We start from the raw sequence: 57671 nt of genomic DNA, 5'->3' as shown, positions 1-57671 counted from the left end.
CACCTTCTTTTAGCTTTCTCAAGAAAATAATTTTCTTTTGATGCTCTTTTACAGAAACATTGAAGTTCTTGATGCGAGGGAAGTCTTCTGCCAGCTCATTCAATTCATGATAATGCGTAGCGAAAAGTGTTTTAGCTCTCGCTTTTTTATGATTATGAAGGTACTCCACAATAGCCCAGGCAATTGATACACCGTCATAAGTACTTGTTCCTCTTCCAATTTCGTCCATTAGAATTAAACTTCTATCAGAAATATTATTCAGAATGCTTGCTGTTTCCGTCATTTCCACCATAAAAGTAGATTCTCCTTTTGAAAGGTTGTCAGAAGCACCCACACGTGTAAATACTTTATCTACAATACCAATTGTGGCAGACTTTGCAGGTACAAAAGAACCCATCTGAGCCATCAATACAATTAATGCTGTTTGTCTTAATAAAGCCGATTTACCTGACATGTTTGGACCTGTAATAACCATGATTTGTTGCTCATCTGTGTCTAAATAGACATCATTAGGAACGTAAGGATCATCTACAGAAAGCTGTCTTTCAATCACAGGGTGTCTACCTTCTTTGATTGATAAAGCTTTTTCTGCTGTAATTTCAGGTTTTACATAACCGTATTCAATGGCATTGGTTGCAAAAGAAAGCAGACAGTCCAATTTTGCTAAGGTTGAGGCAGTTTGCTGGATTGGGCTGATGTACTCTGTAGACGCATGGACTAAATCCGTAAAAAGTTTATTCTCAATTACAGAAATTTGGGTTTCTGCATTCAGAATTTTCTCTTCATACTGTTTGAGTTCCTCTGTGATATAACGTTCAGCATTCACAAGTGTAGACTTACGAATCCATTCCGCAGGCACTTTATCTTTGTGCGTATTTCTTACTTCTAAGTAATAACCAAATACTTTATTATAACCGATTTTTAATGAAGGAATGCCTGTACGTTCACTCTCTCTTTCCTGGATTTTCTGCAAGAAGTCTTTTCCTGAATGAGAAATTGCTCTCAATTCGTCCAGTTCTGCATTGACGCCAGTACGTATGATATTGCCTTGGGCAGGGTTTAATGGTGGATTGTCCTGCATCTCTTTCTCAATACGGTCCACCAGTACCTTACAAGTATTGATTCTGTCTGCAATACTTTTGATTTCCTGATGGTCAACCTTTGAAAGAACATCCTTAATTGGAGCGGCGTGTTGTAATGCCTTTTTAATAAAGACAATTTCGCGAGGGTTCACTCTTCCTACTGCCACTTTAGAAATCAGACGTTCAATATCCGTGATTTGCCTCAAGTGAGAAAGCACTTCATCGGCTGTAATTTCTTCTTCTGTGAAATAATGCACAACGTTGAGACGGGCATTAATACTTTTCTGATCTTTTAGAGGAAGAACGGTCCATTTTTTCAATAAACGGGCACCCATTGGCGTCACACATTTATCCATGATATCAATCAGAGGTACACCACCGTCATTTTGAGGGAAGATCAATTCAAGACTTCTCGCCGTGAACTTATCTAGCCAAACGTATTTGTCTTCCTGAATTCTACTGACCTGATGAATATGATCAATATGATGATGCTCTGTCAGCTCTAGATAATTCAGAATAGCACCAGCGGCAATAATGGCCAAGGGAAGATTTTCAATACCAAAGCCTTTTAAGTTTTTGGTGCCAAAATGCGAAGTTAGTTTTTCATAACCATATTCAGATGTATATACCCAGTCATCTTGCCTGAAAGTAGGGTAGGTGTCACCAAATATTTCATTGTATTGTTCCTGTTCAGTTCTGCAATACAATACTTCAGAAGGAGAAAAACCTTGTAATAACTTATCGATATAGTTTTGATCACCTTGAGCCACAAAGAACTCGCCAGTAGAAATATCAAGGAATGAAATCCCCATCTCTTTCTTGTAAAGGTGAATGGCAGCCAAATAGTTATTTTGTTTTACGCTCAAGACGTTGTCATTCATTGAGACACCAGGTGTTACCAATTCGGTAATCCCCCTTTTTACAACACCTTTAGCTGTTTTAGGATCTTCAAGTTGATCTACAATAGCAACTCTCTGTCCCGCTTTTACCAATTTGGGTAAATAAGTGTCCAAAGAATGATGAGGAAAACCTGCTAATGCTGTTTCTGAAGCAGAACCATTAGAACGTTTTGTTAAAACGATATCTAATATTTTACTTGCTGTAATTGCATCATCTCCAAAAGTTTCATAAAAATCTCCAACTCTGAACAATAACATGGCAGTAGGATGCTTTGCTTTGATTGCATTGAACTGCTTCATCATCGGAGTTTCCTTCTTTGTCTTTGTCTTCCCCAAGGCTATATAATTATTATTTTCTAACTTCCTTCAAGGCATATTTACAGGATATGCCCAATCAATCTGCAAATTTAAGGAAAGGTTTTAGAATATAGAATTGTGGTGGAAATGAAGAGAAAATAATTCTAAATCTTTTGAATGTTTTTGATTCACAGTCTAAAGATCATGTTATTTTTAATGCCAAAAAAGGGATTCCTTATCAAGAAATCCCTTTTCCAAATACGCACGATCTTAACTAATCTACTACCTAATCAATTTTTATTATCTATAATTAATCGAACGACTGAATAATTAAAAGGTTTGTGCTGTTTACTTTTTTTAACAAGAGGTAGAGGGTAATGTAGGATGAAATGCTGAGGTTAAAATCAATAAATAAGATGAATTACTGTACTATTTTAATAATAAATGGAAAATAAAAGGTATTTTAACGTAAATAAAACATTAAAAATTCAGGGGTTAAGTTGTTGATTTTCAGTGTGTAGTTGATGTTTGAGTGATAAGCTTGAAGAATTAATACCTATAGAATTGATAATAAATTGATTAAGAATACATTTTTTAAGACTTTTGTGCATAATTCTCTTTATGAAGGGAATATGAAATAAGAAGTGATGTTAGATTAATGTCACAGATTACGTGAAATATTATATGCACAATTTTAGTACACTAAAAGAATTCTTAGAGGAACCAAGAAAAGTGGTCATCATTCCGCATACTAAGCCTGATGCAGATGCTATAGGGTCGGCACTGGGGTTGTCTTGGTATTTAAGAAAAGATGAGCATATCACAACAGTTCTTTCTCCCAATGATTACCCTTCTTTCCTGCATTGGATGCCAGGACATGAAGAAGTGGTAATTTACGATAAAGAAAAACCTGAAATTGCAGAGACAATCATTGAAGAAGCCGATGTGATTGTTTGTGTAGATTTTTCTTCACTCAATAGAATAGAAGAACTAGGACCATTAGTCAGAAACTCTATTAGCAAGAAGACGATTGTGATGATTGATCATCATAGAGGGAAAGAAGAGTTTGCTGATTATGAACTTTGGGATATTGATGCAGCCGCTGCGGCACAGCTAATATATGAGTTTATTGATCTGGACGAGGGAATTCAAAAAATTGACCAACGTATTGCCGCATGTTTGTATGCTGGCTTGATTACAGATACGGGATCTTTTAAATTTCCAAGTGTAAGCAGCAGAACATTACGTATTGCCGCATCACTTAAAGATACAGGATTGGATACAGCTAGAATCTATAACCTTATTTACGATAATAATACAGAAACACGTTTGAGATTTTTGGGCTATGCCCTGGGCGAGAACCTTACTTTCTGGCCTGAACTCAATACAGGGTTCTTTACCGTAAGTCAAGATGATAGAGATCGATTCAATTTACAATCTGGAGATACTGAAGGTTTGGTGAATTATGCCTTGTCTGTCAATGGTATCAAAATCGCTGCTTTATTTAAAGAAAAAGATGAACGTGATGGCATTAAAGTGTCTTTCCGTTCGATTGGAGATTTCTCTGTTGCAGATCTTTCTGCAGAACACTTTAACGGCGGCGGGCACAAAAATGCTGCAGGAGGAAGAATAGACGGGATTACTATTGATGAGGCAGTGGCCAAATTCAAGAAGGTACTCCAAGAAAAATTAAAATAGAATAAATTACTTATAAACTGAATATGCAAATCAAAAAGAAAATTGCAATTGCAGCCGTTATGTTAGGTGCTGTTGCTTGTGGACCACAAGAAAAAGAAACTCCAACAGGAAAGAAATTCAGCATTGTTGAAGGTGGAAGTGGTGCTGCGATTAAGGAAAATAATATCGTTGAGTTTACATTAAATATCTCAACTACTTCTGATTCTACTTTATTTGATATTACAGAAACAGGAAGAGAGTTTGCAGCTGTAAAAGTTTTCCCTGATTCAGTAGTGAAGCAACAACAAGCGGCAGGCCAGCCAGCAGATCCACTAGGAGAAATGGTTGCAATGATGAGCGAAGGTGATAGTGCTCAAATGAAGATTATCGCTTCTGATTTCTTCGGTAAAATGGCTCCTCCATTTATCAAAGATCCAGCGCAGGAAGTAGTTGTTGGTATCCGTACTGTAAATGTATACGTAGATGAGGATGCTTACCGTGTAGCTATGGAAGAAAAGCAAGCGGAAGCAATGAAGAAAATGGAAGAAGAAGCTGAAAAATACATCGAAATTGATGATCAGTTGATTCAAGATTACTTAACTGAAAACAATATCTCTGGTGCTCAGAAAACAGAGACTGGTTTATACTATGTAATCACTGAAGAAGGTAATGGAGAAACTCCTGCAGCAGGTGCTAACGTAAAAGTTCATTACACAGGTACTTTATTAGACGGTCAAAAATTTGACTCTTCTGTTGACAGAGGACAACCATTTGAGTTCCCATTGGGTCAAGGTAGAGTAATAGCAGGGTGGGATGAAGGTTTCACTTTATTGAAAAAAGGTACTAAAGCTACTTTATTTATTCCATCAGCTTTAGGTTATGGAGCAAGAGGTGCAGGCTCAATGATCCAGCCTTTCTCTGTATTGAAATTTGATGTTGAGTTGATTGACTTCGTTAATCCAACAAAATAATTGATAAACACTTTCTTGATAACGAAACAGTTAGAAAGAAGTGTTTTCAAGTGCTCAAATAAGGTTTCAATGTTAATGTATTGTAATCTTGTTTGAGTACTTAACATAATATATTCTAAACAATAAGTTTACTATTGATAAGTACAGTAAATTTGTTGTGAATACAAAGGTTTAAAATTGTCTACCGCTAGAGGGCAATTGTCAGAGTATTTAATGGAATGAATTGATTACAATTCTTCTCATTCTTCTTAATTAAATCTAATATTAAAACCTACTTATCATATGAACAATACTTACAAATATTTCAAGTTAGCCATTCCTGTATTTTTCCTCTTTGGTTTCACAAGTTGTATTCATGACGACATTGTGGATTATTTCGCTAAAGACACAGAAACACTTGAATCGTACTTGGCTTCACACGACATTCAGTACCGTAAGACTTCAACATTACCATCAGGCGGTAGTGTTTATATTACTCCTCCAAACGAAGGAAGCAGAGAACTTCCAGGAGACAATGATGCAAGAATCTTTGAAGTAAACTTAGACTTAAGACGTTTTGCTCAAGAGTACATTGGTGATCCTTTGTTTGACCAAAATCCAGATGATTTGGTAACTCACGCTTTTTTAAAGGATTCTACTTATACTTTTGCAATGCGTAGAGGTGCTATTTGCTTAGGAGCAACAGATGCAACTCTAAACACAATTTTCCCTAATGAAGTATTGGATAGAATTTATGTTCCTTCTTACTTAGCCTTTGGTGGTACTTCATCTTCAGGATTAGGATTACAATTCAACGATATTGTGACGTTGGAAGATTTTGAGGTAAGAGCACTTCGTGGTGCAAGTTCTCAAGCTTTGCATGAAAAAGAATTAGCATTACAATATGCTAAGGATTCAATTGATGGCTTTACTCAGATCGAAAACGATACTTTATATAACACAACAAGATCAGTTGTAGATGAAAACTACTTTGGAGATGACCAACCTCTAGAGTTAGCGGACAATATTGTAAAACACACTATCCAAGAAGGTACAGGAGATGTAGTAGCAGCCGGTGATACTGTGAAAGTACGTTACGAAGGTAAATTCATTGATCAAGATGGAGCTGTTTTCGATTCAAATACTGAATCTGGAGATGCTGCATTCCAAGTTGTTGTTTACGAAAGTGCAAAAGCGGCACAAGATGCGAACGCACTTTCAACAGTGATCAATGGCTGGTACAAAGCATTACGTACAATGAAAATTGGTGAAAAAGCCGTTTTCGTAATGCCATCACACGTAGCATATTGGGAAACAGGAGACAATCCGAATACTTCTGATTTATTTAAAACAATTCGTCCTTTTAAAACATTAGTTTTCACTATTGAAATAAAAGAAGACGAGCAATAATATTATTTTTTAGTTCATATTTATAGTATGCAATATCGCATTAGACACTATTTACTGCTTTTAAGCACCCTGATCATTGGCTTTTCATGTTCAAATACAAGTTCTTTCAATACAGAAATTGATTTTGATGAGGCAGAAAAGCACTTGATTGAAGAGTATATTATTTCAGGTCCTCCTTACTTCAGTGCGGATTCTCATCAAGAAGCTGTGGACAAGTATTATAACTTTGGAGTGTACCTGTCATCTATTACTCCTGAAGATGAAATCATGACGGATCGTAACATCAGTCTTGGTGACTCTATGCATATTACCTATACAGGTTGGGTACTTCATGGCGAAATTTTTGACAGTAACCGCTTATCGGAAGATCCTTTCCCAGTGGTTTTAGGTAAAACGTCAATTATTGAGGGATGGAATATTGCATTGATCAACATGCATGAAAAACAAGAGGCAAGAGTGATTATTCCTTCTGCTTTGGGTTATGGAGTTTCAGGAACAGGAACTATTCCTCCAAACGCTACTTTGGTATTTGATATTAAAGTAGACAGTTTATGGAAAGTGGATGAGCAGTAAGTCTCTAAAACTATAAATTAGACAAAAACCGAAAGATGAAAACACTTTATCTTTCGGTTTTTTTTATGTCATAGAAGAAATGTGAATAATTAAAACTTCCTATTTTAATTATTCGTATGCTTAACTATTGAAAATCGTTTTATTGCATTAAATTTGTGTGATATTTGTCCGGCAATTGCCAGGCATTTGTTGTTTGCAATCATATTATTAAAACTGAAGTCTAATTGGTGTAAAGTTGATTGTAAGACGATCAATAATTTTTGTAAAAAGATCAAATCAAAAAATATTATATGTTAGGTTCAATAACCAAAGCATTCTCTAAAATTTTTGGTACTAAATCAGATCGAGACCTTAAAGAGATCAGACCTTATTTGGCCAAAATTGATGCAGAATATAAAAAATTATCATCAGTTTCAGATGACGAACTAAGAGCTAAAACAGCTTACTTCATTGATTATATCCAAAGTGGGTTAGCTTCAATTGATGATCAGATTACATCAAAGCAAGAAGCAATAGAAAGTGATACGAAACTAGATCTTGCGTTCAAAGACAAAACTTTCAAGGAAATTGACAAGTTGAAAAAAGAGCGTAATGAGAAATTAGAAGAAATATTAATGGACCTTTTACCGCAAGCATTTGCAGTGGTAAAAGAGACAGGCAGAAGATATACTGAAAATAAACAAATCACTGTTACTGCCACGGACTATGACCGTGAAATGGCAGTGAAATACGGTAATATCACGATTGAAGGTGACAAAGCAACTTGGTCAAACAAGTGGTTAGCAGCCGGAAACGAGGTGGAGTGGAATATGATCCACTATGATGTACAGTTATTGGGAGGTATTTTCCTTCACCAAGGGAAAGTAGGTGAGATGATGACGGGTGAAGGTAAAACACTCGTAGGTACATTGCCGGCTTACTTAAACGCATTAGCAAAAAGAGGTGTTCACGTAGTAACAGTAAACGATTACTTAGCAAAACGTGACTCGGAGTGGAATGCACCTTTATTCCAGTTCCATGGTTTATCAGTAGACTGTATTGATAAGCATCAGCCTAACTCTGAATCTCGTAGAAAAGCTTATCAAGCAGATATCACTTATGGTACAAACAACGAATTTGGTTTTGATTACCTTCGTGATAACATGTCGAGAGACAAAGATGATTTAGTACAGAGAGAGCATCACTTTGCAATGATTGATGAGGTCGATTCAGTATTAATTGATGACGCTAGAACACCATTGATCATTTCAGGTCCAGTACCAAAAGGTGATCAGCAAGAAGAATTTGGTGAGTTAAGACCAAAAGTACAGCATTTAGTAGATGAGCAGAGAAAGCAGACTCAAAAAATGTTGAACGAAGCGAAGAAATTAATCAAGGATGGAAATAAGCAAGAAGGTGGCCTTCAATTACTGAGAGCACACCGTTCGTTGCCGAAGTACAAGCCATTGATTAAATTCTTAGGAGAAGAAGGAATGAAGCAGTTGCTTCAAAAAGTGGAAGGTGAATACATGGCGGATAACAACCGTAGAATGCCTGAAGCAGATGAGCCTTTATTATTCGTAATCGAAGAGAAAAACAATAGCGTTGAATTAACGGAAAAAGGTATTGCTTCTGTCACTGGAGCCAATGCCCCTGACTTCTTTATTCTTCCTGACTTGGCAACAGGTATTGGTAAGATTGAGAACGATCCGGCAATGTCAGATGAAGAGAAGATTGAAGCTAAAGATGCAATCATCGCTGAGTTTGATACAAAATCTCAACGTATTCACTTGATGAAGCAGTTGTTGAAAGCCTATACGTTATTTGAAAAAGACGTAGACTATATCTTGGTGGACAACAAGGTGAAAATCGTAGATGAGCAGACTGGCCGTGTTATGGAAGGTCGTCGTTACTCAGATGGTTTACACCAAGCTTTAGAAGCAAAAGAAAATGTAAAGATCGAGGATGCTACTCAAACGTATGCAACGGTGACTTTACAGAACTACTTCCGTATGTACCACAAACTGACAGGTATGACAGGTACAGCCGAAACGGAAGCAGGTGAATTCTATGAAATCTACAAATTAGACGTAGTAACAGTTCCAACTCACCGTCCGATTATCCGTGACGACAGAGAGGATTATGTATATAAAACAATCCGTGAGAAGTTTAACGCTGTAGCGGAAGAGTGTCAAAGACTTGTAGAGCAAGGCCGTCCAGTATTGGTGGGTACTACTTCAGTTGAAAATTCAGAAGTAATGTCTCGTATGTTGAAAATGAGACGTATCGAACACCAAGTATTGAACGCCAAACAACATGGTCGTGAAGCAGATGTAGTTGCTAAAGCTGGTCAGCCAGGTACGGTAACTATCGCAACCAATATGGCAGGTCGTGGTACCGATATTAAGTTGCCTGATGAAGTGAAAAATGCAGGTGGTTTAGCGATTATTGGTACATCACGTCACGAATCTCGTCGTGTAGACCGTCAGCTAAGAGGTCGTTCTGGTCGTCAAGGTGACCCAGGATCATCTCAATTCTTTGTATCATTGGAAGATAATCTAATGCGTTTATTCGGTTCAGACCGTATAGCAAGCATTATGGATAGAATGGGTCTTCAAGAAGGTGAAGTAATTCAGCACTCAATGATTACAAAATCAATCGAAAGAGCACAACGTAAAGTAGAAGAAAACAACTTCGCGATCCGTAAGCGTCTTTTGGAATATGATGATGTAATGAACTACCAAAGAGAAGTAATTTACCGTAGACGTAGAAATGCGTTATTTGGGGAGCGTCTACAAGTAGACGTGATGAACTCTTTCTTTGATGTAGCTTCAAATATTGCTGAAACTCACGTAGGCAACTACGAAGGTTTCAAATTGGATGCATTAAAAATCTTAGGTATCTCTACTAAAATTGCTGAAGATGGATTCCAACATCAAAACGAAGAGCAGTTAACACAAGAGTTATATAAAGAAGCATTAACGCATTACAAAGAAAAGAATGCTCAGCTTTGGGAGAAAGCAAAACCTGTTTTCGAAAAAGTAAAAGAAGAAAGAGGTGGTGTAGTGGAGAACATTGTGATTCCATTTACAGATGGTCATAAGATGTTCCAAGTGCATGTAAACCTTGAAAAAGCGTTAGAAAATGACGGTGAAGAAGTAGTTGGAGCTTTAGAGCAAAACGTTACTTTGGCAGTGATTGACCACTTATGGAAAGATCACTTACGTGAAATGGACGAATTGAAGCAACAAGTACAAAATGCCGTTCACGAACAAAAAGATCCATTATTGATCTACAAGTTCGAATCATTTGAGTTGTTCAAAACGTTCTTAGCGGAAGTAAATGACGAAATCATCAGCTTTTTAGCGAAAGCGAAGATTCCTGTACAGGAAGCACCTCCAATGCCAGCTCCTCCTCCAATGCCAAAACGTCCAGAACCACAAGTGACAGCCAACAAGGCAGATGCAGGGTCAGCATTAGCTCCTGACTCAACTCCTCAAGGTGGTGATATACCTGAAGCTCCAAAAGGGCCAGTGGAAGTAGTAAAACCACGTCAGAGTGATAAGACTTACCAAAGAAATGACAGAGTAACTGTAAAATACAGTGACGGTACTGTCAAAAAAGGGGTAAAATATAAATCTGTGGAGAATGATATTCAAAACGGAAACTGTGTGATTATTGAAGGGTAATTTTAATATCACACATAAAAGAGGCTGTTTCATTTTTTGAGACAGTCTCTTTTTTTTGATACTACTTCAATACAAATGATTAAATGCTTAACTTTGATCGTTCCATTATTTCTAAATATAAATATGAAACTACTAATTCGTTATACATTTATAGCATTGCTAATGAGTGCAATGGCTTGTAAACCTTCTCAACCTAAACAAACGGTGCCAGCTTCTGATCTTGTTGATACAGATTTTAATGCTTATTTGCCGAAGGCAGAAGATAAAAAAGAAGAAGTTGTTGAGCAGGTGCCTCAAGACCAAGAAGAGCTAGGTATTCCAGAAGGAGATGTTAATGTGGAAGTGGATACGATTTTGGCTCATTTATCCTCAAGAGATTTAGGTGGAATACAGGTATATAGAATATTAGTTTATTCAGGCAGAGAAAGAGATAAAGCTGAAGAAGTAGTAAGCTACCTTAAAAATGAATTTGGTAACTACGAAGTAGAAATGACGTATGAACAACCTAATTATAAGGTAAGAGTAGGATATTATTTTGACCGATTGACTGCACACGGTGTTCACACAAGTCTTAAGAAGAAATTCAGATCTGCATTTGTAGTGAAAGAGAAAATGCACGTAGATAAGGTAGCAAGAAGAATCAAAAGAGCAAATGCTGAAAAAGCAGCCGCTATGGAAATAACTGAAGAGGACGAATATTAAAAGATAAATCCCTTCAAAAGGAAAAGGAGAACTGATTTTTAAATGGTCAGTTCTCCTTTTTTATTTTCACAGGAAAGAGATTTAGCCCTTAAGCAGTTATACATTTAAAATTGGGAAAAGTTAGATCTTCTTTTTTTGATTGTATAACTGCTTAATTCCTCTTACTTTTTTGTATTGCTTTTGATTGCAGAAGCGATATCATCCCAAACAGGAGAAGGAATAGCATCTAAATGATTAAACTCTCCGGCACCTTTCAGCCATTCACCACCGTCAATAGTGACCACTTCTCCATTGACATAAGCAGAAAAATCAGACATCAGATAAGCCGCCAAGTTGGCTAATTCTTGATGCTCTCCCACTCGGCCTATAGGCACTTTTCCGGCTTCATCAAATTGACTTCTTAAATTTTCAGGGAATAAACGATCCCAAGCCCCTTTTGTAGGGAATGGCCCCGGAGCAATGGCATTCGAGCGAATTCCATATTTTGCCCATTCTACCGCGAGTGATCTTGTCAGTGCCAAAACGCCAGCTTTTGAAGAAGCGGAAGGAACCACATATCCCGATCCAGTAGAAGCATAAGTGGTAACTATATTCAGCATAACGCCTTTCTGTCCATTGGCAATCCAGTATTTGCCCATGGCCAAAGTGAAATAGTAAGTTCCTTTCAAGACAATATCAACAATAGTATCAAAAGCCTTGTGGCTCAAACGCTCTGTCGGGCTGATAAAATTACCCGCCGCATTATTCAAGAGTCCGTCTACTTGTCCAAACTTATTGACAGTTTGCTGGATGACATTTTCAATCTGATCGTATTTTCTTACATCACAAACGACATAAAAAGGACGCTTTCCAGTTACTTCTTCTAGTTCATTGGCTGCCGCTTGAAGTTTATCTTCTTTCCTACTGCAGATTGTAACATCGGCTCCCAGCTCAAGGAAATATTTAGTCATGGACTTGCCTAGGCCAGTTGCACCTCCGGTAACGATATAAGTTTTCCCTTCAAGTGCCCCATCTCGTAGCATTGGTTTATTATACATGTGAGTATTTGGTTTATGTATCTAAAAAGTGTTGTACTTTGTTTATTGGTGAACTAATATAATGAGTATTCGATTTTTATGCATTAAAATGAGCTAAAAAGAACTGTTTTTACAATAAATTCTAAATGTACATAGATTATACCTTTTTAATTTCAAATAGACTACTTCTTATTGTTTGAACTTTATCATCTTTGCATTGTGTGACAAGTAGATGTAGTTTAAATACATCGACCTAAAGCCAAATGAATCAAAACTAAACCAAATGAAACAGATTTTATCAATCATTTTGATCCTTGTCAATGTGTCCTTTCTTTCTGCTCAATCTTTTCAGATTTCAGGACAGCTTATTGATAAAGACAACAGCGAAAGCATTCCCTATGCATCTGTTAAACTTTTAGATGCCAATCAAGAAATTATCACTTTTACGAGTTCAGATTTTGAAGGAAACTTTGAAATGAATAAAGTGAAAAAAGGGGAGTATAACATTGAAATTTCCTTTGTTGGATATCATTCTCTTCATAAGTCGATCTCTTTATCGGACCATTTGAACCTTGGTACAGTATATCTTAATCCTAATGTGCAACAGTTAGATGAGATTGTAGTAAAGGATTTAAAGGAAACGGTTTCTACAAAAATCGATAGAAAAGTGTATGATGCTTCTGATTTTGAAACGGCAAGAAGTGGTACAGCAACAGACATGTTGAATAAGCTTCCTCAAATTTCAGTTTCTCCAGAAGGCGATGTTTCTGTTCGTGGTACACAAGGTTTTATGGTGTATGTGAATGGAAAACCGACACAGATCGATCCTTCCACTTTATTATCTCAAATTTCGGCAGGTTCCATTGAAAATATTGAAGTAATTACAGTGCCTTCTGCCAAATATGATGCACAAGGAAAAGCGGGTATTATCAACATAACAGTCAATAAATCAGAATTAGAAGGTACTTCTATTTCAGCCGGTGGTATGCTTGGCGGGTCACCTTGGAGAGATGGTGCTGAACCCGTTCGTGGTGGTGGTAATTTCAATATTACACATCAAAAAGATAAATGGACTTTTAATGCAGGCGCCAATTATTTGAGTAGAAATGTTGATGGTCGCCGTGAAGGTGATTCAGAAATTACACAAAGAGATAGTGATGGAAATCGTACAGGAACGTATCATATGGATGCAGCAGGTGATCGTCCGGAATGGCATGTGAATTACTCAGCAAACGCTGGTGTAGGTTATGATTTTAATGAAAACACCTCTTTAAAAGCTTCTTATTTCTACGGTCATAAGAGTAATAAGCGTACAGCAAATTATGTTTACCATAACTATTACAAAGATTTAGACGGTCAAATGATTGATGGATCTGAGGAGTACATTTACAACCCCAACACCCATAATCGTTTTGGTGATTTCCATACTGCCAACTTAGATTTTTTCCATCAGTTTGAAAATAAATCAAAGTTAAACCTTGGTTTAGTTTATGAGCATTCAATTTTGGGTGATGACTTGGACAACAAAAACCAAGTGTATAATAAAGGAACAGAATCACCGGAAGAAACAATTCTGACGCATTATACTCAAGTGACAGATCAGCCTTTACATGCTATCCGTTTTTCTTTGGATTATGAAAAACCAATCAGCGACAATCAAACGGTTTCTTTTGGTGTGCAACCTCAATTCCTAACACAAACAGGTAATTACAATTATGATACATTGAATTTGAATAATGGAGATTGGGAACAACATCCCTACTCAAATTCTTATGAACTAAAACGTAATATCTATGCAGGTTACGTTGATTATGGTGCAAGATTCGGGAAATTAAACTTAAAAGCAGGTCTTCGTTTGGAGTACACGGATCAAGTGATGACAGTAGGTAATTACGCTGTTTTCCCCATCATAGATGTACCGGAGCAAGATGAGTTTGTGGTGCAACAATTAAATGCTTTCCCTTCATTGAACTTAGATTATGAGTTTAATGAAAATAATAGATTAATCTTCGGAGCAAGTAGACGTATCAACCGTCCACCAACAAAAAACATGGCTCCTTTTCTTTATAGAAGACACTTTGAAGTATATGAAGTTGGTGATCCAACACTTCAGCCTGAATTTGTGAACTTAGCAGAGGTTACTTTTGATAAGAAAATCGGAAACCAAAACATCAGTTTAACGGCCTTTTATAGAGGTGTTGAAAATGCAGTATTCCGTGTGAATGTGGTGAACGAAGGCGAAAATGTTTTGATGAGATCCTATACCAATGCGGGTGATGATCAGTCTTTGGGATTGGAATTGAACTCTAATTTCAATATCGCTAAAAGAGTGAAGTTATTTATGGGAGGGTCGTTATACCACTATGCCATCAATGGCTCTATTTATGGACAGACAATCGATCAAAGTAGCTTAAACTGGAGTTGGAAATCAACGCTGAATACGGAGCTGACAAAAACATTAAGTTTTGTATTTGACATCGATGTACAATCGGCTACTGTAACAGCTCAAGGACAAAATGATTTGTTCTATATGTCAAACATCGCTTTAGTTTACAAACCGACATCAATGCCGGATTGGACCTTTACAGGTAGAGCGAACGATATTTTTCAATCTAACATTAAAGGTTTAGATACGACAGGTAAGGATAGAAATTCGAATGAAAATACGTTCTATCAAAGAACAACTTACTACAGATATGGTCCAATCGTAGAGTTTAGTGTGAACTACACTATGAATGCTAAACCGAAGAAAAAAGGCAAGAAAACAGAATTCGATAAGCAGTTCTAATCACAAGGTTTCCTTTTAATAATTTACACCCTCAATCACCCGATTTTGAATGGATATATCATTTAAAGTCGGGTGATTTTTTTATTTATTTTGAATAGAAGTCAGAGACTTCTTTTGATCTCTCAAGCACAAATGACGCTGTCGCTTAACATTTGCGCTATGGGGAATCAGTACCACTGGCGCGAATGTTAAGCGACAGCGCCATTCGTGTCCTACAGATCCTTAGAAATCTCCCGATTTCTACTTTCTGCTTCATCCCCAATTTTCCCGATTCATCCTCCAATTTCCCGGCTTCGTCTTCCTTTAATTTATATACAGCGTTAGAATGGGGAAGTTTGTGTTATCATCAAATCATAACATTAAACTTATTCAACCAGATGAAAAGCAAATATATATATCTAATTCTGAGTCCTCTGATTATCATTATCGCTGTTTTTGCAGTGAGTGCATTACCAGAAAAAGAACCTGAAGCACCGCTTGAGGGAAAAAGTGATTTAGCAGTAAAAGTGGAATACGCGAAGTTGGAAACCTTACACAATACAATTGAAGTAACGGGAAAACTGAAAGCGAAAGATAGATATGAAATTTATGCGGAAGTAGAAGGACGTTTGTTGTCTTCCGCTAAAAAATTCAGAGAAGGAAATTATTACAAAAAAGGTCAAGTGGTATTACAGATCGACAAGCAAGAGCGTTATATGACATTACTTGCGGATAAGAGTAATTTTATGACAGATCTAACGGCAATTTTACCTGATTTAAAAGAAGATTTTTCAGAAAGTTATCCCACTTGGAATCAATACTTAAAGGAGTTTGATATTCATCAACCCTTAAAAGAGTTACCTACGCCTAAGACAGAAAAAGAAAAATATTTTATCGCCGGAAACGGAATTTACAGCTCTTATTATACCATCAAATCATCTGAAGAAAAGTTAAGCAAATATACAATTTACGCTCCCTTCAATGGCGTAATTTCAAAAAGTAATGTGGAAGCTGGAACAGCGGTAAGAGCCGGTGAAGAGCTTGGAGAAATGGTCAGCCTGTCTTCTTATGAATTGGAAGTGACAGCCCCGCTAAAAGATATTGAACATTTCAAAAAAGGAAGCAAAGTAAACTTGTATTCTTCTGAATTAGAAACGGAATGGACAGGTACAGTCATCCGAATTGGAAGCACGTTAGATGCGAACTCTCAAAGCGTAAAAGTGTATATCCAAACTTCAGGCAAAGACCTAAAAGAAGGGATGTTCTTAACGGCAAAAGTAAACAGTACATCATTTGAAGATGCAATTCAAATTCCTCGAAAATTAATATTTGAAGAAAATCAGATTTTCATTGTAGAGAACAATAAACTGAAGATTCAGAAAATTGAAGTGCTGGAGTCTTTCAGATCTGAAGCAATCGTAAAAGGTGTTTCTGCTAACTCGGCAGTATTGATGACCAACATCAAGAACCCTTACGAAGGAATGAAAGTGCAAGTGATGAAATAAGCGGATCGAATCATGAAAAAATTAATATCCTATTTTATAAAGTTCCCAGTGGCTGTCAATCTGGTAATGGCACTCACATTGGTGATGGGTTTTATAGCGGCAAGTAAAATTACAAGTACGTTTATGCCCAATGCTCCTCAGCGTTTTATTTATGTTGATGTAGTTTACCCAGGTTCATCTGCTGAAGAAGTGGAGGAAGGTGTAATTCTGAAAATTGAAGAAGAGCTGAAAGGGCTTGAAGGCTTGGACCAAATCACTTCTTATGCTCAAGAAAACGTAGGTAAAATTACGTTGGAAATGTTCAAAGGTACTGATATGGATGAAGCTTTGACGCGTGTAAAAAACGTGGTAGAAGGTATTTCATCTTTCCCTTTGGATGTGGAATCAGTGGTTTCTAAAAAGCACGAAGATGCCAATTTTAGCTTTATGTTTGGCATTACAGGTGATGGTGTTTCATTAAAATCTCTAAAAGAAACCGCTAGAAAGGTAGAGAAAGATTTACTGGCGAAAAAGGGAATTTCTAAGATTGAGATTTCAGGTTATCCGAACGAAGAAATTGCAATTCTGCTTCAAGAAGACGCTTTGGAAAGTTATAATATGACTTTTGAAGAAGTGGCTATGGCAGTACAAAGTGCCAACCTAGAAATGACAGGTGGTAGTATAAAAGATGGTGAAGAAGAGTTTTTTATCAGAGCAAAAAATAAAGGCTATTCTTCAACAGAGATGGACTACATTATCATCCGTCAGACGGACAATGGAGGTGTGATTCGTTTGAAAGATGTAGCCAAAGTAGTAGATCAGTGGGAAGATGCTCCAGCAAGAGCGACTTTGAATGGAAAAAGAGCAGTAACGGTTACTATCAACAATACTTTCAGTGAAGATATTTTAGCAACAGCAGATATTTTATATGAATATATTGATGAATTCAATGCTGAGAATGATGTATTGCATATCGATGTAATTCGTGATCAATCAGATTTATTAGGACAGCGTTTAGACCTTCTGATTGACAATGGTATTCTAGGAATCATCTTGGTATTAATTGTTCTTTCACTTTTCCTTAACCCTAGAATTGCCTTTTGGGTAGCTATTGGTATACCCTTTTCTATATTCGGAATGTTTATACTGATCTCATTTACAAGTGTGACGATCAATATGATTTCACTTTTCGCCTTGATCGTTGTACTGGGAATTTTGGTAGATGACGCCATTGTAGTAGCAGAAAACATCTATCAGCATTATGAAAAAGGCAAGCCTGCTATTCAAGCCGCAATTGACGGAACAATGGAAGTTCTTCCAGCCGTAATTTCAGCCGTATTAACTACTATCGTTGCTTTCTCTACTTTCCTTTTCATTGACGGAACAATGGGTGACTTCTTCAAAGATATGTCATGGATTGTAGGTCTGATCTTATTCGTTTCATTAATCGAAGGTTTAATTATTCTTCCAGCTCACTTGGCATTTTCAAAAGCATTTAAGGCCAATGGAAAAGCGGAGGCGAATATTGTAACAAAGACAGTTGACAAATACCTGTTCAAGTTCAGAGACAATGTGTATTTACCTATTCTTGAATTCACATTGAAAAACAAAGCCATCACATTCAGTATTACAATAGCCCTGTTTATTTTCTCAGTGGGAATGATGGCGAAAAAAGTAGTACCAGCCACATTCTTCCCAAGTATTGAAGGAGATGATGTGACGATCACTTTGGTCATGCCTAATGGTACACAACAAGAAGTGACTGAACAAGGAGTGCTGCAAATTGAAAACGCAATTGATATCGTCAATGAAGAAATGAAGTCTGAGCAAGAAGGCAATAAAGATATCATCAAGAAAGTAAACATGGTCTACATGGGTTCGGGCCACCAAGTACAATTCAACCTTACATTATTAGGTGCAGAGGAACGTTCTGGATCAACTGCCGATGTCAGTAATTTACTATCAGAAGCCATCGGTAAAATTCCAGGTGCGGAGTCGATCAGTTTTGCTTCTTTCTCTCCTTTTGGAGATCCTGTAGTAGTTTCATTAAGAGGTGATGATTTAGAGGAATTGGCAATTGTGAAAAAGGAATTGAAACTCCGTATGGAGAAAATGCCTGAGTTGAGAAATGTAAAAGACAACAACCCTACAGGTAACAGAGAAATCCATATTTCTTTAAAAGATAAAGCCTACCAACTTGGACTTACTGAACAACAAGTGATCTCTCAGATCCGTCAAGGTTTCTTCGGTTACGAAATCCAAAGAATTCAAAGAGGACAGGATGAAGTGAAAGTTTGGGTACGTTATGATATGGACAACAGAAGCAGTTTTGGTGATCTAGAGAAAATGAAAATTAGAATGGGAAATGGTGTTGCGTATCCTTTCTCAGAAGTGGCCAATTTCACTATTGAAGACGGTTATTCATCGATCAACCATATTGATTTCAATAGAGAAATGAAGTTGACGGCTCAATTGAAAAATCCTGATGATGCTCTTCCAGATATTTTAAATAAAATCAAGACAGAGTTATTACCTGACCTATTAAAAGAGCACCAAACAGTAGAAGCGGATTTTGATGGTCAGAAAAGAGAGCAGGAGAAAGTAGGTAACTCAGCGGCGAAAGTAATTCCGATTGTATTTATCCTCATGTTCACGATCGTGGTCTTTACGCTAAGATCATTCAGTCAGTCGTTTATCGTTTTCGCACTTGTCCCATTAAGTTTTATCTGGGTGGTATTAGCACATTACCTTCACGGGTTTGCCATTAGTTTGATGTCCTTTATGGGAATTATCGCCTTGCTTGGTGTGATGGTCAACGATGCTTTGGTATTGATCAATGCATTTAACCTCAACCTAAAAGCAAAAATGAGTTTTGATGACGCATTGATTGAAGCTTGTCTATCTCGTTTCCGTCCAATCTTATTGACTACCGTAACGACTGTAGCAGGTATGGGGCCAATGGTTTTCGAAACTAGTTTACAAGCAAGATTCCTTATTCCGATGGTGATTACGATCTCTTACGGAATCGCAGGAGCAACCCTAATCACCCTTATCGTTCTTCCAGTTTGTATTAAGATGTTCAACCAAATCAAGGTGAAAATCAAGAAGATCAAAACAGGTGAAGAAGTAAATCAAGAAGCTGTTGAATCAGCAATCAAAGAATTAGCATACGACTATGAAGAAGCTTAATATCATCTCTACCCTCTGTTTCTTACTGTTGGCAGGAAATAGTTTTGCTCAAGAAAAAATGAGCATTAATGAGGCAATTCAATTGGCATTGACCAACAACCACAATCTAAAAGCGGTGTCCGTCAATAAAGAGCAAGCCAGCAATAACGCTACTGCAGGTATGGCAGGGATGTTACCTTCCATAACTGCAAATGGTACTGCAGATTATAGTAATAACGATACGGAGATGGAGTTCATGAGCACAGGAGCTCCATCAGAAGGAGGCGATAACAGAATGCAGTTGGACAATGCGGCATCCACGACTTTTGATGCGAACATCAGAATGGATTATGTATTGTTTAATGGCAATGGCAATCGTTTTACATTAAATCAGCTTCGTGAAAGTGCTACTTTGGAAGATATACGTTTTAAGCAGGAAGTTGAAAATACAGTACTTCAAGTAGTAGAAGCATTTTATGATATATCGCGTGAGCAAGAAAACCTCAATATCTCCAAAGCAACAATTGTCACATCGAATAAAAGATTAGAAAGGTTGAAGAACCGTTATCTTTTAGGTCAGTCGACAAAGTTGGAAGTATTGAACGCTGAAGTAGATTTAAATAGTGATAGTACGGCTTACCTTCAAACGGAACAGGCTTATTACACAGCTATTAGAAAACTGAATGTGGTATTGGGAGGTGAAGTGAATGCTACCTACGAAGTGGATGCTGATTTTGAATTTATAAATGGTTTGACTGCTGATAAAGTATTGGAACAAGCTATGACTGAAAACCTTTCGCTTTTAGCACAGCACAAGCAGGAAGAGATTACAGAATTGGATTTGAAAATTGCGAAAGCAGGAAAATCACCGACACTTTCTACTTACGCTCAATATGGTTACAACAGAATGAATAATGATGCAGGGCAGGTGCTTTACAGTGAAAACTTAGGGATGTCAGCCGGAGTGACCATGTCATTTAATGTATTCAACGGACATCAGCAAAAGAAAAAGGAGCAGAATGCAAAGCTAAGCGTAATGGCACAACAGCAAAATACGATGCAGTTGACCAAAGAATTACAAAGAGACGTGATGAATGCTTGGTCGGACTACGATTACAAACAACGTATCGCCAACATGGAAGCGAAAAGCATGGAACAAGCCGAATTAAACTTCAGACAAACGAAGGAACAATACGAATTAGGACAGGTTACAAGCATTGATTTCCGTACTGCACAGACCAACCTTCAAACTGCAAAAAATAGATTAAACGATGCCTTATACAACGCCAAAGTAGCCGAGTATTCCATCTTACAATTATCTGGAGACCTACTAGATCAAATTAATGAATAGAGAAGTGTAAACCCGTTATCCAGCACTCAGGTCTTCGGGCTTGGGTGCTTTTATTTATTAATGGGGAAATTATTCAAATGTGCATTAAACTATAACTGATTATATTAGAGACATGAAAAAGAAAAGGAATTTACTCTGGTTGTTTTTTATACCGCTTACCATGTTTTGTATCATCCTCATACCGATGACAACGCTGACATTGAGCGGGTATATTTCAGAAAACAAAGTGGCTCATTTTCTCACAGAAATGTTACCGTTGATTCTAATTTCTTCCTCTACAGCAGTATTTGGCTATTATTTCGCTGTAGTAAAACTGAATAAGGTGCTTCCTTGGAAGAAGCACATGTTTTTAAGAGGTTTAGTGGACTTTACCATGGTGCTTGTAGTAACAAGTATCTTGATGAGTTTTATGCATAGCCTTTATGATACAGGAAATCTATTCCACCGTTTATTGGCTTTTAAAGAACAGAACTTACCTATTGAAGGCATGTTTGCATTACCTTTAGTCGAGAACATTTTATTTCTTGTTGCCATAGAAACGATTGAGGTAGTCAGTGAAAGAAATGAATTAGAATTGAACCTTGAAAGAGTAGAGAAAACCCAATTACAGACGAAATATTCTGCCTTAAAAAATCAACTGGACAATCACTTCCTTTTCAATAACCTTAGCGTACTTTCCTCTTTAATCTATGAAGACATCGAAAAGTCAGATCAATTTATTCAAGAGTTTGCCAAAGTATACAGATATGTATTGACCATCAGCGAAGAGATGTTGGTACCGGTAGAACAGGAATTGGATTTTATAGATGCCTATTTATTCCTTTTAAAGATCCGTTTTGAAGAAGGTTTTCAAGTGAAAAATGATTTAGAAGAGAACTTACCCGATCAGATGATTCCACCATTATCACTACAGGTATTAATAGAAAATGCCATCAAACATAATCGTATCTCTAAAAAATCACCTCTTCAGATTCATATCTATGAAGAGAATAACAATATAGTGGTAGCCAATAATTATCAACCAAGAGATACTCCAGAAACGGCTTCCACTCATACAGGACTCAAAAATTTAGAAGAAAAGTATAAATTAATTTCAGACAAAATCCCACGTTTTGGCGTCCAAGGGGATCAATATATAGCTGAATTACCATTGATAAATCAATAAGCGATGTATAAAGTACTGATTGTAGAAGACGAAGCACCAAGTGCAAGAAAACTCAAAATGCTATTAGGAAAACTTGAGGACGATTTTGATGTGATCGCTTCCTTAGAATCCATTGAAGAGTGTGTAGAGTTTTTTGAAACCGGAGAAGAAGTAGATCTGATTTTTATGGATATTCATCTTTCAGATGGTAATAGCTTCGAGATTTTTGAGCAATTAGAAGTGGAAACGCCCATTATTTTCACTACTGCTTTTGATCAATATGCCATCAAAGCTTTCAAGCAAAATAGCGTAGATTACCTCCTCAAACCTATCAGTCTTGTCGATCTAGAAACAAGCGTAAACAAGTTCAAAAAGCGATTTATCACAGACAATTCCCCAAGTAAAATTGACTACGACTTACTCGGTCAAGTCGTCGCACAGCAAATGAACCACGACTATAAAGAACGCTTTATGGTCAGCTTCCGTGATGAACTTAGAACCGTGAAGGTAGAAGATATCGCATTTGTATTCGCAGAAAGTAAAGCCGTTTTTATTCAAGTGACAGATGGAAAAGTGTATGATGTCAACTACACGATGGATCAAATCGAAAAGAAACTAGACCCTAAAAACTTCTTCAGAGTCAACCGAAAATACATCGTTCAAATTAATGCGATCGACAGCGTTTCATGGTATTCAAAAACAAAACTGAAGATTTTTACTAAACCAGAGACGCCTTCGGAATTGTTTGTCCCTGCAGATAAGATGGGGAAGTTTAAGGAGTGGTTGAATAGGTAATTCTTCATTAAATCTTTCACCCAAACCCAACACCAATCCATAATATTTGGTATTTTAGCTGTCTAAATACCAAAACATCAACAATGAGAGTTTTCCTTAACGTCAAAAAACATTTCAATTACGATAAACTAGACAAACAAGAGTATAAACGTCTGGTGCGAGATATCATTATTCTGAACATAATTATTTTTCATTTACTGTGGATGACCTTCAATTCGTTATTCGCCACTGAAATTGTTCAGAACTTTTTGTTTGCTATAGCAGAAATCCCTGCTAGCTGGTATAAGGATTATATTTTTGATAATTTTTATATCATCGAAATCTGTTTTATGGTGTTCTATTTATTGGAATTTTTCACTTCATGGTGGGAAGCCTATAGAACAAAAACCTATGCAAAATGGTATTTCTATCCTTTCTTACATTTCTATGATTTAGTGGGTAGTTTCCCAGGGATGAACTTTTTCAGATTATTGAGAATTTTTGCTATGCTATTTAGATGGCACAGTCATGAGGTGATCAATTTGGAAGAACTGAGTGTTTACAGAACTATCCTGCATATCAAAGAAATTGTAGTGGAAGAGGTATCAGATGCCGTTGTGATTAATGTATTGGAAGGCGTAAAGGATGAATTGAAATCAGGAAGTTATGCCAATCAGCAGTTTATGGTTGATGTAGTGAAGCCTTATCAGGAGAACCTGTCCTTTTGGATTTCAAGGAAAATAATGCATGCTATGCAAGAGGCTTACGCCAATAAAAAAGGAGATTTGGAAAACTATGTTTCTATATTGATTGAAGATGCGGTCAATGAGAATGAAGAAATAAAAGATATCAAAAAAGTGCCTGTATTGGGGAGTTATGCTTCCTCTCGTTTAGAAGATGCTATTTCTGATATTGTTTTTAAGGTAGCCAATGATTTGTTTGAAGATATTTCCTCTGAAAAAAATGAATTGATCCTGAAAGATGTGGTGTATGAGATGATTGAAGGTATAATGTTCTCAAAAACCAAACAAGGTAATGAAAAGCTGGTGCAAGAATTGGCAAGTTCTGTGATTGATGAAGTGATCAGTAGAGTTGCTGTGAAACAATGGCAGATGAGAGAGCAAATGTGGGAAGATAAACAGCAGAAAGATTTAGAAGAAAAGCGTAAACAAAGAGAGCAGTTCATTCATCATAATAAGCAGAATGACGACAGCTAGGGAAGTTTTGCATAATGATTTCTAATATTATTTGCGTAACTTGCGAAAGTTGTTTAAACGAATTTAGAAGTTATGAACTGGCATCAGTTAACTGAAATCTCTCAATTGGAAGAGTTAGTGGCGTTATCGCAGTCACAAAAAGTCCTAATTTTAAAACACTCAACACGTTGTTCTATCAGTGCAATGGCATTGGACCGACTAGAACGATCGTGGGACGATGGAAATGGAATCTCAGCTTATTATTTGGATTTAATCCAATACAGGAACATTTCCAATGCAATCGCTGAAAAATTTAACGTAGAGCACCAATCACCTCAAGTGCTTGTATTAGATAAAGGAGAAGTAGTGTATACCGCTTCGCACATGGGAATTTCCTATTCAGACATCGTCGCTTAATTATCATCAAACAGACAACACCATGAAAATTGGTATCATATGTTATCCTACCTACGGAGGTAGTGGAGTAGTCGCTACAGAGTTAGGGAAAAGTTTAGCCGCAGATTTAGGTCATGAGGTGCATTTCATTACCTATGATCAGCCAACGAGGTTAGATTTTTTTGATGAAAATATTTATTACCATAAAGTAGACATCAAAACCTACCCATTATTTAAATATCCTCCTTATGAGTTGGCGCTGACAAGTAAGATGGTGGAAGTGGCAGAGTCTGAACAATTAGATGTTTTACACGCTCACTATGCAATTCCTCATGCGTCTGCGGCGTATACAGCAAAGCAGATTTTAGCCAAGAAAGGAATCAATATGCCAATCGTGACCACACTTCATGGTACAGATGTAACTTTGGTGGGGAAGGATGACAGTTTGGGGCCTGTAGTAGCTTTTTCTATTGACGAATCAGATTGTGTAACCTCTGTTTCTGAAAGTTTGAAAGAAGAAACTTACCAGTATTTTGATCTCACAACAGATATCAAAGTAATCCCCAACTTTGTAGACCTGAAACGCTTCATGAAGCACAAAAAGGACCACTTCAAAAAGGCAATTTGTCCAGATGGAGAAAAACTGTTGATTCACGTTTCCAATATGAGAAAAGTGAAAAGAGCAGATGACGCTTTGGAGGTTTTCAAGAGAGTAAGAGAAAAGATTCCTTGCAAATTGCTGATGGTAGGTGATGGCCCGGAAAGAGCGAGTTTAGAAGAAAAATGTTATGAACTGCGTACTTGCAATGACGTTCGTTTCTTGGGAAAACTAGCAGAAGTAGAAGAAATTCTTTCCGTAGCTGATTTATTCTTGATGCCATCTGAAAAAGAAAGTTTTGGTTTGGCGGCATTAGAAGCAATGGCCTGTGAAGTTCCAGTGATTTCTACGAATGCAGGAGGTATTCCTGAAGTAAATATTCACGGAAAAACAGGTATGATGAGCGATATTGGTGATGTGGAGGACATGGCAAAAAATGCCTTATATATCCTTGACGATAAAAACCTTCCATCGTTTAAAGAGAATGCACTCAAACAAGCACAACGATATAATATTGCTGAAATCATTCCTCAATATGAAGAGATTTATAAGAAAGCAATTGAAAAGACGAAAGTGAAAATAGGCTAGAACACCTCTTTTTTACCGATCAAGGGTTATTTCATCAAAGGAATGAGATAACCCTTTTTTGTTGTCTTAACGATAAATGTATATTATCTGATGATAAATTAGTTTTTTACTATCAAAAGTTGTATTATTGTTAATAATTGACAATGAAATGACTAAATCCAGCTACCGTCAAGTTTTTGACAAATGAGATAATTATTTTCTAACTATAAAAACAATCTAGTATAAATTTAAAACATCAAATCTTTCTTTTTAAAACCATTTTTACATAACAACACTAATAGCATTGTAGAATCTATACCCTCACTACAATTGTCATTTTATGATTTGGAACCAATTAATAAAAGGGTAATTGCATATGCTATTACTATTGAAATGAATTACACAATCTTCAACCTTTCTAAATGAAAACCTATTGACATTTAGACCTTTTCGTTATGTCTTATTTTTTGATAGAAATATTTTAAAATGTATTTCTTTTAAATTGTGAGAAGTAATGCCTGGCCGAATAATGTCTACACTTTTAAGAAGTTGTAAAATTAAGATAGAACAACATGAAATTTTATGTTCGGTCTAGTCTGATCATGTATTGATGTGTCCAAATTTTGGGATTAGCATATCATTTTTGATGAGTCTTGAGCTGAGGTGGATTTTTATGCTCCAATTTTGATGATACAACAACTTTAACCTCTTAGCTGGAGGGTTAAATCATTGTCTTTTGTACTAAGATCAAATGAAAATAGAGAATTGAATTTATTATTTCTTATGCAGTTCAATGCAGATGGACAACACATAACAATAGTTACGTAGTAAAGGCCCTGGCAGAATAACATAAGAGAGAAAGATAAAAGCTCTGTTTACGATTGTTCTGGTACTACACATTAAATAATTACAACAAAAGCTCCCTTTTCGTAAGGTTGAGCAACATTCTTCACATCCGTTAAATAGTACATTTAATTAAAACTAATTATGAAACGCAATTTCATGTTGGGTGCAATAATATTTTTGTATCTGGCTACTAACAATCTATGGGCACAGGAATTTAATTATGGAGAAGCCCTTCAGAAATCTCTCTTTTTTTATGAAGCACAACAGTCCGGAAAGTTACCTGATTGGAACAGGGTTACTTGGAGAGATGATTCGGCATTAGATGATGGATCCGATGTTGGCTTAGATTTAACCGGCGGTTGGTATGACGCTGGTGATCACGTGAAGTTCGGCTTCCCAATGGCATTTAGTGTTACAGCCCTTGCATGGGGTGTAGTAGAATATGAAGATGCCTACAGACAAAGTGGACAATTAGAAATAATGAAACGTAATCTTCGTTTCGTTACTGACTATTTTATAAAATGTCATACTGGACCAACTGAGTTTTATGGACAAGTAGGTGCAGGTGGACCAGACCACGCTTATTGGGGATCACCTGAAGTAATGACAATGGCAAGACCTGCCTATAAAATTGATGCAGCTAATCCTGGTTCTGATTTAGCGGGCGAAACTGCAGCGGCAATGGCGGCTTGTAGTATTGTTTTCAAAGATTCAGACCCAGCTTACAGTGCATTATTATTACAACACGCTGAGGAGTTATATGCATTTGCTGACAACTACAGAGGGGTGTATTCTGAATCAATCACTGATGCGGCGGGCTTTTACCGCTCATTTAGTGGATACCAAGATGAGTTAGTATGGGGTGCAGCTTGGTTGTACAAAGCTACAGGAAACACTACTTATTTAGATAAAGCAGAATCAGAATATACAAACTTATCGAATGAAGGACAATCTACTTTGAAAGCTTACAAGTGGGGATTAGCTTGGGATGATAAAGCATATGGTATTTATGTTTTAATGTCTGAATTGACAGGTAAAGAAGAGTACAAAGCAGATGCTGAAAGACACTTGGACTACTGGACAGATGGCTTTGAAGGAGATAGAATTCCTTACAGTCCAGGTGGACAAGCTCACTTGATGCAATGGGGATCATTACGTCATAGTTCTAACACTGCTCTTGTAGCTTTTATCTACAGTGACAGAGTAGCAACTACAGCGGCTAAAAAAGCAAAATATCATGATTTTGCAGTGAAGCAGATCAACTATGCTCTGGGTGATAACCCAATCAACAGAAGCTTCATGGTAGGTTTTGGAAATAACCCTGCCTATAACCCTCATCACAGATCAGCGCACGGTGCTTGGGCAAACAACCTTTTAAACAATCCAATTGATCCAAGTCATACATTATATGGTGCATTGGTAGGTGGTCCAGGTGAGCCAAATGATGCATTTGAAGATGATCGTTCAGATTATGTGGCGAATGAGGTTGCTTGTGATTACAACGCATGTTTCACAGGTGCTTTGGCAAGAATGTACCAGGAATTTGGAGGAGAGCCATTGGCTAACTTCCCAGTACCAGAAGTACCAACTCGTGCTGAGATCAGAACATTCTCAAAATTCAACAGCAACAACGCTTCAGGAAGTACAGTGAGAGTTTTAGTTCAAAACAGAACGGCTTGGCCTTCAAGAGTGACTGATAAACTTTCATTCCGTTACTTCTTTGATATTTCAGAAGGTGTAGCAGAAGGTTATACGATTGCAGATTACCAACCGGAGTTGAACTCGGTACAAGGAAACAGCACTATGACTGTAGCAGCTTGGGATGCGGCAAATAATATCTATTATGCAGAAGTATCTTTAGCAGGTGAGCAAATTGCTCCAATAGGTGACCCTGCATTCCGTCGTGATGTACAGGTGAACTTCCGTGTAGCCAACGGAGTACCTTACGATACTTCAAATGACTGGTCTGCATTTGGACTAGATACAGAAGGAGAGTCTCCAAGAATACCAGTTTATGATAACGGTGTATTAGTTTTCGGTGCAGAGCCAAACGGTGGAGGAACTCCAGTAGCGAAGTTTACGATGGATGTTAACCAAGGTGTTGCACCATTGACAGTGAATTTTGATGCTTCAATGTCATCAGATCCAAATGAAGATCCAATCACTTATTCTTGGGATTTTGGAAATGGTACGTCATCAAGTTTAGTAACACCATCAGCTACTTATACTGTACCAGGTGAGTATACTGTTACTTTAACAGTAAGTGATGGAGAAAATGTATCAACTCCTGTAACAGAATCAATTACAGTATTAGATCCTAATGCTCCTCCAGTAGCATCATTCACAGCTTCAACAACAGGTGGTGTAATGCCTCTTGATGTTACTTTTGATGCGTCGGCTTCAATTGATCCAAATGGAGATGCATTAACTTATGCGTGGGACTTTGGTAATGGAGAAGTAGGTACAGGTGTAACAGCGGCTACAACGTATGCTGTTGATGGTGATTATATTGTAGTGCTTACAGTATCTAACTCTTCTGGAAAATCAAGCAATACTTCAGAAACGATTAAAGTGACTGACGGAAGTTTTGATTGCACTTTCGGTACACCTCAAGCATCAGCTTTAGAAACTACAGGTCATACGGCGTTCAAGAACATTCATGTATTAGGTGAAGGTGGTCCAGATTTGAGCAACATGCGTGATTTTACAATCAACTGGGACTTGCCAAATAAAGGATTGTATCAATTCTCATTTAATTCAAACAATGGACAACCAAGCTGGTATGTTGATTTATTAGGCAAGGTATCACATACTTTTGATGCGGCTCAGCCAGCTGTAACAATTACAGCTTCAGGAATCCCAGGTTTTGATGGAGATTATTGGGTTGCATTAGATGGAGCTAACTTTGTGTTAGTATCAAAAACTGGTACTTTCTCTATCTATTTCAACAACTCAGCAACTGCACCAAACTGTTCAGGTGCTGTAGCATCTTCTTCAATGAGAGTGATGTCAGCAATGGCTGTTGCTTCAGATTGTTCTTTCGGAGCTCCTCAGGCGGAGGCATTTGCATCAACAGGTCATACTGCTTATCAAAATATCTTTGTATTAGGTAACGGTGGTCCAGATTTAAGCAACATGCGTGACTTCACAATCAACTGGGATCTTGCAAATAAAGGATTATACCAATTCTCGTTCAATTCTAACAATGGGCAACCGAACTGGTATGTTGATTTATTAAGCAAAGTAACACATACTTTTGACGCAGCTGAGCCTTCAGTGACAGTGGCAGCTTCAGGAATTCCAGGTTTTGATGGAGACTATTGGGTAACTTCAGATCAGGATAACTTTGTAATGGTATCGAAAGCAGGTGGCTTTACAGTTTATTTCAGCAAAACAGCAACAGCTCCAACTTGTGATGGCGGAACAAATCCTCCTGATGAAAATACACCTCCAGTAGCAAGTATTTCAGCAGATGCAACAGTTGGAAATATTCCATTTGTAGTAAGCTTTGACGCATCAGGTTCTACAGATGCAGACGGTGATACTTTATCTTTTGCATGGAACTTTGGTGATGGCACAGTAGGAGAAGGTGTTTTAGCTACGCATACTTATACAGCTGTAGGTAGCTATGATGTGACATTGACAGTTACTGATACAAAAGGTGGAGAAGATCAAGCGATCATTACAATTACGGCTGAGGAAGATAATGTGATTATTACTCCTCCAGATACCGACAATGAGTACATTCAGCGTTTCGTTGAAATGAGAAATATGTACTTAGACCCTGCCAATGGTTACTTCAGTCCTGAAGGTTCTCCTCACCACTCTGTTGAATCATTAATTGTAGAAGCACCAGATCACGGTCACGAATCGACTTCAGAATTATATTCTTATTGGATGTGGTTAGAAGCAATGCACGGTAGAATTACAGGAGACTGGGAGCCATTAAAAGAAGTTTGGAGAAAAACAGAACAGTTTATCATCCCAACAGCAGAAGATCAGCCAACAAATGGTGCTTATGATCCGTCAAGCCCAGCAGCTTATGCTCCTGAATTCCCACTTCCTGAATTATATCCTGCTCCTTTAGATTTCTCAAATCCAGTAAAAGGAGATTATGTTTCAGCAGAATTAGAAGCAGCATATGGTAATCCTCATATCTACCAAATGCACTGGTTATTGGATAATGACAACTTCTATGGCTACGGTAACCGTGGTGATGGAGTAAGTGCACCTTCATATATCAATACTTTCCAAAGAGGTGAGCAAGAATCTGTATTCGAAACAGTACCTCATCCATCATGGGAAGCATTCAAGTGGGGTAGTGCAGATGGTTTCTTACCATTGTTTACTCAAGACAGAGCTTATTCTACACAATGGAGATACACAAGTGCACCAGATGCTGACGCAAGAGCTGTACAAGTAATGTACTGGGCTTACGAATATGCAAAAGAGCAAGGTGTAAGTCTAAGTAGTTTAGATTTAGATAAAGCTTCTAAAATGGGTGATTACTTGAGATTAGCCATGTTTGATAAATATTTCAAACCACTAGGAGCACAAGATCCAAATGCCACTTCTCAAACAAGCTATGATAATGCACACTACCTGATGTCATGGTATATGTCATGGGGTGGAGCAACAGATGCTTCAGCAGCGTGGGCATTTAGAATTGGTGCATCTCACTGTCACTTCGGGTACCAAAATCCAGTAGCTGCATATGCATTATCTCAAGTAGAGGAATTAAAGCCAGTATCTTCAAATGGTGTAAGAGACTGGACAACAAGTTTAGACCGTCAGTTGGAATTCTATACTTGGTTACAATCTGCTGAAGGTGGTATTGCAGGTGGAGCAACAAACAGCTGGAATGGTGATTACAGTGTTTATCCTGCAGGTAAATCTACTTTCTATGGTATGGCTTATGATGAAAACCCAGTGTATCACGATCCAGGTTCAGGTGGATGGTTTGGATGGCAAGTATGGTCAATGGAGCGTATTGCCGAATTGTACTATATCAACAATGATCCAAGAGCAAAAGACTTGATTACAAAGTGGGCACAGTGGGCTGTTAACGAAACAGTATTAGTAGGTGATAACGATTTCGATATTCCTGCTGGTTTAGAGTGGACAGGTGAGCCTGATACTTGGGATCCTGCAAATCCAGGTAGCAATGCAAACCTTCACGTAACTGTGACAAGCTATAATCAAGATTTAGGTGTAGCTGCTTCTTTAGCAAAAACATTAATCTACTATGCGGCTGCTACTGAAAAGTATGCTACACTTGATACAGCCGCTCAATATTTAGCAAAAGAAATCTTAGACAGAATGTGGGTGACTTATCGTGATGACAAAGGTGTTGCTTCATTAGAAGAGAGAGCTGACTTTGCTAGAATCTTTGAGCAAGAAGTGTATATCCCTGAAACATTTACAGGTACCCTACCAAGCGGAGCTACAATTCAATCAGGTATGTCATTCTTAGATATCCGTCCTCAATACAAAGACGATCCTGAGTTTGCAAGATTAGAAGCGGCTTACTTGGCTGGAGAGCCTTTTACACAACGTTACCATAGAGGTTGGGCACAAATTGAAGTAGCATTAGCAAATGCAGAATATGGTTTCTTCTTTGGTGGAGACTCTACTTCAAGTACTGCGCGTCTTAACAAGGTTACTTCTGTGAAATCAGGTTTGGAGAAAGAAATATTGGATGCAGTATTAAGTCCAAACCCAACAGATCATACAATTAAGATTGCATTGAACAGAACTATTGGTCGTTCAACAGTTAATGTATATAGCCTTCTTGGACATCAAATGAAGTCATTGTCAACAGATGAAAGTGTTAGTTCATTGAACATTTCATTGACAGACTTGCCTTCAGGAACTTATGTCTTCGAAATTATTAGCCATGATAAAAATGAGGTAATAAGAAAGAAGGTGATTAAAAGATAATCATTAGCACAGTAATTTAGATTCATGTCAATTATGGGTGATGCCGTCTACTTTTTAGGCGGTATCACTTTTTTTATTTGCAGTAAACTCAACTGTTGCTAACTTCCAATCCGCATTCTATAAGTTTTCTATGGTCTACTTTTAAGCTTTCTTCTTCTTCATTTTTTCCATTGATGCAAAAGCTAAAGTAAGAAAATCATTTTTTACGGCTCGATACCAAAATTCTTAACGGTTTTCCTTTCAAGTCCTGGAGAGGAGGACTACCAAACTAATGAGGTAGAAAATCCATTGGTGTAAGTGTTATTCGTGTCCTACAGATCATCAGAAATTTCCTGATTTCTAAATATCATAATTATACCATGCTTGGGGTTTACAGTATTCATAATCACTTCTCTGTAAAAAAACATGACATTAATTAGACTCCTTTAAAAAGATTGCTAACCCACTGATCAAAAATTATTTTTTACCTTAGTGCTGTATTTCTTTGTTCACTAAAATTTTATTCATCTCTCTTCAATGAATATTTTTTAATAAATGAGATACTAAATACCAAGAATAGTAAAAAATTAACATCAAACTAAAATGAAAAACATGCGTCCTATCATGCTGGTAGGTACAGGTTCTGATGTAGGGAAAAGTTGGATTACCACAGGTATCTGCCGTTGGCTGAAAAATAAAGGATATCAGCCAGCTCCTTTCAAAGCACAGAACATGTCGTTGAATAGTTTTGCCACTTACGATGGATTGGAAATTGGCAGAGCACAGGCGGTGCAAGCAGAAGCATGTCAGTTGCCAGTAATGGTAGAAATGAATCCTGTTTTATTAAAACCATCATCAAAAAATAAATCACAAGTTGTACTTCATGGAAAACCTGTAGGAGATCAGTCTGCTAGAGATTATTTCTTAGGAGAAAACAAAAAACAATTATTTCTAGAGGCTCAAAAAGCATTTCATAAACTTTCAGATCAGTACGGCCCCATAGTTATGGAAGGGGCAGGGAGTATCAGTGAACTGAATTTAAAGCATAGAGATATTGTAAATATGCGTATGGCAAAAGCAGCCAATGCGTGTGTTTATCTGGTGGCGGATATTGATAGAGGAGGCGTTTTTGGCAGTGTGTATGGCACTATTGCTTTATTAGAAGATTGGGAAAAGGAATTATTGAAAGGGATCATTATCAATAAGTTCAGAGGAGATGCAAGCCTGTTTGTAGAAGGAAAAAAGAAGTTGGAAGAATTGACAGGGTATCCTGTTTTGGGTGTATTGCCCTATGCTGAAAATATCATTATTGAAGAAGAAGATTCAGTGGCACTTCGAGGCAGAAATGTAACAGCCCATGAAGGAATGCTCAATGTAGCTGTGGTGAAACATTATTATATGTCGAATTATACTGATTTCCAAGCCTTAGAAAATGAACCATTGATCAACCTGTATTATACTAGAGATCATGCGGAATTGAAAAAGGCAGATGTGATTGTACTTCCAGGTACGAAGAATACAATGAATGATTTGGCAAAGCTGAAAGAAGAAGATATTGATACTTTGATCAGTGAATTGTATGGTAAAATTCCAATCATAGGTGTTTGCGGAGGCTATCAGATGCTTGGTAAAGTGGTCTATGATCCTCATCATGTGGAAGGAGAAAAAGAAGAAGAACTCGGATTGGGAATTTTTGATATTGAAACGACTTTATCAGAAAATAAGCAAACCGTACAACAACAATTTACCTTTAAAAATTACGCAGAAGTATGTGAAGGATATGAAATTCATATGGGTGAAACGTTAGTGCCAGAAGCTTTTGCATTGAATACAATGGGAGGCGTGAAAGAAGGATTTTTTGATGGAAAATTGAGCTGGGGTACGTATCTGCATGGTGTTTTTGACAATCAAGTAGTAGTCAATGAACTATTGAAAAGAAAGTTTCCTGATGCGGAGGCTTTAGATTACAAGACGTTCAAAGGAGAGCAGTTTGATAAACTGGCAGACTGGGTAGAGGAGAATTTGGAGATCAATAAAATCATGGAAGATATATGCTAAACGGACATGGTGACGACCTTCATCTTATAAAAGGTCAAATTAAACACAATTTCAGCTCCAACGTTTTTTACAAAGGATGTCCTCCAGCCATTCTGGAGAATTTGAAAAATCAGTTGCATAACATTCAAAACTATCCTTCTCCTGCTGCTGAAGAACTTAATATTTGTGCCTCAAAACGCTATAATTTATCGGCTGAAAATTTTCTTTTCACCAATGGTGCCATTGAAGCATTTTATCTGATTGCACAGTTTTTTAGAAGAAAATCAGCCACAATTGTAGGGCCCACTTTTTCAGAATATGAAGATGCTTGTAGGATCAATAAAGTCAACTATAAAATAGTCCGAAAAAATATCATTCAAGAGCATTGTTCGGATCTAGTTTTTATCTGTAATCCTAATAATCCTACAGGAAGTGTTTTTAGCTTTAAGCAAATAGAACAACTCGTCAAAGGAAATCCATTGACAACTTTTGTGATCGATGAAGCATACATTGAGTTTACCGCAGCAACGACAACAGTGGCACCACTTGTGGAGCAATACAGCAACTTGATCATTGTGCGTTCGCTGACTAAAACGTTTACAATTCCAGGGTTGCGTTTGGGGTATATTATTTCCAATCCAATGTTGATTGAATGTTTAAAAGCCATCCGAATTCCATGGAGTGTAAATGGTTTAGCTCTTTCAGCAGGGAAGTTTCTTTTTGAAAATTATGATGAACTGCTTTTTGATGTTCATGATTTGTTAGAGGAAAGAAAAGCTTTTCAAGAGCAATTACAGAGAGTCAGTTCCATTAAAGTACAGCCGACTAACACTTCTTACTTTTTAGTGAAGTTATTAAAAGGAAAGGCGAGTGAATTGAAAAACTTTCTTATTGAAAGAGGAATATTGATACGAGATGCAACCAATTTTACGAATCTGGAAGGGGAGTACATTCGACTTTCAGTACAATCACATTTAGCCAATCAACAAATTATTAAAGCTTTAAAATCATGGGTTTAGAATCTGTTGTTATACTGTCTGTCGCTTTTTTATTGGATCTTATTTTTGGAGATCCAAGGTCATTGCCTCATCTTATTGTGGGGTATGGAAATTTGATTTCTTTTGGAGAAAAAAGATTGAATAAAGGTAAGAATAAACTCATCAAAGGAGCTTTACTCACCATCATATTGGTGAGTAGCTCTTTTGCCGTATCTTATTATATTCTGTGTTTGATTCATTCTTATAATGCGATCACTGCTTCAGTAATCAGTATTATTTTACTGTTCTATTGCTTAGCAAATAAGACGTTGGTCAAAGAAGGAATTGCTGTTTTTAATGCATTAGAAAAAGACGGGTTAGAAGCTGGAAGAAAGCGATTGTCATGGATTGTAGGTCGTGATACCTCTGAATTAAGTGCTCAGCAAATTCGCACAGCGACATTAGAAACCATGTCTGAAAATTTAAGTGATGGTGTGATCGCTCCACTTTTCTATTTTGCCATTTTTGGAGTACCAGGTGCCATGGCTTATAAGATGATCAATACTTTTGATTCTATGATTGGCTACAAAAATGAGCGTTACGAAAAGTTTGGTAAATTTGCCGCCAAGCTAGATGATGCAGCTAACTATATTCCAGCCCGTTTAACAGCACTTTTGATGTTGATCGTTACTTTCCGTTTAGGAGGACTTTTTACTGTTTTCTCAGAAGGAAAAAAACACAGCAGTCCTAATGCCGGCTATCCAGAAGCAGCGTTGGCTTATATTCTTAATGTGAGATTTGGAGGTCCCAACTTTTACGGAGGAAAATTGGTAGATAAGCCTTACATAGGTCATAATGACAGAAATATTCAGCATCATGAAATTCATAAAGTAGGGAATATCAACTATGCTACGAGCTGGCTTTTTGTATTGTCAATTGTCTCTATTCTCGTTTTAATTCAATTTTTATAATGCACAAATACATCATCTCAGGCGCAGCAGGTACAGGAAAAACGACATTAATTAATGCAATAAATAATGACGGTACTCCTACAATGCCCGAAGCTTCCCGACAGGTGATTATGCATGAACAGTTGACGGGCGGAGAAGGAATGCCGTGGAAAGATGTAGAACGGTTTAGTGAATTAGTATTTCAAAAAACAATGCATCAATTAAAAGAGAATCCAGATGCAGTTTTTTGTGATCGTAGTATTATTGATACAATAGCCTATCTGAAGTTTCAAAACAAACCCATTCAAAAAGAATTAAAAGCATTTCCTTATCAAAAATATTATCACAAACAGGTGTTTTTTGCACTTCCATGGGAGAAGATTTATATCACTGATCCCCAAAGACCTGAATCATTTTCTTATCAAAAATCACTCTCTAAAGTGCTTGAAGAAACCTATTTAGAGTGTGGATTTGAACTAATTTACCTTCCATTTGAGTCTGTAGAAAACCGTATGAATTTTGTTTTTGACAAGGTTTGTATGACAATAAAAATTAAGTAACTTTGCTATGCTTTAAGGGTGTTCCTACAAGTACTAGGATAAATGAATAAATATAAAATATCCATATACTTTAAGGAATGAAAAGGGAATTTGGTGAAAATCCAAGACTGTACCCGCAGCTGTAAGCTTTCGTTTTCTTCGGAAAACAATTTTGTTACAATGAGCCACTGTTTATGAGGAATGGGAAGGAGTAACAAAAGAAAGTAAGTCAGAATACCTGCCTGAAGAAGTACTGAGAAATTTAAAGACTTTCGGGAATAAAAGTTCTGACTTTCAATCTATTGCTAAAACTATTAGTCTCCCAGACTAATTTAAATAAACAGATTGTCATTCTATTATCCCCAATTGTTGCTATTCAATCAAACAATCTGACTAATGGGGAAAAACATCGCTGAAACTCAACAGATTTTTTTATTTTGTGATGGAGGATCCTGCCAAAAAGCAGGGTCTGAAGAGGTGGTACGCAACGTACGTGCTTACTTGAGAAATAGTGGACAATGGGACAGTACACACACGATCAAAACAAGATGTAACGGTCGGTGTGAAGATGCTCCAACATGCATTGTGCAACCTAACTATTGGTACAAAGACCTCAATCCACAAAAAGGCTTAGAAATCATCAAAAGCCATATCGAAAATCAAGAACCTGTCACTGATTATTTACTGTATCAGGACGAATGGTCTGCAATCAAATCAGACAAAGAAAGAGAGGCATTTACGCCTAAGCCTTTTTCTATCAAAATAGATCCTGATCTTGGAGAATGTCGGATCACTAGGGGTTTTGCTTCGGACCAATATACCTTTCCCCTTTTTCTTTATTTATCAGAAAATAGTCCAAAATCTACGCTCACACTTTCTGGTCAAACACCACTTTCATTTAGTGAAATCAAAAGCGTCAATTACAGTCAAAAGTATACACTTGAATTGGAATTGGAAAGTGAAACGATTGAACTGATTATTGCCCCTATTGACCAGAAAAATCAAGAACTCGTCAAAAAGAGAATTGCAGTGGTAGAATATTTCGAACAGCTGGATTCTCTGAATAAAGGAGTCAGAATGAGAAATAAATTCGGAGAAGATATTGGATTGATTTGGCTGGAGGATCACGCTTGGCAATACTGTTTAGAAGTACAATTAAAAGGAATAAAATTGGAAACGGTATGAAAAAGAAGGTGACTATTGTAGGAGTCGGTTGGTTAGGCATTCCGCTGTCAGAACGATTAAGAGAGAGAGGTTTTGAGGTAAAAGGAAGTGTGGCTTCAGAAGAAGAATTACTCGCTTTTGAAATCACAGATCAAATCACTCTTGTAAAAGTTGAGGAAGATCATATTAAAGGAGATTGGGATAATCTGATAGCTGAAACTGAAATCTTGATTGTATGTTTTCCACCTGCTGATCGAAGAGATAAACATGGCGTTTATGTTAAGCAGATCGAACAACTGACAAAACAAACACCTCCTCATCAAAAAGTCATCTTTGTAAGTTCCACTTCAGTCTATCCGAATACCAATCAATCCATCAAAGAATCAGATCAATTCACTCCTGAAACCATAGGAGGGAAAAATATATATCAAGCAGAACAAGTTTTACGTCAATATTTTGGAGAGCAATTGACCGCTATTCGCATGGCAGGTTTAATTGGCGGAGGGCGTCATCCTTCTCAGCTTCTAAGAGAAAATAGAGTGTTGAAAAATCCGAATGTGCCTGTCAATGTCATTCACCAAACTGATGCCGTCAATTTGATTGTAGAAGTAATAGAGCAAGATGTTTTTGGGGAAGTCATTAATGGGTGTGCGGCACTTCATCCTATCCGAAGAGATTTGTATACCAATGCAGCAATGACATTAGGGTTACCTCTTCCAGTTTTCCGAGACTGTAAAAGCACTGCTTACAAATTAGTTGATAATAGTAAATCAAAGCGATTGTTATCCTTTGAATATAAATACGATGATCCTCAAGCCTACTTCAATGAAAACGAAGGAGTAAAAATACATTAAGAATGAAACAAGGAATACTATTATGTGGACACGGTTCCCGAAGAAAAACAGGAACAGACGCATTTAAAAAACTCGTGGCTTTATTGAAAAAAAGATACGAAAATGAATATGAGGTAGATTATGGTTTCTTGGAATTCAGTCATCCACTGTATGAAGCTGCAGTGGAGCGATTGTATGAAAAAGGAGTACGAAAAATCTACGCTTTGCCTGTCATACTGTTTGCGGGTTCACATGCCAAAAATGATATTCCTTATGAAATGAACACGATCCAATCGTATTACCCTGATCTTGAAATTAAGATGGGAACACACATTGGTGTAAGTTCTTATTTGTTGGATTTATCGAAGAAGCGTATTGAAGAACAGGAAGCCTTATTGCCGCCGATTGATCGTAAAGAATGTGGATTGATGGTGATTGGCAGAGGAACTACGGATCCAGATGCCAACTCTGATGTACACAAATTAGCGGCGATGCTTTGGGAAGGAATGGGCTTTGGTTTTACCTCCGTGGCTTACAGCGGTACAGCTTATCCATCTACTGCAGAAGCATTGCCGATGTTTGAGAAGCTAGGCATGAAGCGTACTTATGTGATTCCATTCTTCTTTTTTACAGGTGTTTTGCTGGAAAGAATTTATGAAACAGTAGAGGAGTTCAACAAAACCTCAACCACTGAATACGTCAATACAGAAGCTTTTGGATCAGATGAATTGATTATGAAAGCCTTCGATGAAAGGTTGGATCAAGCGAAGAACGGGCTAGCACACATGAACTGTCAGTTGTGCAAGTACCGTAAGCAGATTATTGGTTTTGAAGAAGAGGAAGGAAAGGAACAAGTTGGTCATCATCTAAATGTAAAAGGAATACTTTTCGAAGAAGACGAAAAAGTAGATGAGAAGAAAGGAGTGATGAAAACGGTTAAAAATATACTGGGGATCTAATGGAAAAAGGAAAAGTATACGGCATTTCATTGGGTCCTGGCGATCCTGATTTGATTACGCTAAAGGGATATAAACTACTTCAATCTGTTGATAAAATCTATTATCCCGGTTCCATTTTTCAAGATGGCAGAAAGAGCAGTTACTCACTTCAGATCATGGAAGGTTATGATTTACCAGAGGAGAAGTTGGTTGGCTTTTATATGGAAATGACTATTGACAGAGTACACGTTCACCCTGTATATGAAGAGGCTTTTCAGGATATTCAAAAAGATGTTTCGGAAGGGTTGGATGTAGCCATAGTTTGTGAAGGAGACTTGAGTACTTATAGCTCATTTTCTTATCTCTTAGAAAAATTTCAGCAGACAGATATTCCCATTTCATTGGTGCCGGGCATTAGTTCATTCCATTTAGGAGCGGCGGAAATTCAACAACCACTAGCTCTTTTAGGAGAGACGATTCATGTACTTCCTATTTTGAAATCAACACAGGTTTTAGAAGACGCCTTGAAAGTTTCGGACACGGTGGTATTGATGAAAATCAGATCGGTGATGCGACACATTCAGCCTATTCTGGAAAGAGAGGAAATCAACTTTACGTATTGTGAAAAGCTCGGAACTACAGAGCAATTCATGACTTCATCATTAGACAAACTTCAAGAGAGAACTATTCCTTATTTCTCTTTACTGATTATAAAGAAAAACAAACAAGCATGAAAATTACAGTAGCAGGCTTAGGACCTGGACATAAGGACTATATTTTACCATTGGTGGTCAATGCATTGCAAAAAGCAGATGTAGTGATTGGTTATGACTATTACTTTCAATTTTGCGAAGATTACCTGAAAGAAGGCGCGGTGAAAATTGCCATGCCTTTAGGGAAAGAAGAAGAGCGTGCAATAGTAGCGGTTGAAGAAGCCAAAAAGAACCAGCATGTATTTGTGATTGGGTCGGGAGATGCTAGTATTTACTCCATGGCAGCCATTGTTTATCAAGTGGCTTCTTTAGAACAAGACTCAGAAATAGAGTTGGAAACCTTGCCGGGTGTTTCTGCCTTTTTAGCGGCAGGAAGTAAACTTGGGGCTCCATTAGGACACGACTTCTGCTGTATTTCTTTATCGGATTTAATGACGCCTTGGCAAGTAATTGAAAAGCGGATCCGAGCGGCGGCTGTAGGTGATTTTGTTTGTAGTTTGTACAACCCCAAAAGCAAGAAAAGATATTGGCAGTTGGAGCGTTTGAAAAAGATCTTTTTAGAAGAACGTGATCCGAGCACGCCTGTAGCCATAATTCGTCAAGTGACGCGTCCTGAAGAGAAAATCACGATCCAGACCTTAGGGACTTTTGATGTGGAAATGGTGGACATGTTCTCTTTGGTGATGATTGGTAATTCCCAGACTTTCCAATTCAAAAATCACTTAGTGACACCTCGTGGGTATTTGAATAGAAAACCACATACAGGACAGGAAATTCAGCAGGAAAGTTTCCGCATTGTCACGGAACAATTGCAAGATGTACAGCATTCAGTAGAAGATAAATGGGCGATTACGCGTCTGATTCATACCACGGGAGTGATCGATGATCATGTGCATTATGAAGCCTCTCCAAAAGCAGTTGAGACATTCTCAAAATTCCTTCAAAACGGTGGAACAATTGTGACGGATGTAACGATGGTACAAGCCGGAATCACAAAAAGATATGCCAAGGAATACGGCAACCAAGTAGTATGCTGTTTGAATGATCCAGAAACGACACTTTTAGCCGGCGAGGAAGATTTGACACGTTCTCAAGCGGGTATTAAAAGAGCGATGGCTTTATATCCGAATGCCTTGTTTGTGGTAGGAAATGCACCAACAGCTTTGTTTGAATTGACGGATCAGTTAAGAGAAAATCCTGATTTCAAACCAGCAGGGATTATTGGTGTTCCGGTAGGTTTTGTCAATGTCATTGAATCCAAAGAACAGTTGGTGCAAGTAAAAAATGCCGAGTGGATTGTATTAAATGGCAACAGAGGCGGAAGTAATATCGCTGCCGCTTTGGTCAATGCTTGTTTCACGCTTCAAGAATCTGAAAACTATTTCTAAGTCTTGCTACAGGAAAACAAACATATTGACTTCTACATCATCGGGATTGGCAATCATTCTGAAGTGCAACTGAACACTGAGGTAAAGCAGTTGATACAGCATCATTCTGTTTTTTCTGGAGGGAAGAGGCATTATCAATTGGTGAAAAAGCACCTACCTGAAAATCATGAATGGATTGAGATTTCAGGTAAAATGCAGGATGTCATTCAGCAGTATCAAACGAAGGAGCAAAAGGTGGTGGTCTTCGCTTCGGGCGATCCGTTATTTTTTGGTTTCGGAAATACACTGAAAAGACTTTTACCCTCTGCTAAACTAGAAGTCTTGCCGTATTTCAATTCCATTCAACGATTAGCACACAAAGCCTCTTTGAATTACAGCGATCTCAAAAGCATTTCATTGCATGGCAGACGTACTTGGAAACCTTTGGATATTTGCTTGATGCAGGGTGAAAAGATGATAGGAATCTTGACGGACAAGGAGCATTCTCCACAGTACATTGCACAGCGATTACTCACTTACGGTTATCCAAACTATACCATCTATGTCGGTGAAGAATTGGATGGAGAGAAAGAAAGAGTTCGTCAATTCACCTTGGAAGAAGCGAGTGAAACTACCGATTACCAATTGCTGAATTGTGTGATCCTAATCAAGACATCTGACTTTATTCCGCCCCGAAGTATTGCAGATAGCACTTTCCAAACCTTGGAAGGCAGACCGGGAATGATGACCAAACAGAGCATTCGTTCCTTGACGCTTCAAGCATTAGAATTATGGGATAAAAAGTGCTTTTGGGATGTAGGAAGTTGCACAGGTTCCATTGCCATTGAAGCACAACTGAACTATCCGTCACTTCAAATTTTTGCTTTTGAGAAAAGAACAGAATGCGGAGAAATCATAGACAATAATGCAAAGCGTCATCATTGCCCTGGAATACAGGTGAGCATTGGCGACTTCTTTGAAGAAGATATACAAGAAATCACCCCACCGGATGCAGTATTTATTGGAGGTCATGGCAACCGTTTGGAAGAAATGATTCAGAAGTTGGACTCCGTTTTATTGCCCAACGGTTTGATGGTCATGAATACGGTATTGGAAAAATCCTTTGAGACTTTTCAAAAGGCTTGTCTCCACTTGGATTATACCGTAGCGGATCCCATTAAAATGAGTCTCAACGACTTCAATACTATACATCTATTGGTCGCAAAAAAGAATTAAAAATGAATAAAATAGCAATCATAGCCACTACAGATAGAGGGCTTGAACAGGCGCTCATTCTTCAAAAAGAATTCCCAAAATCTTTAGTGGTCACTACTCGTGAAACAGACAATGAGCATGTCTCAGTCGTGGCTTCATTGAGTGATTACCTGAGCAACTATTACCATAAACTAGACGGCATTTGCTTTGTGAGTGCATTGGGTATTTGTGTACGATTGATCGCACCTTATATAGAAACGAAGGCAACAGACCCTGCAGTGGTTTGCATGGACGATCATGGCAAAAATATTCAGTCGGTGCTTTCAGGACATCAAGGTGGAGCCAATCAATTTGCGGAGAAAATCGCTCAAGTGGTGGGAGGGAAAGCCATCATCAGTACATCGAGTGATCTACAGGAAATATGGGCGTTGGACACCTTGAGCCAAACTTATGATTGGACAGTTGAAACAGATCAACCATTAAATCACTTGATCAGCCTATTTGTCAATAATCAGCCGACAGCATTATTGTTGGATGTCAAAGATAAAGGCACTGCTTATTTAGAGAAAAACCTTCCCGAATTTGTGACGGTATTTTACGATGCAGAAGAAATAGTTGCGGAGCAGTTTGAGTTATTGATTGCGGTGACGTATAAAATTTACGATTTCAATCTTCCTTCTCTTTACTACAGACCTAAAGTATTAGCCTTAGGTTCGGGCTGTTCGAAGACTTTAGATTTCCCTCTTTTTGAAGCACGATTAAAAGTAGAATTAGAAGAGCAGAAGATTGCTTTTTCAGCATTAAAAACATTTGGATCTATTGATATCAAAGCTCAACAAAGCGCTTACCTCGACTTTTCCAATAAATACTATTTACCATTTGTCACTTTCTCAAAAGAAGCAATTGACGAAGTGAAAGTACCGAATCCGAGCGAGATGGTACAGTCTAAAATTGGAGTGGACGGCGTTTCTGAGTCTACAGCCATGTTGCTTTCTAAGCAGAATAAAGTATTGGTGGAGAAAACAAAAATCCATTTAGAAAACGACGATAAGTTTACGTATTCCATTGCATTAATCAAGGACTTTGAGAGAAGATCTGCTGTAGCCATTATTGGTGCAGGTCCGGGAGATGAGGAATTGATTACGGTAAAAGGCAAGCAGTATTTAGAAGAAGCGGACTGCGTGTTGTATGCTGGAAGTTTGGTTCCGGAGGAAATGATCAGTTGGTGTAAAGAAGGTGCGATTGTTCGTAATTCAGCCATGATGACATTAGAGGAGCAAGTTTCTTTAATGTTTGATCAATATAAAAAAGGAAACGCAATAGTAAGACTGCATTGTGGAGATCCATCCCTTTACGGAGCGATTCAAGAGCAGATGACCATTTTTGATGAATTGGGAATGGACTACTTCATCGTTCCGGGTATTTCTTCCTTTAGTGCGGCGGCGGCGGCATTAAAATCAGAATTTACGATTCCAGAAGTAGTGCAGTCGATCGTGTTGACACGTGGAGAAGGGAAAACGCCAATGCCAGCAAAAGAAAGTGTGGAAGCATTTGCCAAGACTAACGCGACAATGTGTTTGTTCCTCAGTGCCGGAATTGCCAAGAAAGTACAAGCTCAATTATTGAATCATTTTGATGAAAATACGCCAGTGGCCGTGATGTACCGATTGACTTGGAAGGACGAGGAAATTTATCAGGGACAATTAAAAGACCTCGCACAAATCGTGAAAGACAGCAAGAAAACAAGAACGGTATTGATCGTAGTCGGAAAGGCAATTGGAGCTAGAAAAAACCGCTCACAATTATACAACCCTGATTGGCAACATATCTTCAGAACCAATAAAAAGTTTGTCGTAAAAGAAGCGTAAGCATGGTATTGGTTTTTGGAGGAACAACGGAAGGCAAGCGAGTGATGGAAGTACTGAAGCAACATCGACAAGCATTTATCTACTCTACAAAAACAAAAGTAGAGGTGGAGAGCAGTGCGTACATGAAATATTGTTTCGGTGCATTGGATCAAGACTTAATGCAGACGATGATCAAAGAAAATCAAGTGACAATGATTATCGATGCCGCTCATCCGTTTGCGGAGCAGTTGCACAAAACCATTGAAGCAGTTGCCCTCCAAAACAAGCTTCCAGTAATTCGATTTGGAAGGGAGCCTATTCAACTAAAAAATAAGGAAGGCATTCATTGGGTGGAGAGCTATCAACAGGCAGAGGCTTTACTTTTTGATCAATTCCAAGGAAAAAAGTTGTTGGCACTAACGGGTGTACAGACAATTGAGAAGTTTGAAAAATGGTGGAAACAAAACCCTTCATGGTTTAGAATTTTACCTAGAACGTCTTCTATGAAAATTGCTCAAAAAGCAGGTTTCCCTAGAGAAGATTTAATCCTTTCCATGCCTAATCAAGAATTGGAGAAAGAGGTGGCTTTGATTCAAGAAAAGGGAATTGAGGTTTTGATGACCAAGGAAAGCGGTGCAAGTGGTTTTCTTCAAACGAAAATTGATGCTTCACAAGCTTGTGGAATTCCAATCATCATCATTCGAGAACCAAAAATACCCGCTTCCTTTCAGGTGGTTTATACAGTTCAAGAACTAGAAAAAATATTAGATCAAAATAGTTTTTAATACAAGCTATTTGATTGCACGACGTCTGCCTTTCTTACGGCATTGATGGGAAAAGCGTCAAGAATTTCATGGAATGAGCTGGTTAAAATGATTTTGCTGTTTGAGCGTAGCGAGTTTAAAATCATTGAGGCGAAAGGAAAGAAATTTAGCTTTTGACTTCACAGCCTAGATTTTTTTGCTTCGTTTTTTCATCAATGGAAAAAATGAAGAAGAGGAAAAATTGAAAGTAGTATGAAGGGGTAATCGGGTAACATTTTAAAGATAAACATGGGTTTAAAGAAAGTTCCAGAAGGTGAGTTGAAAGAAGGTTTCACAACAGGAACCTCAGCTACTGCAGCCGCAAAAGCAGGCTTAAAGGCTATTATCTTTCAACAACAACAGGAAACGGTAAAAGTGCATTTACCGATAGGGAAAATATTGTCTATACCTGTTCACTACTGCGAATATTCTTTTAGCTCCGCAAAATGCAGTGTTATCAAAGATGCAGGCGACGATCCTGATGTGACCAACGGTGCCGAAATAGGTTGTGAATTACAGCTGATTGAAGAGCAGGAAATCCAATTTATCGCAGGCGATGGTGTGGGAACGGTTACACTTCCGGGGTTACAATTGGGAGTAGGAGAACCGGCGATCAATCCTGTTCCAAGGAAAATGATCACCGATGCTTTACAAAAGCTTTTGCACGATTATGATTTGGAAATGGGAGTAGCTGTCACTGTTTATGTAGTCAATGGAAAGAAGCTAGCGAAGAAGACCTTAAATGAGCGAGTGGGCATCATGAACGGTCTTTCCATTTTAGGTACTTCAGGCATTGTAAAACCTTATTCTGCATCTTCCTATATCGCAAGTATTGAGCAAGGTGTTGACGTGGCAATTGCCAATGGCATTGATGAACTCGTGATCAATTCAGGAGCGAGAAGTGAAAAATACCTCCGAGCATTATTCCCTGATTTTTCAGAGCAAGCCTATATCCATTATGGAAACTGGATTGGTGATACGCTTCGCAAAATTCAAAGTGCACCGATCAGAGCAGTGACCATCGGAATTATGTTGGGGAAAGCGGTGAAGTTGGCAGAAGGACAAACCGATACGCACAGTTGTGTTTCCAGCTGGAACAAAGAATTTATTCAATCCATCGCCCAAGAAGGCGGGTATTCAAAAGAACAACAAGAAGCAATTCTTCAATTAAATATGGCGAGTAGACTCGTAGAAATTTTTCCTTTTTCGGAAGAGGAATTATTCTATCAGTTGCTACTCCAAAAATGTTATCAATCCACTAAATCTATTATTCAACAAACCAAACTCACTATCTACCTCATCGGCAAAGAGGGTGATTTTATTAAACTAAAATAATTATGACAGGAGCAAGTTTCATTCGACCATTAATGGCAGGGGTATTACACTCCTTCGAGCCGGATCACGTGACAGCAGTATCCGTATTAGCCACTGAAAACGCAATCAAAAAAGAAAGAGCCTCTTTTAAAAACGTATTCAAAGCTTCACAGTGGGCTTTAGGACATTCAGTAACCCTGATTTTATTAGGCGGAATTGCCTTATTATTTAAAAGTACCGCAGAAGTTTTTGTCCATGATTTATCAAGTTGGGCAGAAATGTCAGTAGGTCCGATCATGATTTGGTTAGGCATTGTGGCCATCAAAAGAAACCATAAAATCAATGATATGATGCAAGATCATAAAAGGATCGAAGAGCATGATCATTTAGATACCAACCCAATTCACCTTCATGGAAAGCAAGGAGAAGAAATTGCGATGAATCCTATGAACCGTTCGTTTTGGGTAGGAATGCTTCATGGATTGGCAGGGACAGGTGGAGCGTTGACTTCCGCTTTGATTTTAAGTTCTGCTACAATGTGGGATGCTGTATTAATTTTATTGGTAGAATCTGTTGGAATCATTTTAGCCATGGGTATTTACAGCTATACTTTGTTGACGGTTTTAAGTCGATTTATAGAAAAGAACATCGCCATTTTTAAGTGGATGAACGGACTAGCTGGTGTAGCCTCAATCGTCATCGGATCATACTGGATTTACAATTCAATTTTTGCTTAATGAACAACTTCCCTTTTACAGCCATCATCGGTCAGGAATCGTTTAAGTTGGCACTAATTCTAAACATCATCGATCCCACTTTGGGCGGAGTTTTAGCCGTTGGCGATAAAGGTACGGGTAAGACCACCTTGATCCGATCCCTGTCTGACTTGATGCAAAAGCCATTTGTCAACTTGCCGATTGGTGCTTCTGAAGACAGAGTTTTGGGGCATATCAATTTGGAGAAACTCATTAATGATAAAAAAGAAGAAGTCCAACACGGTTTGTTATCACAAGCCCATCAGGGTTTTTTATATATCGATGAAATCAATCTGTTGAATGATTATCTGATGGATGTGCTATTGGATGCTTCCGCAACGGGAAGTTATCATTTGGAAAGGGAAGGAATTTCAAGAAAGTTGAATAGCCGTTTTTGTTTAATCGGCTCCATGAATCCAGAAGAAGGAGATCTGCGTCCTCAATTAAAAGATCGTTTTGGTCTTTCGGTAGAGGTGAAAACGCCTTCTTCATTACAGGAAAGAACGCAAATAGTACAGCATCGCTTGGCTTTTGATGATAATCCAAAAGCATTTTTTGAAGGTTTTGACAAAGAACAACAACAATTATTCGATCAAATATTATCGGCTCAAGCACGATTATCAAGCATTGAACTAGAGGAAGATGTATTGGAATATTGTTCTCAATTGGCACTTGAACATGCGGTAGAAGGATTAAGAGCAGATATTTTATTGGTTAAAACAGCAAGGGCTTATGTGGCATTCCAAAATGGTGAGAAAGTCACAAAAGAGGCTGTAAAAGCTATTCGAGAATTTGTGCTTTTACATCGTAAAAATCAAAACCCACCGAATCAAGAACCGCCTCAAAATCCTCCACCTCAAGAGGAACAAAAGGAACAGCAAGAAACTTCAAAAGAAGAAACACCTCCTGTACAATTTGAATCGGTTATACCTAATGAATCATTGACCTTAAATCAATCTTTCAAGGAAAGTAACAAACAAGTTATCCATCAAAATGGTGTAAAATCCTCTACGGATACTCGAAAAACTGTAAGCCAATATTTGGCGACGTACAACTTTGAATTAATCAAGAAATCAAAAGTAGAACCGACCAAAAAACAAGTGATCTTCATTTTGGATTCAAGTGGTTCCATGATCAAAGATCAAGTGATAGCTTACGCAAAGGGTGCGGTGCAAAAGATGATAGAAAAATACGAATCCTCTGATGTGCATTTTTCTCTGATTTCTTTATTGCAAAACGAAGCGGAAGTAATGGTACAGGAAACGTCTAACGTTGCTTTTGTCACTGAAAAAATACAGCAATTGCAGACGGGAGGAAAAACGAATATCATCGCCGCTTTGAAGAAAATAAAAGGCATGTTGGTCGGTTTCGATCTGTCAGAAACGGAATTAGTGATTGTTTCCGATGGTCGTTTTTGTGCTGAAACGTCCATAGAAGACATTATTTCAAGCTATCAATTTCACTGTAAAAAAGTAGATCATTTGACTTTAGTCGATGCCGAAAATGGAGTAGTGCGATTAGGCATTATGCAGGATTTAGCCGATCGTTTAAGAGGCAATTATCAGAAATTATCCCTTTAAATCATGAAAGCGAACATTCACTTTGTCACAGGAGGTCAGCGTTCAGGGAAAAGTGCTTTTGCCGAAAAAGTAACTTTAGAACTATCCGAAACGCCTATTTATTTGGCTACCTCAAAAAAATGGGATGAAGAGCACAACGAAAGAATTGCCCTTCACCAAGAAAGAAGGGAAGAGTGTTGGACTACCGTTGAGGAACCTATTGAAATACATCAACATGACTTTACAGGAAAGGTAGTTTTATTGGATTGTATCACGCTTTGGCTTACCAATATTTTTGATGAGGTATCTTATGATAAAGAAAAAGCTTTGCAACGAGCACAAGAAATCTGGACTGCATTAATACAGCAGAACTGTACGCTGATTGTGGTCAGTAATGAAATTGGTTTGGGAGGAATTTCCATGAACAAAGCAAGCCGTCAGTTTACAGATATTCATGGATTGATCAATCAATTTATCGCACAGCAAGCACAAAAAGTAACATTTGTAGTATCCGGTCTACCGATGACCGTAAAAGAATAAACCTAATGAAAACATCAAGCTTCATCATCGCCGCACCAACGAGTAATTCAGGAAAAACAACCGTCACTTTGGGATTGCTTCGCTTATTGAAAAACAAAGGTTATAGCACACAACCTTTTAAAAGTGGACCGGATTATATCGATCCAAAATTCCATAAGATCGCTTGTGGAAAAACGGGAATCAATCTTGACCTCTTTATGATGAGAGAAGAACACATGCGTTCCACTTATCATGAATTAGTCAATGAGGTAGATGTGGCTTGTATAGAAGGAGTGATGGGCTTATTTGATGGAGCGAGAAAGTCAGAAGGAAGCACCGCCGAGTTGGCTAAGAAGCTAGACATTCCGGTCATTTTTGTGGTGGATGCCAAGTCTGTCGCCTACTCCGTTGCTCCATTATTATACGGCTTTAAAAATTTTGATCCCGATCTGAATATTGCAGGTGTAATCTTCAATCGTGTGAATACCAAAAGCCATTACAAATTTTTAGAAGAAGCATGTGAAGACGTTGGGATAAAAGCATTAGGTCATGTGCCTTTTATTGAAGAATGTAAAATCCCATCAAGGCACTTAGGGTTGTCGATTGATAACCTCTCAAAATATGATCAGATGATCGGCAAAATGGCGGATCAGATGAATGAAACTATCGCTATTGATCAGTTACTTTCTATTACTCAAAGAGAAAAAATAGTACTTGAAGAAAAGGCAGAAACGTCCAACCCTGATTTTAAAATAGCAGTGGCACAAGACGAAGGTTTCAACTTCAGTTATTATCAAAATATCGAAGCTTTAAAGCAATTGGGAACCGTACAGTTTTTCAGCCCAATTCACGATCAAGAACTCCCTAAATCCGATTTGGTGTACTTCCCCGGAGGCTATCCAGAATGCTACACTCAAGAACTTTCTGCAAATACAAAAATGAGAGAAAGCATTAAGAATTTCGCAGAAAATGGCGGGCAAATCATCGCCGAATGCGGAGGGATGATGTACCTCGGAAAAAGCATGGTAGATCAAAAAGGAAATGAATTACCAATGGTGGGCGTCTTCCCTTTTACAAGCTCAATGGAAGCTATGAAACTCACATTGGGTTACAGAAAAATTGACATCGATGATTTCACGATTAAAGGGCATGAATTCCATTATTCAAAAGTCCTTCAAGACGAAAATGTAGCCACTGTTGGAACCGTGTGGAGTGCAAGAGAGCAGGAAGTTCCAACAAAAATCTATCAATATAAAAACGTATTGGCCTCTTACATCCACTTTTATTTTGGTGAGGTAGGAGACCTTCAGAAACTACTCCATCACCAACCCATGATTTAAATCATGGGTTGGTGATGGAATCAGAATAGTCCAAATACAAAACAAATAAACTCTTACGCTATGAAAATCTACACTAGAAAAGGTGATTCAGGAAAAACAGGCGTATTCGGCGGAAAAAGAGAGTTCAAAGATGCTCCCCGAATCGAATGCATAGGCACATTGGATGAAGTGAATTCAACCATAGGGCTTTTAAGATCAAAATTAGGCAATGACCACGAGTGGCAACCGAATTTACATAGAGTTCAGAAAGACATGATGAATATGATGTCGCATTTGGCTCGACCATCAGATTCTAAAAAAGAAAATCAAAATCCTCACCCAACAGATGGAGCGGAATTTTGCGAAGCATGGATCGATGAAATGGAAAGTAAAATGAGTAGCCCATCAGATTACTTTTTATTACCGGGAGGAAATGAAATTTCGGCTTTATGCCATGTGTGCAGAACACAAGTGAGAAGAGGCGAAAGAGTTTTGGTGACCTTAAGTCATGAGGACCCGGAAAGTGTATTGGACTATATCTCTTCGTACATCAACCGTCTGTCTGATTTGTTTTTTACCATGGCACGCTCGGAGATGGACAAGCACGGAGTAGCAGAAGAAAAATGGAATTTATTTTTATATAAAAGAAAGAAAAAACCACAAGCATGAGAAAAATCCCAATTACAATCGTAACAGGTTTTCTAGGCGTTGGAAAAACGACTTTAGTACACCACATGATGAAAAATGCCAACGGAAAGCGCATTGCTTTATTGGTCAATGAATTTGGTGAAGTAGGTGTTGACGGTGAAATCATCAAAGCAGGTTGCGGAGATGATGAGTGTAACTTGATAGAGTTATCCAACGGCTGTATTTGCTGTACCGTTCAGGAAGAATTCTTACCGTCTATGTTGGAGTTGATTGAGCGAAAAGATGACATTGACCATATCGTGATCGAAACTTCAGGTTTGGCAATGCCAAAACCATTGGTAAGAGCAGTGAACTGGCCTGACTTAAAACCACACATTACGATCGACTCAGTGATCACTGTAGTAGATGCTGTAGGTGTAGCAACAGGAGAATTCTGCGATAGACAAAGAGTACAAGAGCAAAGATTGGCAGACGATTCATTGGATCATGAAACACCGATTGAAGAGTTGTTCTTAGATCAATTATCATGTGCAGATTTGGTATTGGTTAGTAAAAGAGATTTGGTGGATGATCAAAAATTTGAAGAAATTTCATCTTACGTTCAGCAAAAAATCAGAGCCAACACGAAAGTCATTCCTGTAGTCAATGGAGAAGTAAGCAACGATCTATTGTTAGGAATTGAAGCATCAGCAGAAGACGATTTAGATAACCGTCATTCTATCCACGAGCATCATCACGAACATGGTCATGACCACGATCACGACGATTCATTAGTCACAGAATTATTAGAATTCCCTGAAACGTCAGACATCAAGCAATTGGTGAAAGAAATGACGCAATTGGTAAAGGAACATGAAATCTACAGAATCAAAGGTTTCGTCAATATTCCGAACAAGCCAATGCGTATGATTCTTCAAGGTGTAGGTGATCGTTTTGATTATTATTTTGATCGACCTTGGAAAGAAGGAGAGATAAGAAAAACGCATTTAGTGGTGATTGGTAGAGACTTAAAATTAGCTTCAACAGCGATCTAAAATCATGCATAAGAATATAAAGCTGTTACTACTAGCCTCTATTCTCACGCATATGGGAGCAAACTTACTTGCTCCCATTTATGCCATTTTTATTGAGAAAATAGGAGGGACATTAATGGACGCAGGAATTGCCATTGGTGTTTACGCCATCTTCAAAGGCATTTTCTTTTTCCTTTTTGATAAAATCGATGAGTCCAGACTCAGCAAAAGAGCCATGATGTGTATTGGCTATATTTTGATGGGAACCGGTTATGCCTTGTATGTTTTTGCAAGCAGTCCAACCCATGTTTTCCTCATCCAAGTCATTTTATCCTTAGGTGAAACAGTCATCACACCTTCATGGAGTGCCATTATTGCCATGTCATTGAAGAAAGGAAAAGAGAAAAGTATCTACTCTCACTTTTACGGCTACCGTTCTCTTTCAGAAGGCATCGCCGCAATCATTGGGGCCTTGTTCGCCATGCAATTTGGTTTTGCATTAGTCTTTTCACTAATGGCGTTTTTCTCACTAGCATCAAGCGTTTTATCCTTATTAGTGGAAGAACATGTGATATCAGAACCAGAAAAAGTAAAGGTTGCTTAGCTTTATGAGGTTGAATGACCCTGTTTCAAGTGTTAAGCGATAGCGTCACTTGGAACTGTTCATAGGCGAAGTCTCCTGACTTCGAACCTCATCCTTTTTATATTCATTCATTTCGAAGTCGGGAGACTTCGCCAATTATAAATCACAAGTGACGCCTGTCGGCTTAACACTTGCGATATTAAAGTAAAGGAAGCTTAATTCTGATAATCGAATAAATGTCCTATCCATTAAGGTAGTATCCTTATCGGCATTGAAGGGAAAAGCGTTAAGAATTCTATGTAATGAGGCGTTAAAAATGATTTTCTTGTTTGAGCAAAGCGAGTTTAAAATCATTTAGCCGATTGGAATAGAATTTAGCTTTTGACTTCACAGCCTTGAATTTTTGCTTCGTTTTGTTTCAAGACAAAATGAAGAGGAAAGATAATTGGAAGTAGTACCTAATAATTTTAGTATCCCCTCTTTTCATTATGCATTTAATTTCAACACTTCCCGGAGGATGGAACCCCAACGACGAAGGCGTTTTCCATATCCAACAATCTACCGGAGACCTTCTTTTCTTATCGGCCGCCGACACCGAGTTATTCACTGTCAACAAAGCCTACCAAGAACTACATCAAGAGGAAACGGAACTACCAAGTGTACGTTTAGCCAACTTGACGTACTTCAAGCAGGAATTGACGATTGATACTTATATCGAAGAAGTAGTGTCAGAAGCCAAAGTTGTTGTGTTGAAATTATTGGGAGGAACCGCTTACTTTTCATATTTGTGTGAAGCGATTGCTGAGTATGCCGAGGACAATGACATCAATGTAATTTTCCTACCGGGAGATAATAAACCTGATTTGGAATTGATGCAGATGTCGACTTTGCCCCTTTCAAAAGTCAGTGAAATATGGCAGTATTTTGTGATGGGAGGAAAGGAGAATACCAAAGAGGTGTTGAAGCTGATCATGAATGAAACATTGGAATATGATTTTCCAATCAAAGCCCAAGAAAGCATTCCTGATTTATTCCTTTATCATCCTTCAAAAGGAATTCTTAATCAACCTTTAGTACAAACAGAGAAGGTAACGGTATTAATATTAGGTTATAGAAGTTACTTCTTAGCCGATAACCTTGATCCATTTATTGCAGTCACTGAAGAGTTGGAACGAAGAGGGGTGACAGCCATTACTTGCATGGCGTTGTCGTATCGTGATGAAGACATTCAGCAACGTATTTTTTCTCTTTTGGAAAATTGCCGAATTGCTCCACCTAATGTGTTGATCAATACGACCGGCTTTTCATTGCAAGGCTTTCAAGACAATGAAACCAAAGGTATTTTTGACACGCTTAATGTTCCCGTCATTCAAGCAATATTAGCGAGTTGTAATAAGCAGGTATGGGAAGAAGGTACTTTTGGTTTACCGCCGACTGATATTGCAATGAATATCGCTTTGCCGGAAGTCGATGGGAAGATCATTACGTCGGTGATTGCATTTAAAGAAGCCAAGGAAAAGGATCAGTTGACAGATTCTGAAATTGTGTACTTCGAGCCTCATGTAGAAGGCTGTCAGTTTGTTGCAGAACATGCAAAGGCTTGGATTCAACTGGGAGATAAAGAAAATAAGCAGAAAAATGTAGCCGTTATTCTTCCCAACTATCCAAGTAAAAATAGCCGTTTGGCGAATGGAGTAGGATTGGATACTCCTGCAAGTACCGTAGAAATATTAAATGCCTTAAAAAACTCAGGGTATGATTTAGGTGAAAATGTTCCTGAAGGAACAGAAGAATTGATGGAGTTGTTGACGGAAAATGTCACCAACGAACTGGAATCACTCTCTTATAAATCCGCTGAAATTAAAATCAAAGAAGAAGAATTTTACACCCACTACAACCAACTATCCATTGCATTAAGAGAGAAAGTAGAACAACAGTGGGGGCATCCATCAAAATCACCGAATTACCGAGAAGGTTATTTTCTAATTCCAGGAAAGCAACTAGGCAATATTTTCTTAAGTATTCAACCCAACAGAGGGTATAATATCGACCTTCAAGCCACGTATCACTCTCCTGATTTACCACCGACTTACGCTTATTTGGCGTATTATATTTGGTTGCAAAATTACTTCTCAGCCGATGCCATCATTCATGTCGGAAAACATGGCAACTTGGAGTGGTTACCGGGGAAAGGGGTAGCACTATCAAAGGAATCTTGTTTTCCTGCCGCCATATTGGGGGCAATTCCTCATTTCTATCCCTTTATTATTAATGACCCAGGAGAAGGAACGCAAGCCAAAAGACGTAATCATGCCATTATTTTAGATCACTTAATTCCACCGATGACAAGGGCTGAAAATTACGGTGAATTGCTTCAATTGGAATTATTGATTGATGAGTTTTATGAGTCGGCTTTACTTGATCCTAAAAGAGCCAATTTGATTAAATCGAAAATCGAAAACCTTGTCAATACAACTCATTTGAGAGTGGATTTGAATGAAGATGGAAAAGATATTGATGCACTTTTGGAGGTGATCGATGGGTATTTATGTGAATTAAAAGAAGCTCAGATTAGAGGAGGACTTCATATTTTCGGTTTGCTTCCACAAGAAGAAAAATTCTTGGATATGTTGGTGGCATTGCACCGCTTACCTCAAGGAGAAACCAAGAGTATTTTACAAGCCTTAGCTATTGATCTGGAATTAGCTTTTGATCCTTTGGATACTGCTTATGAAACGGCATTAAAGGAAACAATCATGGGCGTAGAATGCAGAACGATAGGTCAGGCAGTAGAGGTTTTGGAGAATAGAGCGAAGACGATCATTGAAGGAATTATCAATCATCAAGAAGGAAATTATGGTGAGGAAACACAAAAAGTCGTCTCATTTATCAAAGAAAAAACGATCCCGACTTTACTAAAAACAAGGAATGAAATTGACCACCTTCTCAAAGGCTTAAATGCTCAGTACATTCCTGCCGGTGGTTCTGGTGCACCAACAAGAGGACGATTGGATATTTTACCGACCGGTAGAAATTTCTATTCCGTAGATACAAGAACAATTCCTTCTCCATCCGCTTATGATTTAGGGGTGAAAAGTGCTCAAAATATCATTGACAGATACCTGCAGGAAGAGGGAGAATATCCAAGTTCAGTGGCGATTTCCGTTTGGGGAACTTCCACTATGAGAACGGGTGGAGATGATATTGCACAAGCTTTTGCATTGCTCGGTGTTCGACCGATTTGGCAGGGAGCCAATCGTAGAGTAAAGGATTTTGAGGTTATTTCAACATTGGAGTTAAAGCGTCCAAGAGTCGATGTTTTATTGCGTATTTCTGGTTTCTTCAGAGATGCCTTTCCTGATGTGATTTCCTTATTCAATTCAGCCGTTGAAAAAGTAGCTCAATTGGATGAACCGTATGATATGAACCCGATTAAAACCCGTTTTGAAAAGGAAAGAGAAGATTGGAAGAAAGAAGGGTTGGATGAAAAAACGGCTCATGAACGTTCATTGTACAGAGTTTTTGGTTCCAAGCCAGGAGCGTATGGTGCGGGTTTGCAGGGATTGATTGATGAGAAAAACTGGACGAATCAAGAAGACCTTGCCAATGTATATATCAATTGGGGAGGCTATGCCTATACAGGGAGAAGAAATGAAGGAAAGTCAGCACATGAGACCTTCAGAAAACGATTATCTATGGTGGAAGTGGTTGTTCAAAATCAAGATAACCGAGAGCATGACTTATTAGACTCTGATGATTATTACCAATTTCAAGGAGGAATGACAGCGGCAGTCAACTTGGAAAAAGGAGAAATGCCAACCACTTATTTTGGTGATCACTCACGCCCTGAACAGCCAAGAATTAAATCGCTGAAAGAGGAATTATTAAAAGTATACCGTTCAAGAGTAGTCAATCCAAAATGGATGGAAGGTATGAGAGACCACGGTTACAAAGGAGCTTTTGAAATGGCAGCTACCATGGATTACCTTTTCGCCTATGATGCTACCACCAATCTGATCGAAGACTTTATGTATGAAGGCATCACAGAAGAGTATCTTTTCAATCAAAAAAATCAAGAATTTATCCGCCAACAT

At 38.0% G+C, this 57671-nt stretch carries 39 protein-coding genes and 1 riboswitch (2 of these 40 running past the window's edge); of the genes, 37 read left to right on the top strand and 2 right to left on the bottom strand.

Going from position 1 to position 57671, the window contains the following annotated elements; all coding sequences use genetic code 11:
- Positions 1-2284, bottom strand: partial view of a DNA mismatch repair protein MutS gene (gene mutS / locus AVL50_RS22440; RefSeq protein WP_062619165.1) — the 5' portion only. 290 nt of this gene lie to the left of the window's left edge; 2284 of the gene's 2574 nt are visible here — the first part of the coding sequence; its start codon is at positions 2282-2284; its stop codon lies off the left edge, out of view.
- Between the two features lie 678 nt (positions 2285-2962).
- On the opposite strand from mutS, the gene AVL50_RS22435 reads away from it, so the two are divergent.
- The 6 genes from AVL50_RS22435 (at position 2963) to AVL50_RS22410 (ending at position 11258) form a co-directional block, all read left to right on the top strand.
- Positions 2963-3976 (top strand): bifunctional oligoribonuclease/PAP phosphatase NrnA, encoded by a 1014-nt coding sequence (locus AVL50_RS22435; protein ID WP_062618677.1) that lies wholly within the window; start codon positions 2963-2965, stop codon positions 3974-3976.
- A gap of 23 nt (positions 3977-3999) precedes the next feature.
- Complete coding sequence (locus tag AVL50_RS22430) at positions 4000-4926, top strand: FKBP-type peptidyl-prolyl cis-trans isomerase (protein ID WP_062618676.1); 927 nt, start codon at positions 4000-4002, stop codon at positions 4924-4926.
- Positions 4927-5208: 282 nt separating this feature from the next.
- Positions 5209-6315, top strand: coding sequence for an FKBP-type peptidyl-prolyl cis-trans isomerase (locus AVL50_RS22425; RefSeq protein WP_062618675.1), 1107 nt, complete (start codon positions 5209-5211; stop codon positions 6313-6315).
- Between the two features lie 27 nt (positions 6316-6342).
- Complete coding sequence (locus AVL50_RS22420; protein ID WP_062618674.1) at positions 6343-6888, top strand: FKBP-type peptidyl-prolyl cis-trans isomerase; 546 nt, start codon at positions 6343-6345, stop codon at positions 6886-6888.
- Between the two features lie 290 nt (positions 6889-7178).
- Positions 7179-10556: a preprotein translocase subunit SecA gene (secA, locus tag AVL50_RS22415; RefSeq protein WP_062618673.1), complete on the top strand. Its 3378-nt coding sequence runs from the start codon at positions 7179-7181 to the stop codon at positions 10554-10556.
- Between the two features lie 123 nt (positions 10557-10679).
- On the top strand, positions 10680-11258 hold the full coding sequence (locus AVL50_RS22410; protein WP_172826902.1) for an SPOR domain-containing protein: 579 nt from the start codon (positions 10680-10682) through the stop codon (positions 11256-11258).
- A gap of 161 nt (positions 11259-11419) precedes the next feature.
- On the opposite strand, the gene AVL50_RS22405 is transcribed toward AVL50_RS22410, so the two are convergent.
- Positions 11420-12295: an SDR family oxidoreductase gene (locus AVL50_RS22405; RefSeq protein WP_062618671.1), complete on the bottom strand. Its 876-nt coding sequence runs from the start codon at positions 12293-12295 to the stop codon at positions 11420-11422.
- Positions 12296-12557: 262 nt separating this feature from the next.
- On the opposite strand from AVL50_RS22405, the gene AVL50_RS22400 reads away from it, so the two are divergent.
- The 31 genes from AVL50_RS22400 to cobN form a co-directional block, all read left to right on the top strand.
- Positions 12558-15062 carry a TonB-dependent receptor domain-containing protein gene (locus AVL50_RS22400; RefSeq protein ID WP_062618670.1) on the top strand — a complete coding sequence of 835 codons (2505 nt, stop codon included), beginning with the start codon at positions 12558-12560 and terminating at the stop codon, positions 15060-15062.
- A 377-nt stretch (positions 15063-15439) separates the two neighbouring features.
- Complete coding sequence (locus AVL50_RS22395) at positions 15440-16546, top strand: efflux RND transporter periplasmic adaptor subunit (RefSeq protein ID WP_062618669.1); 1107 nt, start codon at positions 15440-15442, stop codon at positions 16544-16546.
- A 12-nt stretch (positions 16547-16558) separates the two neighbouring features.
- Positions 16559-19714: an efflux RND transporter permease subunit gene (locus AVL50_RS22390; RefSeq protein ID WP_063850839.1), complete on the top strand. Its 3156-nt coding sequence runs from the start codon at positions 16559-16561 to the stop codon at positions 19712-19714.
- The gene (locus AVL50_RS22385) at positions 19701-21044 is read left to right on the top strand and encodes a TolC family protein (RefSeq protein WP_062618667.1); all 1344 of its coding nucleotides are present in this window, start codon (positions 19701-19703) and stop codon (positions 21042-21044) included. The genes AVL50_RS22390 and AVL50_RS22385 overlap by 14 nt, the downstream gene beginning before the upstream one ends.
- A gap of 184 nt (positions 21045-21228) precedes the next feature.
- The gene (locus AVL50_RS22380; protein ID WP_062618666.1) at positions 21229-22209 is read left to right on the top strand and encodes a sensor histidine kinase; all 981 of its coding nucleotides are present in this window, start codon (positions 21229-21231) and stop codon (positions 22207-22209) included.
- A 3-nt stretch (positions 22210-22212) separates the two neighbouring features.
- Positions 22213-22983 carry a LytTR family DNA-binding domain-containing protein gene (locus tag AVL50_RS22375; protein ID WP_062618665.1) on the top strand — a complete coding sequence of 257 codons (771 nt, stop codon included), beginning with the start codon at positions 22213-22215 and terminating at the stop codon, positions 22981-22983.
- Positions 22984-23066: 83 nt separating this feature from the next.
- Positions 23067-24179: a hypothetical protein gene (locus AVL50_RS22370; protein WP_157491494.1), complete on the top strand. Its 1113-nt coding sequence runs from the start codon at positions 23067-23069 to the stop codon at positions 24177-24179.
- 72 nt (positions 24180-24251) lie between these two features.
- Positions 24252-24575, top strand: coding sequence for a bacillithiol system redox-active protein YtxJ (gene ytxJ, locus AVL50_RS22365; RefSeq protein WP_062618663.1), 324 nt, complete (start codon positions 24252-24254; stop codon positions 24573-24575).
- 22 nt (positions 24576-24597) lie between these two features.
- A complete protein-coding gene (bshA, locus tag AVL50_RS22360) occupies positions 24598-25740 on the top strand; it encodes an N-acetyl-alpha-D-glucosaminyl L-malate synthase BshA (RefSeq protein WP_062618662.1) in 1143 nt (380 codons plus the stop codon).
- 966 nt (positions 25741-26706) lie between these two features.
- Positions 26707-32505 carry a glycoside hydrolase family 48 protein gene (locus tag AVL50_RS22355; protein WP_157491493.1) on the top strand — a complete coding sequence of 1933 codons (5799 nt, stop codon included), beginning with the start codon at positions 26707-26709 and terminating at the stop codon, positions 32503-32505.
- A gap of 582 nt (positions 32506-33087) precedes the next feature.
- A complete protein-coding gene (locus AVL50_RS22350; RefSeq protein WP_062618660.1) occupies positions 33088-34542 on the top strand; it encodes a cobyric acid synthase in 1455 nt (484 codons plus the stop codon).
- A complete protein-coding gene (locus AVL50_RS22345) occupies positions 34536-35540 on the top strand; it encodes a histidinol-phosphate transaminase (RefSeq protein ID WP_062618659.1) in 1005 nt (334 codons plus the stop codon). The genes AVL50_RS22350 and AVL50_RS22345 overlap by 7 nt, the downstream gene beginning before the upstream one ends.
- Positions 35531-36469, top strand: coding sequence for an adenosylcobinamide-phosphate synthase CbiB (cbiB, locus tag AVL50_RS22340; RefSeq protein WP_062618658.1), 939 nt, complete (start codon positions 35531-35533; stop codon positions 36467-36469). The genes AVL50_RS22345 and cbiB overlap by 10 nt, the downstream gene beginning before the upstream one ends.
- Positions 36469-37008 carry an AAA family ATPase gene (locus AVL50_RS22335; RefSeq protein ID WP_062618657.1) on the top strand — a complete coding sequence of 180 codons (540 nt, stop codon included), beginning with the start codon at positions 36469-36471 and terminating at the stop codon, positions 37006-37008. Before cbiB ends, AVL50_RS22335 begins: the two co-directional genes overlap by 1 nt.
- A gap of 38 nt (positions 37009-37046) precedes the next feature.
- Positions 37047-37248, top strand: a riboswitch (cobalamin riboswitch).
- Between the two features lie 135 nt (positions 37249-37383).
- Entirely contained in the window at positions 37384-38172 is a 789-nt protein-coding gene (locus AVL50_RS22330) for a ferredoxin (RefSeq protein WP_062618656.1), read from the top strand.
- Positions 38169-39005 carry an NAD(P)H-binding protein gene (locus tag AVL50_RS22325; protein WP_062618655.1) on the top strand — a complete coding sequence of 279 codons (837 nt, stop codon included), beginning with the start codon at positions 38169-38171 and terminating at the stop codon, positions 39003-39005. The genes AVL50_RS22330 and AVL50_RS22325 overlap by 4 nt, the downstream gene beginning before the upstream one ends.
- Positions 39006-39007: 2 nt before the next feature.
- The gene (locus AVL50_RS22320) at positions 39008-39943 is read left to right on the top strand and encodes a sirohydrochlorin chelatase (protein ID WP_062618654.1); all 936 of its coding nucleotides are present in this window, start codon (positions 39008-39010) and stop codon (positions 39941-39943) included.
- Positions 39943-40656 carry a precorrin-2 C(20)-methyltransferase gene (gene cobI, locus AVL50_RS22315; RefSeq protein ID WP_062618653.1) on the top strand — a complete coding sequence of 238 codons (714 nt, stop codon included), beginning with the start codon at positions 39943-39945 and terminating at the stop codon, positions 40654-40656. Before AVL50_RS22320 ends, cobI begins: the two co-directional genes overlap by 1 nt.
- The gene (gene cobJ, locus AVL50_RS22310) at positions 40653-42023 is read left to right on the top strand and encodes a precorrin-3B C(17)-methyltransferase (protein WP_062618652.1); all 1371 of its coding nucleotides are present in this window, start codon (positions 40653-40655) and stop codon (positions 42021-42023) included. The genes cobI and cobJ overlap by 4 nt, the downstream gene beginning before the upstream one ends.
- A gap of 3 nt (positions 42024-42026) precedes the next feature.
- On the top strand, positions 42027-43238 hold the full coding sequence (cbiE, locus tag AVL50_RS22305; protein WP_062618651.1) for a precorrin-6y C5,15-methyltransferase (decarboxylating) subunit CbiE: 1212 nt from the start codon (positions 42027-42029) through the stop codon (positions 43236-43238).
- Between the two features lie 2 nt (positions 43239-43240).
- Positions 43241-45085, top strand: a complete 1845-nt coding sequence (gene cobM, locus AVL50_RS22300; RefSeq protein WP_062618650.1) for a precorrin-4 C(11)-methyltransferase — start codon at positions 43241-43243, stop codon at positions 45083-45085.
- A gap of 2 nt (positions 45086-45087) precedes the next feature.
- The gene (cobK, locus tag AVL50_RS22295) at positions 45088-45849 is read left to right on the top strand and encodes a precorrin-6A reductase (RefSeq protein WP_062618649.1); all 762 of its coding nucleotides are present in this window, start codon (positions 45088-45090) and stop codon (positions 45847-45849) included.
- Between the two features lie 267 nt (positions 45850-46116).
- Positions 46117-47202 carry a cobalt-precorrin-5B (C(1))-methyltransferase CbiD gene (gene cbiD, locus AVL50_RS22290; protein ID WP_062618648.1) on the top strand — a complete coding sequence of 362 codons (1086 nt, stop codon included), beginning with the start codon at positions 46117-46119 and terminating at the stop codon, positions 47200-47202.
- A gap of 2 nt (positions 47203-47204) precedes the next feature.
- Positions 47205-47918 (top strand): cytochrome c biogenesis protein CcdA, encoded by a 714-nt coding sequence (locus tag AVL50_RS22285; protein WP_044202370.1) that lies wholly within the window; start codon positions 47205-47207, stop codon positions 47916-47918.
- Positions 47918-49516 carry an AAA family ATPase gene (locus AVL50_RS22280; RefSeq protein ID WP_062618647.1) on the top strand — a complete coding sequence of 533 codons (1599 nt, stop codon included), beginning with the start codon at positions 47918-47920 and terminating at the stop codon, positions 49514-49516. The genes AVL50_RS22285 and AVL50_RS22280 overlap by 1 nt, the downstream gene beginning before the upstream one ends.
- Positions 49517-49519: 3 nt before the next feature.
- Positions 49520-50035, top strand: a complete 516-nt coding sequence (gene cobU, locus AVL50_RS22275; RefSeq protein ID WP_062618646.1) for a bifunctional adenosylcobinamide kinase/adenosylcobinamide-phosphate guanylyltransferase — start codon at positions 49520-49522, stop codon at positions 50033-50035.
- Positions 50036-50040: 5 nt separating this feature from the next.
- Positions 50041-51354 (top strand): cobyrinate a,c-diamide synthase, encoded by a 1314-nt coding sequence (locus tag AVL50_RS22270; RefSeq protein WP_062618645.1) that lies wholly within the window; start codon positions 50041-50043, stop codon positions 51352-51354.
- Positions 51355-51414: 60 nt separating this feature from the next.
- A complete protein-coding gene (locus AVL50_RS22265) occupies positions 51415-52002 on the top strand; it encodes a cob(I)yrinic acid a,c-diamide adenosyltransferase (RefSeq protein ID WP_062618644.1) in 588 nt (195 codons plus the stop codon).
- Positions 51999-53015: a cobalamin biosynthesis protein CobW gene (cobW, locus tag AVL50_RS22260; RefSeq protein WP_062618643.1), complete on the top strand. Its 1017-nt coding sequence runs from the start codon at positions 51999-52001 to the stop codon at positions 53013-53015. The genes AVL50_RS22265 and cobW overlap by 4 nt, the downstream gene beginning before the upstream one ends.
- A gap of 4 nt (positions 53016-53019) precedes the next feature.
- A complete protein-coding gene (locus tag AVL50_RS22255) occupies positions 53020-53598 on the top strand; it encodes an MFS transporter (RefSeq protein WP_082026401.1) in 579 nt (192 codons plus the stop codon).
- A gap of 467 nt (positions 53599-54065) precedes the next feature.
- Positions 54066-57671: the 5' portion of a cobaltochelatase subunit CobN gene (cobN, locus tag AVL50_RS22250; RefSeq protein ID WP_062618642.1), read on the top strand. It continues 135 nt past the right edge of the window; 3606 of the gene's 3741 nt are visible here — the first part of the coding sequence; its start codon is at positions 54066-54068; its stop codon lies beyond the right edge, outside the window.

The organism is Flammeovirga sp. SJP92 (assembly GCF_001583495.1).
Lineage (GTDB): Bacteria > Bacteroidota > Bacteroidia > Cytophagales > Flammeovirgaceae > Flammeovirga.
Note: the sequence above shows the minus strand (reverse complement) of the source record. Positions and strands in the feature narration are given on the sequence as shown.

What these genes read in the sequence shown, in the direction of transcription:
- AVL50_RS22435 (WP_062618677.1), top strand. Translation starts at nt 2,963, where the DNA reads ATGCACAATTTTAGTACACTAAAAGAATTCTTAGAGGAACCAAGAAAA.
- AVL50_RS22430 (WP_062618676.1), top strand. Translation starts at nt 4,000, where the DNA reads ATGCAAATCAAAAAGAAAATTGCAATTGCAGCCGTTATGTTAGGTGCT.
- AVL50_RS22425 (WP_062618675.1), top strand. Translation starts at nt 5,209, where the DNA reads ATGAACAATACTTACAAATATTTCAAGTTAGCCATTCCTGTATTTTTC.
- AVL50_RS22420 (WP_062618674.1), top strand. Translation starts at nt 6,343, where the DNA reads ATGCAATATCGCATTAGACACTATTTACTGCTTTTAAGCACCCTGATC.
- secA (WP_062618673.1), top strand. Translation starts at nt 7,179, where the DNA reads ATGTTAGGTTCAATAACCAAAGCATTCTCTAAAATTTTTGGTACTAAA.
- AVL50_RS22410 (WP_172826902.1), top strand. Translation starts at nt 10,680, where the DNA reads ATGAAACTACTAATTCGTTATACATTTATAGCATTGCTAATGAGTGCA.
- AVL50_RS22405 (WP_062618671.1), bottom strand. Translation starts at nt 12,295, where the DNA reads ATGTATAATAAACCAATGCTACGAGATGGGGCACTTGAAGGGAAAACT.
- AVL50_RS22400 (WP_062618670.1), top strand. Translation starts at nt 12,558, where the DNA reads ATGAAACAGATTTTATCAATCATTTTGATCCTTGTCAATGTGTCCTTT.
- AVL50_RS22395 (WP_062618669.1), top strand. Translation starts at nt 15,440, where the DNA reads ATGAAAAGCAAATATATATATCTAATTCTGAGTCCTCTGATTATCATT.
- AVL50_RS22390 (WP_063850839.1), top strand. Translation starts at nt 16,559, where the DNA reads ATGAAAAAATTAATATCCTATTTTATAAAGTTCCCAGTGGCTGTCAAT.
- AVL50_RS22385 (WP_062618667.1), top strand. Translation starts at nt 19,701, where the DNA reads ATGAAGAAGCTTAATATCATCTCTACCCTCTGTTTCTTACTGTTGGCA.
- AVL50_RS22380 (WP_062618666.1), top strand. Translation starts at nt 21,229, where the DNA reads ATGACAACGCTGACATTGAGCGGGTATATTTCAGAAAACAAAGTGGCT.
- AVL50_RS22375 (WP_062618665.1), top strand. Translation starts at nt 22,213, where the DNA reads ATGTATAAAGTACTGATTGTAGAAGACGAAGCACCAAGTGCAAGAAAA.
- AVL50_RS22370 (WP_157491494.1), top strand. Translation starts at nt 23,067, where the DNA reads ATGAGAGTTTTCCTTAACGTCAAAAAACATTTCAATTACGATAAACTA.
- ytxJ (WP_062618663.1), top strand. Translation starts at nt 24,252, where the DNA reads ATGAACTGGCATCAGTTAACTGAAATCTCTCAATTGGAAGAGTTAGTG.
- bshA (WP_062618662.1), top strand. Translation starts at nt 24,598, where the DNA reads ATGAAAATTGGTATCATATGTTATCCTACCTACGGAGGTAGTGGAGTA.
- AVL50_RS22355 (WP_157491493.1), top strand. Translation starts at nt 26,707, where the DNA reads ATGAAACGCAATTTCATGTTGGGTGCAATAATATTTTTGTATCTGGCT.
- AVL50_RS22350 (WP_062618660.1), top strand. Translation starts at nt 33,088, where the DNA reads ATGAAAAACATGCGTCCTATCATGCTGGTAGGTACAGGTTCTGATGTA.
- AVL50_RS22345 (WP_062618659.1), top strand. Translation starts at nt 34,536, where the DNA reads ATGCTAAACGGACATGGTGACGACCTTCATCTTATAAAAGGTCAAATT.
- cbiB (WP_062618658.1), top strand. Translation starts at nt 35,531, where the DNA reads ATGGGTTTAGAATCTGTTGTTATACTGTCTGTCGCTTTTTTATTGGAT.
- AVL50_RS22335 (WP_062618657.1), top strand. Translation starts at nt 36,469, where the DNA reads ATGCACAAATACATCATCTCAGGCGCAGCAGGTACAGGAAAAACGACA.
- AVL50_RS22330 (WP_062618656.1), top strand. Translation starts at nt 37,384, where the DNA reads ATGGGGAAAAACATCGCTGAAACTCAACAGATTTTTTTATTTTGTGAT.
- AVL50_RS22325 (WP_062618655.1), top strand. Translation starts at nt 38,169, where the DNA reads ATGAAAAAGAAGGTGACTATTGTAGGAGTCGGTTGGTTAGGCATTCCG.
- AVL50_RS22320 (WP_062618654.1), top strand. Translation starts at nt 39,008, where the DNA reads ATGAAACAAGGAATACTATTATGTGGACACGGTTCCCGAAGAAAAACA.
- cobI (WP_062618653.1), top strand. Translation starts at nt 39,943, where the DNA reads ATGGAAAAAGGAAAAGTATACGGCATTTCATTGGGTCCTGGCGATCCT.
- cobJ (WP_062618652.1), top strand. Translation starts at nt 40,653, where the DNA reads ATGAAAATTACAGTAGCAGGCTTAGGACCTGGACATAAGGACTATATT.
- cobM (WP_062618650.1), top strand. Translation starts at nt 43,241, where the DNA reads ATGAATAAAATAGCAATCATAGCCACTACAGATAGAGGGCTTGAACAG.
- cobK (WP_062618649.1), top strand. Translation starts at nt 45,088, where the DNA reads ATGGTATTGGTTTTTGGAGGAACAACGGAAGGCAAGCGAGTGATGGAA.
- cbiD (WP_062618648.1), top strand. Translation starts at nt 46,117, where the DNA reads ATGGGTTTAAAGAAAGTTCCAGAAGGTGAGTTGAAAGAAGGTTTCACA.
- AVL50_RS22285 (WP_044202370.1), top strand. Translation starts at nt 47,205, where the DNA reads ATGACAGGAGCAAGTTTCATTCGACCATTAATGGCAGGGGTATTACAC.
- AVL50_RS22280 (WP_062618647.1), top strand. Translation starts at nt 47,918, where the DNA reads ATGAACAACTTCCCTTTTACAGCCATCATCGGTCAGGAATCGTTTAAG.
- cobU (WP_062618646.1), top strand. Translation starts at nt 49,520, where the DNA reads ATGAAAGCGAACATTCACTTTGTCACAGGAGGTCAGCGTTCAGGGAAA.
- AVL50_RS22270 (WP_062618645.1), top strand. Translation starts at nt 50,041, where the DNA reads ATGAAAACATCAAGCTTCATCATCGCCGCACCAACGAGTAATTCAGGA.
- AVL50_RS22265 (WP_062618644.1), top strand. Translation starts at nt 51,415, where the DNA reads ATGAAAATCTACACTAGAAAAGGTGATTCAGGAAAAACAGGCGTATTC.
- cobW (WP_062618643.1), top strand. Translation starts at nt 51,999, where the DNA reads ATGAGAAAAATCCCAATTACAATCGTAACAGGTTTTCTAGGCGTTGGA.
- AVL50_RS22255 (WP_082026401.1), top strand. Translation starts at nt 53,020, where the DNA reads ATGCATAAGAATATAAAGCTGTTACTACTAGCCTCTATTCTCACGCAT.